Below are 55499 nucleotides of genomic sequence, written 5' to 3' on the forward strand. Positions count from 1 at the left end.
CCGGCAGGACAGAGGGGGGCGCGAAGGATCGCGGCTCCCTAAGTTGCCCTCACCCCGCCATGGCCAGCGGCACGGCGCTCTTGTTGGGGATCTGGATGTCGATTTCCAGCGTCGACATGGTCTCGCCGCGGTCCATCGAGACCTGCAGATAGTCCTGGTCGATCTGCACATGCTTGGCGATGACGGCCATGATCTCCTCGCGCAGGATGGAGACGAGGTCGGGCTGGCTGCGGTTGCGGCGCTCATAGGCGAGCAGCACTTGCAGCCGCTCGCGCGCCACCGGGGCGCTGGAGCGCCGCTTGAAGATGTCGAGCAGGTTCATGCCGCCCTCCTTCCCAAAAGACGATCGAGGAAGCCCTTGCGCTCGAAGGGCACGATGACGGGCAATTCCTCGCCCTCCAGCCGCCTGGCGGCGTCGATATAGGCCTTGGCAGCGGAATTGAGCGGCTCCGACAGCGTCACCGGCGAACCGAGGTTGGAGGCGCGCAGCACGTCCTGGCTTTCCGGAATGATGCCGAGCAGCGGCACCGACAGGATTTCCAGCACGTCGTCGATGGACAGCATCTCGCCGCGCGAGGCGCGCGCCGCATCGTAGCGCGTCACCAGCACATGCTTGGCGATCTGCTCGCCCTGCTCGGCCCGCAAGGTGCGGGCATCGAGCAGGCCGATGATGCGATCGGAATCGCGCACCGACGACACTTCCGGATTGGTGACGATGACCGCCTCGTCGGCAAAGCGCATGGCGAGCTGCGCGCCGCGCTCGATGCCGGCCGGGCTGTCGCAGAAGACGTAGTCGAACACCGAGCGCAGCTTGTCGATGACTTCGCCGACGCCTTCCTCGGTCAGCGCATCCTTGTCGCGCGTCTGCGAGGCCGGCAGCAGGAACAGCGTCTCGACCCGCTTGTCGCGGATCAGCGCCTGCGAGAGCTTCGCCTGGCCCTGGATGACGTTGACGAGGTCGAACACCACGCGCCGTTCGGCGCCCATGATCAGGTCGAGGTTGCGCAGGCCGACGTCGAAGTCGACGAGCGCCACCTTCTTGCCGGTCTTGGCCACGGCCGCCCCGAGGGCCGCCGTCGAGGTCGTCTTGCCGACGCCCCCCTTGCCCGAGGTGACCACCACTACCTTGCCCATTGAAAAGCCTCCGTTGTTGTTGTTCTTGGTCGGGCGGCCCTCGGCCGCCCCAATATCGAAACGAATGTCAGCTCAGCGTCGAAACCCGCAAGGCGTCGCCGTCGAGAAACGCCTGCACCGGCTTGCCGCGCGAAACGCCTTCCATCTCCTCGGCGGTGACGTACCAGCCGTCGACCGCCAGCAGCTCCGCCTCGTTCTTGCGGCAGAAGATGCGCGCGCCCCTGTTGCCCAGCGCACCCGCCGAAGCGCGCCCGCGCAGCGTGCCGTAGACATGGATCGAGCCCGCCGCGATGATCTCCGACCCGGAAGCGACAGAACCCAGCACGATGACATCGCCATGCGGATGCACGATCGCCTGGCCGGAGCGGATCGGCGCCTTGATCATCAGCGTGCCCGAAGCTTCAACCTGCGGCTCGCTATCGCCCGCCTTGCTTGCGCCAGCCTTGCCGTCGCCGGCCTTGGCCGCGCTGCCCGCATCCGCATGCTGTTCAGCCGCCCTGCCCTCGGCCTTGTCGAAACCCTCCGCCCGCGCCTCGCGGGGCAGCAACCCATCCGTCGTCGCCTCCTTGGCGCCGACCAGCACCGGCGGCAGGTTGGGCGCGAGTGCGGCGTGGCCGTCGAGCTCGATGGCGTAGACGCGGATGCCGCGATGGCCAAGCACGTCGACCAGCGATTCGATCGCGGCGACATCGGGCTTCAAGGTGTTGAGATCAAGCACCACCGGCCGCCCGGCAAAATAGCCAGGCGAATTGCCGATCCAGTGATCCAGCCCCTCCAGCCACACGTCCAAAGGCGCCTCCGGCGTCAGCGTGAAAGCGACGAAAGAGCGGGCACGAAAGCGAATGGATTTGGCCTCGAGGGGGGCGGCAAAGGTCACGGCTGGCGAATCCTTACTGAGAGGTAAACGCTAGCGAGGGAATGGTTAACGAATGGTTAATGCCAGGGGTGGGAAGGCGGTAGGACGACAATTCCTGTTCCCGGCGACCCTACCCGAAAGAGCACTCGGCTACGGTGATGTTTGCTTGCCCAGCACTAGGCCGCATCACGGTCCTGCGGTTTCATGCGTGCTGGCACGTTTGCTCTGCGAATAACGTCCGCGATATGGCTAGTTAGGCCAACTTCGCCCTGCAATTCCACACCATGGTGCGGCTCAAGGCTGTCAATGACGTCGCGTAACTTCTCAAGTCCTTGCGAGACGTCAAAGACTATCCAATGCTCTGCTTTTCCCGGGACAAGCACGCCAGCAGCACTCTTAGTTGCGCCATGATGCATCTGCACCACCCATGCCCGTTTGCCATCGTGAACCCACTCGAAACGCACCGGGCCCAATTCGGCCGCACCCGCATGCAGGCGTTCAACGTCCGCGATAATTGACGACGGAAGTATCTCTGCCTTGGCAGTGCCTAACATGAACCTGTCACCCACACCGCGTAGCCCCTCGGTGACGATCTCCCCGCTCTGGAGCACTATCGACGCACCGGAATAGAGCGGCTCAACACTTGCTTGTCCCAGAATCGAAGCGATTAACTTGTGGTCCGGATCTTCTTCCTGCATGATCCTAAAGGGGTCGCTCCAGCCGCGCGTTGTCGTGAATTTGCCCGGTGTCTGCTCGATTGGTGCAGTGCGACACCAGACCTCCGACGAACCCGTTGCTTGGCCGAACGTAAACGGTGCCACCCGCCGATTGACCACAGTAGTGCGCGGTACTGGCAGGCCAATGAGGTGTGCGACAAGAAGCCCGAAGACCTTATCGCCAAGCATATGACTAAATCTGTTGGGCCACTGCGCTACCGGAAACAAATCTAACCCTTTGTGTTCAGCAATCTCCCATCCCAACGTGTGCATGCGACGCCAGCCACGTGGCCGGGGATGCAGACTGAATTCCAGGCGCGTGTTTTCGGGAACTGCCAAATCCGGTTCGAAACCGTAAACCGTAGCGAGGAGTCGGAATCCCCAACCGAGAGGTAGAGAAGCTGTGCCTGCCTTCTCTACCGCGCGAGGCGTATCGTCGGGAGCAAACTCGATGATCTTCCCAAGCACCACCCCGGAAACGCCACCATCGTGGATATCGACCGTTTCATTTACGATGGTATGCAGACCTTCGCGCGTGAGGCGTGCGATCGCATCGACAATATCGTTAACTCGAGTCAGACCGTATATGAATTCGCGGCTAAGCGGGCTTTCAGGTGTAAAGCTTCTCACATTCACGGAGCCGTCAGCGCTTCGCGCAAGGAGTGTCTCGGCAACTTCGGTAACGTTGGAGAATATGCGGTTAGGGCTTTCCCCAAGGACGCGTGAATACGCCTGCTTTGGTTTCCCACGATGCGGTTCATAGCTGACGAATTGCGCTACGTTGATAAGTTCAGCGAGCCGATCGAGCGAAGCGTCTTTTCGCGGAATGCCACCACCCGGCACGTAGACTACAGTCGCCACTGTTGTTTCGAGTTGGCTATATGCAGCACGCAATGTGTTCTGGAGAGCGAGCGGCGGCACAGCCAGTGCATCAACGCGAGCGAGTGCGCGGCTGATTGCGGCGACACCATCTCGTGCGACGATGGGCGATCCGTCAACACGAGCGGTGGGGATGCCTTCGAGATGTGCACGGCAGAATTCAGAGGCACTACCCGCGCTGTATTCCCATCCGTCCATTAACAGGATGCGGCTCGCGTGAGCTGAGATGAACTGCTGCCACAACTCTAGATAATCTTCTTGGGTCCAACCGTTAATGAATAGGCTCGCTGGCTCAACCACCGGCTCCGAGCCCCTGGCGCGGAGCAGTTCGGCTGTCGCTTTGAGCTGGTTCTCGTTCGGAATAATCACCTGCTCGACAAGTTCGGCACGATAAGCGCTCGCATCGGCCTCAAGCTGATATCCGATCTTGCTCCACCAATCTATGAACCGCAGTCCCGACGTGATCGGGCCGCTGAGATAGACGACCTTTCGTGATCCGAAGGCAGAACGCCAAGCTTGACGGATGCCGCTTAGCGGCTGGGGGGATTGAGCTGTCATTTCCTAACGTATTCCGGACTGCGCCGCTTAACGAACCTTAAGGATTCTTCTCTGAGCTTAAGTTCACTAGCGAACGAAGCCAGCTTGCCATTCTTTTCATCAGCCTTAAATAAAGCCGCGCAATCGAGAGCCGGATTTTTCTTTTCCTTAAGGACTGCGCCCTCCCGCGCTGCCATCTCGATAAGGGGCAGGAACTCGCGTTCAATTGCCTCCCGATCGTCTATTTCGTCGAATGCGCCATTGTAGAGGCGAAGAGTCGTTGTGCGTCCCCATTCCAAGAACTCACTCTCAAGTTCCGTCACACTTTGACTGTTACCAACCTGGCGAACAACACGCGCCACTGCAGCCTCGATATCCTTATAGCCCAAGAAGAATGAAGCACTCCGCAGGATACTCCATTTACCGGATTTCTCGATATTGTCAGGATTCAGCGCATGGTCGGCCGGGAGATTTCCCTTTTCGATCGCATCTTTCAGAAAATTCTTTATCATCTTCTGCCTTGAAGTAGCATCCGGCGGAAGCAGTAGGTAATTCTCGTCGATACGCCCCGTTCTACGGATCGCCGGATCGATGCGATATGCGTAATTGGTAGCCATGATGAAGATACCGCGCTTCGCTCGGCGCAAGTTATTAAACTTGGTCAGCATGCCAGGCGTCATGAACTTGAATACGGTATCTTGCTGGCCATGCCGCTTCGAGCTTCGATCCAGCACGAGTTCGTCAATCTCGTCGAAGAGGACCACGACGTCCGCCTGCGCCTCAAGCACCTCAAAGATCATTTTAGCGCGCGCTTCCACCTCGCCCCCGCCACCTGCCAGAAAGTCGCTGACGGTAATCGTTACGAGCGGAAAGCCGAGCGCATCCGCTAAATTTTCAGCAACGCTGGTTTTGCCGGTGCCAGGCGGGCCATAAATTAACATAGAATAATTTCGGGGACTTCCGCCGAGCCAAGGCAAAAGGAACTCCTCTTCTACCTTACGATAGGTCTCGAAGTATGGCCCGAGTGAGGTTATCGGCTCAAAGCTCTCCCTCAGATCTGCTTTGTCATCCGGGGCCGCGGCCGTTGTCGTCTTTCGAGCTAGTTGCATCGCTTGGGTCGCAGGACTCCAAGACTGTTTGGCACGTTGAGGCTTTCGAACGTTGAAGCGAGACAGTCGCAGCGTGGTGCGAGCTATGTGGCCGTGGAGGCTACGCCGGTATCCCAGAAGAAAATCGACTACCTGCGCGGTATCCCAAAGTTGGATCGAGTCAGGATCCGCGACATGGTCCGAGTGCCAGCCTGAAACTCGGCGTGGCGTTCCTTCAACATCGATTGTGACGCGCCTCGCCGCAAGCCAACTCCAGAAGCGGCGAAACAGAGCTATGTATCGTTCCGAGCGCCCATGAAACCGCTCGTCCTTATCTAGTCTCTGGCAGCACCGCAGAAGTGAATTTGCGGCCTCCACACTTATTGGGAAAAGTACAAACCCCTTTACGGTGCGCAGGAAGGGCTTACTTGGGCGCCAGTGAGCACTAGTCTGCTGCGCTTGCTCGAGGACATCAAGAACACGGTCGAATAGACGCACATCTATTGTCTGCTCCGAGAGGAGCAGCACGCCCTCCAAAGAGAAGATCAACTCGGCAGGATCGAAGCGGCTGTCCGGGATATTTGAGTACGAAAGCTGATCGTGAAGTGTACTCTCAAAGTAGCGCAGATATGCAGCTCTGCCTTCTATCTCTTGCCCCAGCGTATGAGCTGCACGCACGACTAACAAAGGAACGAATGCGTTGGGTACGACTTTTGATTCCGTCAAGCCTCTGTTCTTAAAAATAAAAAAACTGACGAAGCTGTTCGTCGGATCAATCTTTACGAGTTTCTGAACGACGATCCTGGCATCGGCCATGAGATCATCGGTCCCACCAGGTGTCGCCGACAAAACCTCGGCAAGAAACGACATGGTTAGCGGGTCATTGGTCCCGTAGGTAGGAGAAATCGTTGTTATGGTTTGGGCTCTGGTCTCAGAACGGGCTTCTCTAAGCTCAGCGACCAACCTGTCAAATGCCTTCTTTCGCGCTTCATCCAGCTTTTTCGCGTATTGACCGCCAACCTCAAATGCATAGCCTGGACGAGATGTGCCAACTCGTTGCGACTCGCGAAGAAGATCGATTGCGCGGATCATCATTGTCATCGTGCTATGCGAAATCTTGTGCTTGTCATTTTCTTTTCGGCGATCGGGAATTTCATAGGGCCAGTTGGGTTTCTCCGAATTGAACGTTCCCGCAATCGTTTCTCCTGTTTCTAGAAGCACTCGATCGATGGCGGCAATGTCTTCCCGATCACGTTGGATTCCATCACTGAGATAGGATTCGAGAGTATGCAAAATGACCTCTGGAGTTCACTGTTCCTGTGCCGCAAGCGACCGATTCGGTATAAGGGCACTGTAGTGTTTAGGAAAGGGTGACCGCATCACTCAACCTGAGCCTAACGCATCCATACTAAGCGATACGCGCCCAGGGAGCTGTGATCCACCGCAACCCGCCCCTCAACTGAAAGCTTCCCTACCACCCATTCGCCACCATCAGCACGTTGCCCGTCTCCTGCTCCGCTGCTGGTGCAGCTATATTGCGCCGATGGCGGCAATTGCCAGTAGGAACATGCCCGCCGTGATCGCTGTCTTCTCGGAATGTTCTGCCGGGCGAAGTTTGGTGTGAAAGAGGACTCCCGCCGGGCCATGCCCAGGTATCCAGCCTGCAAGGAACGTCCCACTATCCCCTCAATGCCGCTTAAAATACTACACCTCGCGCTCATGCTTCTCCATCGCCTCACGCGTCTCGAACGTTCCCAGATTCCGCCTTTTCCCGGTCTTCTCATCCTCCTAGCGCGAATAAAGCCGGTATTTTCCGCATTTCATTTTCCGGATCATTTCGCTCTCCCTGGCTGATAGTTTCCCCTTGCCCTTGAGGTCCGCGCGGCTGCCCAGATTCCTCCTCGACCTCTCAAAACGGATGCACGACCCAACGACACAGGCTATATTGCCCCGTCTGGCCGAGGTCATCGAAGGGGAGGCATGACATGCAGGCAATGCCGATAGCGCATCAAGCCGCGCAACCCGTGCGCCCCATATCCTCCCTGGCCGGCTATCCGGCCGCCGTCCTGTGCTGGCTGCTTTCGGCCGGTGTCTACATCGCGGCCAAATGGGTGGCGCCTGAAATGCCGCCCTGGGGTCTCTGTTTCTGGCGGCTGACGCTTGCCTGCGCCATCCTGCTGCCGATCGTGCACCGTCATCACGAGGCGATGATCGGGCTTTTGCGAACGCGCGCCGTGGAGGTCGTCGCCGTGGGGGCGATCGGCCTGACGCTCTGCCAGGGTATGATCTACCATGGCCTCAACCACACCGACGCCACCACGGCCGGCATCATCATGGCGCTGTCGCCGGTCATGACGATGGTGCTTGCCCGTTTCGTGCTTGGCGAGCCGCTCGGCCTGTGGAAGTCGCTTGGCGCGCTGGTTGCGCTTGCCGGGATGATTTTCATCGTTGCCCACGGCAACCTGACGGCGCTGCTGCAGCTCAAGCTCAACGCCGGCGAGCTGTGGATCGTCGGCAGCGCGTTCTGCTGGGGCCTCTACACCGTGCTTTTGCGCCGTGCCAAATTCGGCATCGAACTCCTGCCGATGGTCGTGCTGCTGCTCGGCGCCGGTGCGCTGGTCGCCTTGCCTTTCCATGCGTGGGAATTGTTCAACGACGAACGCTCCGCCATGAACGTCCACAGCCTTCTCGCGCTCGCCTATCTGGCAGGTCCCGGCGGCGCCCTGATGTACTACCTCTACAACAAAAGCGTGCAAACGCTGGGTGCTAGCCGGGCAAGCATGCTGCTCTACCTGCAGACGGTGTTCGTGGCCGTGCTCGCCTATCTGCTGCTCGGCGAGGGCTTGCACGATTACGACCTGGTCGGTGCGGCCTTCATCGTCGCCGGCATCGTGCTCGCTACCGTAGTCAGGCCAGCTCAACCACGCGTGGCGTAGACATCTTGCGGGTGACGGCTGTATTCAGCGCCGGCCGCATTGGCGTTTGGTGAGTCACCATTGCGACAGCCAGAGGCCCCCTCTCAATGCCGCTTGAAATACTGCACCTCCTTCTCGTGCTTCTCCGCCGCCTCGCGCGTATCGAACGTTCCGAGGTTGCGCCGCTTGCCGGTCTTGTCGTCCTTCTTGCGCGAATACAGCCGGTATTTGCCGTCCTTGAGTTTTCGGATCATCTCGCTCTCCCTGGCTAGGATTGGCCCTGATCAAGGTTTCCGCTTACCGGGCGGCGGCCTGCCGACCAGCGCCTGCGTCTTGTCGCCATGCTCATTCCCCGGTTGTGTCAGGGATCAACGCCGTTCCAATCCAAATGATCCACCCGTTCGAAGGCAGCACTCTACGGCGCCCCCCCTCTGGCCTGCCGGCCATCTCCCCCACAAGTGGGGAGATTGGCAGCTTTGGCGTCGGCGCTTTCTGGCAACGTCGAAATTCGGCGAGCGCCGGCCAAAACGCAAAAACCCGCCTGGGCGGCGGGTCACTGGCGCAAATCAGCACCATAGGCAGAAATGTAGCATAGCTGCCCTCACCCCGTCAAGAAAAAATTCCTATCCCATCGACGCAAGCTGCCTGCCGGCGGCCACCAAGGCCAGCGGCGCAATTGCGGTGGCAGCCGACATTCCAACGCAGTAAATTCAGATCCAACTTGACGGAACATTAGCCAAAGCTAATTGTTAGTGGATGCGGCAGGTGGTGCCCTCCATCGCCTGCCGAAGATCGGCCCTCCGATCGGCCCGCGTCCTCCGCCAGAGGCGCGGGCTTTTCGTGCCGATCAGCCGTCGCAGCCTAGCCGGCATTTTTCGTCCTCCGACTATTTCGCCAGTCCCTCATCGGGGTTTCGCCGCCCTTTGGCCTTGAGGCTGCGCGCGGCTTGCTCGACCGCGGCGCGGTCGTTGCCCAGGCGGTCGAGCAGTTCCTGTGCCTCGTCGCCGGAGATGCCGGTGCGCACCGCCAGCGCCTCGACCTCCAGCACGTCGGAGCTGGCGATCTCGCCGGTTTCAGGCAGCGCATCGTCCGCCGTCAGCGGCAGGGCTCCCTCGCGGTCGATCTCGGCCTCGGCCTGGTGCCAGTGCCGTTCGGGGTCGCCCTGCATGCGGCCTTCCCGTTCCCAGATCTGGTAGGCGCGCTCACGAATTCTGTCGTCCCGGTCGTCGCTCATGGTCAGTCCTCCTTGGGGTCAGGGTTGAACGTCGCGCCAATGCGGACGCTCCGGAAAATCCGCGCGATCGGATCGCCATGCCGGCGGCGCGCGGGGGCTACTGGCATTGCCGTCTCGGGCCGCCGGAATAGGGCTGGTAGGAGTTGTCTTCCGGGCGGTAGGAGCGGTAACGGCTGAAGCAGGAATCGACATGGTCGGCCGAAAGCGCTTCGCCGTCATCGTCGGCAAGGTAGACGCCAAGGCCAGCGCCGTTTTCCCCGCCATCGGCGGCCGGCTGGCCGGCCTGACCGGCGGCTTCGAGATAGGGCGAGATGCAGGGGCGCAGCTGCCCGCTGTAGGAAAGATAACTGTTGTCGTCCGGGTGGTAGGAGCGATAGCGGCTGGCGCACCAGGCGAGATGCGGAGACGGCAATTCCGCCGCCTTGGGCGCGATGGCGCCGGTGACCGTCGGGTCGGGCGGTGTTTCCTGCGGTTTGGCGGGGACGTCGGGCGGCGCCGGCTGGGCGGCCGGCAGGCGTTCGAGGCCCTGCCCGGCTTTGTTCACCGGCCGCGCCTTCTTGGTCCACAGCTCCGCCACGCTGACGGTGGCCGTTGCCTGGCGCGGCGGCTTTGCGGCAAGCAGCCAGGCGGCGAAGCCCAGTCCGCTGCCGAAGACCGCAAGGGTCAGCACGAAGCCGCAGACCAGTCCCAAAACCGCTTTCACGACACGCTCCTTCAGTCCCTGCTCATAGAATGCGGGGCCTCAAGGCTGGTTCCAGAAAAACGCCGGCGCGCGCGCCGGCATTGCCGCCGGGCGCAGCCGCCAAGGGAGGCTCAGAAACCCCGCCCAGACACAGTTCAGAAACAATATTCAACAGTTCGGAAAAACTGCCGAAAAGATCGGATGGCATAAGCGTCCCACAACAACTGGAAAAATGGCCGTGCCGGGCAATGCCCGGCCTGGACGGGAAAGTATGGAAATGGATCACGGTGTCGATATCGCCGAACTGGACGCGGAACGATCGGGGCTGGAAAGCGGCCCGGCAGGTGTCGCTGCGCTGGTAAAAACGGCTCCCGCGACAGCCAGGCGCGGGCAAATCCTGACGGGCGCGGACTTTGCCCGCCATGGCCTGCCCGGCGAGCGGCTCGACACGGTCTTCGAACAGCTCGCCGAAATGTTCGCAGCGCTGCCGGCGGTGATCTCCGACGGGCGTGTCTGGACCTATCGGGAGCTGGACAGGCGGGCCAACCAGTTCGCCCGCCTGCTGGTCAAGCGCGGCGTGAAGCCGGGCGACCGCATCGGGCTCATCCTCGACCGCTCGGCGGAGACCTATGTCGCGCTGCTCGCCGTGATGAAGGCGGGCGCTGCCTTCGTGCCGCTGGCGACCGCCTTTCCCGAGGAGCGGATGGCGCTCATCATCGAAGACGCCGGCGTCAGCCTGATCGTCACCATCGCCGCCTATGCGTCGCGCGCCGGTCAACTGCCGGTCCCGCATCTGCTGATCGACAGCACTGCTGCCGAAATCTCCAGACAGCCCGACGCGCCGCTGCAGCCGCATGCGAAGGCCGCTTCAGCGGACGACACCTGCTACATCCTCTACACCTCGGGCACCACGGGCAAGCCCAAGGGCGTCGTCATCAAGCACCAGAGTTTCGTCAATTTCATCCGCGTCGCCGCTGCCTCCTACGGCTACCGGCCGGGCGACCGCGTCTACCAGGGCATGACCATCGCCTTCGACTTTTCCTCCGAAGAAATCTGGGTGCCGTTCGTCGCCGGCGCGACGGTGGTGCCCGCTCCTGGCCAGATGCCGCTGGTGGGCGAGGAACTCGCCGATTTCCTGCGGCTCCATGACATCACCTGCATCGCCTGCAGCCCGACGCTGCTGTCGTCGATGACATCGGATGTGCCCAGCCTGCGCACGCTGCTGGTGGGCGGCGAGGCCTGTCCGCACAATCTGGTGGTGCGCTGGTCGAAGCCGGGGCGGCAGATCCTGAACACCTATGGCCCGACCGAGGCGACCGTCACCGCCACCATGGGCGCGCTGACGCCGGACAGTCCCGTCACCATCGGCGCGCCGCTGCCGACCTACTCGATCGTCATCCTCGACGCTTCGCTGCCGCAGCTCGCCGAACCCGGCGAACTGGGCGAGATCGGCATTGCCGGCATCGGGCTCGCGGTCGGCTATCTCAACCGGCCCGACCTGACCGAACAGAAATTCATCGCCGATTTCGTCGGCCTGCCGAACAACCCGTCCAAGCGCATCTACCGCACCGGCGACCTTGGCCGCATCAACGACCAAAGCGAGATCGAGTATAACGGCCGCATCGACACCCAGGTGAAGATCCGCGGCTACCGCATCGAGCTCGGCGAGATCGAGGCGGTGCTGCTCGACCAGCCCGAGATCGCGCAAGCCGCCGTCACCACCTGGGAGATCGAGCCCGGCCGCGTCGAACTCGTCGCCTATTTCGCAGCCAAGGCCGGCCAGACGGCGATCTCGCGCGCGGACCTCGCCAGGACGATGAAGCGGCGGCTGCCGGACTACATGGTGCCCTCCTATCTCGAGGAGCTGCCGGCGATCCCGATGACGGTCTCCAACAAGGTGGATTTGCGCCAGCTGCCGAAGCCGACAAGCGTGCGGCTTTCGGGCGATCGCGCCATGGTCGCGCCCGCCAATGACGACGAGCGTTTCCTGGCCGACGCGCTGGCCGCGGTGCTGAAATTCGACGAAGTGTCCGTCGAGGACAATTTCTTCGACGATCTCGGCGCCAACTCGCTGCTGATGGCGCATTTCTGCGCCCGTGTGCGCACCAGGAAGGAATGGGCGACGGCGTCGATGCGCGACATCTACCTCCACCCGACCGTGGCGCGGCTGGCGCTGCATCTGGGCGTAGCGGACGAGATGACGACGGCCACCAACGAACCCGTCCTCACGCGGCGGGCCTCCAATCTTGCCTATTGGACCTGCGGCGCCGCACAGCTGATGTTCTACGGGCTCTACAGCTATGGCGCCCTGTGGGCGATCAATGGTGGTCTCAACTGGATGTACGACGCGCTCGACGATCCGCTGCAGCTCTACATCAGGTGCGTGGCGCTTTCGGCCGCCGTGTTCTTCGGCATGTCGGGCTTTGCCGTCCTCGCCAAATGGGTGCTGGTCGGCCGCTGGAAGGCGGAGGCGTTTCCCATCTGGGGCGTGCGTTACTTCCGCTTCTGGGTGGTCAAGACGTTGATCCGCACCGCGCCCGTCGTGCTGTTCCGCGGCAGCCCGCTCTACAGCATCTACCTGCAGCTTCTCGGCACCAGGCTCGGCAAAAACGCCGTCATCGAATCGAAATCCGTGCCCGTCTGCACGGATCTCATCTCGATCGGCGCCAACACCATCCTGCGCAAGGAATCGATGATCCTCGGTTTCCGGGCGCAGTCCGGCTATATCCACACCGGGCCGCTGACCATCGGCCGCGACGCCTTTGTCGGCGTCGGCTCGACGCTCGACATCGACACCAGGATCGGCGACGGCGCCCAGCTCGGCCATTCGTCCTCGCTGCACCGCGGCCAAAGCATCCCCGACGGCGAACGCTGGCATGGCTCGCCGGCCGTGCCGACCACGGCCGACTATTGCAAGGTGCGCAATGTCGATCCGTCCAACATCCGGCGCTTCCTGTTCGAAGCGGTTCAGCTGATCGGCCTGTTTGCCATCGTCACCCCCTTGCCGCTCCTGTTCCACAGCTATTGGGAAAATGTCGGCGACGACTACCAGGAAACCATCGGCGTCGTCGCGATCGGCACCACGGTGACGCTGTTCGGCTACATGGCCGCATCCTTCCTGGCGGCGACGCTGGTGCCGCGCCTGGTCAGCCTGCTGTTGAAGCCCGGCCGCACCTACACGCTGTACGGCTTCCGCTACTGGCTGCAGACCGTCGCTGAATTCTCCAGCAACTCGCGCGTGCTCGGCCTGCTGGCCGGCGACAGCTCGGCCATCGTGCACTACATGCGAGCGATCGGCTGGAACCTCAACAAGGTGGTGCAGACCGGCTCCAATTTCGGCTCCAACCAGCAGCACGAAAACCCGCTTCTGTGCGAGATCGGCACCGAGACCATGGTGTCGGACGGGCTGTTCATGATCAACATGCACAAATCCGCCGCCGCCTTCAGGCTCGAGCCGACGAGAATCGGCGAGCGCAACTATCTCGGCAACAACATCTACTATCCGCCGGACGGCCGCACCGGCGACAACGTCCTGCTCGGCACCAAGGTGATGATCCCCATCGACGGGCCGCTGCGCGAGAATGTCGGGCTCTTGGGTTCGCCTGCCTTTGAAATCCCGCGCATGGTGAACCGCGACAAGGAACTCATCGCCGGCATCGACGAGGACGACCGGCGCCGGCGCATCCCATTGAAGAACCGCCACAATCTGGTGACGATCCTGCTGTTCGTGGCGACGCAATGGATCATGCTGTTCGCCACGCTGGCGATCTGGGACCGGGCGCTGAACTACTATACCGAATGGGCTGAAGTCGCACTCTTCGTCGCCGTGCTCCTGACCTCGGCGATCACCATTCCCTTCTACATCTTCGTGGAACGGGCAAGTCTTGGTTTCGGCAGGCTGAAGCCGCAGATGACGACGATCTACGACGTCGCGTTCTGGCGCCATGAACGCCACTGGAAGCTGGCGGATTCGCCGATCGTGCGGCTGTTCGCCGGCACGCCGTTCCGGCCGATGATCCTGCGCATGCTGGGCGTCAGGATCGGCAGCCGTGTCTATGACGGCGGCAGCAATCTGACAGAACGCTCGCTGGTGGAGATCGGCGACGACGCCACCCTCAACGAGGGCTGCGTCATCCAGGCCCATTCGCTGGAGGAAGGCGCCTTCAAGTCCGACTTCATCCGCATCGGCAAGGGCTGCACGCTCGGACCCTCCGCCTTTGTCCACTACGGCGTCGTCATGGGCGAAGGCTCGGTGGTCGATGTCGACTCCTTCGTCATGAAGGGCGAAGAGCTGGAGCCCAACTCCATATGGCGCGGCAACCCGGCCAAGCTGCATCGCTTCGTCGAGCCGATCACCGAGTCCTCGGCCAAGGCATCGGCTTGAACACCGAGGACATCCGTCTCGTTGCCGTGACCAGGGCCAACCGCGCCCTGGTCGCGGCCCTGGAACTGGCTCCGGAGCAGAGGGATTTCGTCGCCGGCAATGCGGAGTCCCTCGAAGAAGCCGAAACCGACGAAGACGCGCGGCCGCGCGCCATCATGGCCGGGACCCGTGTCGTCGGTTTCCTGATGTACGATGCGTCGGACAACGAGGCGCTGGTCTACCGCTTCATGATCGACCGCGCCCACCAGGGCAAAGGCTATGGCAAGGCCGCATTGCGCGCCTTGCTCGACGAGATCGGCAATCTCGACCATATCAGGGAGGTTTCGATCTGCTACGAGCCCGAGAACGAGGCCGCACGCCACCTCTATCGCGCAGCCGGCTTCGTGGAACAAGGCATCGACGAGGACGGAGAAATGATCGCCGTCCTGCCGATGGTCGATCGTTGACGCCGCCCGCTGCGAATTCATCGGAGGAAACGACCCTGCTGGAGGCTATGGCCGCGATCGCGCCGAGCGGTGTCCGGATCGGATGCCGCCTGATCCGCGAAGGCGATGAAGCCCATCTGCTGCCTGGGGAAGCGCATTCCATCCCCGCGCGCCAGCCTGGCATGCGGCGCGCCAGCGGCGCGGCCCGGTGGATCGCGCACGGACTGCTGGCGGAGCTTGGCGTCGGCGACGCCGCCATCCTGCGCACGCCGTCCGGCGCGCCTGTCTGGCCCGAGGGAATAATGGGTTCGCTCGCGCACGACGACGACATGGCGGTAGCGGCGGTTGCACCGGTTGGCGATATCGCCTCGCTCGGCATCGACGTCGAGCCCGCGCAGCCTCTCCCGGATGACATTTTGGCGCTCGTGACAACACCCGCGGACCGCACCGACGCAGCCGACCGGCATCTTGCCGGCCGCATCCTCTTTGCCGCCAAGGAAGCCGTCTACAAGGCCGTCTATCCGCTCGATCGCGAGGTGCTGGGCTATGAGGACATCACCGTCGACCTGAACGCAGGCCGCGCGACGACGAAGACAGGCCGCAAGGCCAGGCTCGCCTACTGCGTTGTCCCGCGCGTGGTGGTGCTGGCGTTTATCGAGAAAGACAGGGGTTAGCGCGCAGTCCTATTCGCCAACGATCTCCGTATACGCCCTCACCTCGCCATCGAGCCCGCGCAGCCGCCAGTTCTCGCCGTCCCGTCCCTCGACATGGCAAGGTCCGATCGGCACCTTGCCGCCGCCTTCCGGCAGGTCGAGCACATAGACGGGGTTGCAGATGCCCGACAGTCGCGCGCGCAGCGCTTCGGTCAGCGCCTGCCCCTGCGCAATCGTCGTGCGCCGGTGCGCCATGCCGCGCGCGAGGTCGCCATGGTGCAGGTAATAGGGTTTGACGCCGAGGCGATACATCAGCTCGCGGCAGAGCTCCTCCAGCGCCTCGACGCTGTCGTTGACGCCTTTGAGCAGAACGCTCTGGTTGAGCAGCACGAAGCCGGCTTGCCGCAGCGTGCGGCAGGCGGTTTCCGTGGCCTGAGTGATTTCCCGCGCGTGGTTGAAATGGGTGACGATGGTGACCATCAGCCGGCCCTGCAGGGCCGCAACCAGCCCCGGCGTGATGCGCGACGGCAGCGCCACCGGAACGCGCGTGTGGATGCGCAGCAGCCGCACATGCGCGATCGCTTCGATGCGCGCGCGGATTTCGGCCAGCGCCTTGTCGGGCAGCGACAGCGGATCGCCGCCGGTCAGGATCACCTCGCGGATTTCGGGGTGATCCGCGATATAGGCCAGCGCCGGCTCCAGCGCCTCGCGCGTATAACCCCTGCCGATCGAGGTCAGAGATTCCTTGCGGAAGCAGAACCGGCAATAGACCGCGCATTGATAGGTCGGGAACAACAGCACCCGGTCGGCATGGCGATGCGTCAAGCGCGGCACCGGGCTGAAGTCATGGTCGGCGATCGGATCGTCGAGTTCGCCTTCCACCTCCTCCAGTTCTTGCGGAGAGGGGATGACCTGCGCCCGGATCGGATCGGCCGGGTCGTTCCAGTCGATCAGGTCGAGATAGGCTTTGGGCGCGCGCACCTTGTGGTTCGCCGCCGCGGCCTGGGCGGCTGCGCGCTCGGCTGACGACAGCGGGAGGCGGTCAAGGTCGCGGACGTGGCGCACCCCGGCGCGGACGTCCGCCTGCCAGGCGGTGTCAGGATCGGCGGAGCGTGCATCGTGGAGATTCGTGTCTGAAGTCATCAGGGTTCTCGGGGCAGTTTCTGGCGGAGCTATCGGCCGGATGGCCAGGCGGGTCAACCTTCTGGGGTGGTCGCCGCCATCAAATCCACCGCCTGCAAATCCGTAGGTATTTAGCCAAAATGGCACTATTCTGCGCAGTCTGGGCTTCAGGGAAAACGAATGGACTTCAGCACAGGCCATGGTTACCTGCTCATCGGCGGCCTCATCCTCGTCGGTGCTGGGCTGCTCATCCTGTCGCTGATCGTCAATCTGCGGGTCGCCCACAGTGTGCGCGACGACGTGCGTCATCGCGAAAAGCTGCTGGAATACTACCGTAACATCTTCTCGCAGTTGGGCGTGATCCTGATCGGCATCGGCGTGTCGCTGTTCATCTTCTTTTTCCAGCAGAATTACCAGGACCAGCGCAGACGCGAAACGGATCTCCAGCAGGTTCTGGCCAAGCTGGCGGCGCGCATCGCTCGCGGCGCTCCCCTCGTCGAGTCACTTGGCGAATTCGACGCGCTGCTGGATGACGGCGGGGCCTACGTTAGTCCCGAACTTGGTGGAACCAACGCCGCCATCGGCGCGCAGGGAGCGGAGCTTGGCAAGCAGATCCGCGAAATCCTGCTGGTTGAGCGCGACGTCGACATCCGGGACTTCGACATCCTCAACCTGTCGCGCGATTTCGAGTCGTCGTTCGTCGTCAACCAGCTCGATCCGACGCTATGGTTCGACATCGTGCGCGACGAGAGCGAGATCAAATATGCCATCACCCAACTCACCCTCGACTACAAGGACCTGCAGGATGCGATCGGCGGCGAGCCGATCGAGGTTGCGATCGCCAATCCTGAAACCGAGCGCAAGATCAAGCACGAGGTGCTCGACATCTTCTACGATGCCGACCTCTTGCGCCAGCGCAGCAGGCGATTTCTCGGCCGTGCGTGCTGGCTTCTCAGCCACGGACGCAGCTTTGTCAGTCTTGCACCGGTCGACGCGATCGAAGCCGACGCGAGGTCACATCAGGAATGGATCGACAGATCGAAGCCCTTGCTGGCACAGACGAAATCGGGCAACGGCGATTGCTTCAAACTGCTCCGATACGGCCCGGCATCCTGACTCCCGGCGGGACCGGTCGATTTGGAAGTCAGTCCCCCACACGTTGCAGCGTGCCGAGATGATTGTCGTCGAGAAAACCTACAGTCATGGCCGACGCCTTGCCGTCAGCGCCGACCACGAAACTTACACCCGAGGGGCTGTCCGGCGTCTCCGCGTCGGGGAAGGTCAGGAAAAGATCACCGTCGAAATGCCTCAATGAATAGGACCGGCCGGCGGCCGGGCCCACCTTGAGTACAAGGTCGTCTCCCGCTTTCGACACAATCGCGTCGCCGATGAAGTCGTTGGCGTACCGGCCAGCATAGACACTGCCCGGCCCGGCTCGCCGTGACGGAGACGGCGGCGCGGCGTAGGCGGCCTTGGCCGCCGCGACCACCGGACCGAACAGGCCCGCATAGATATCATTCCACGCCTTGACCCAGTCCTTCTCGACCTTACCGTCGAAGACGAGATCGGCGAAGCTGTCGGACAATCCCTCCGGCAGGCCAGTCGGAAAGGCGTTGGCGACGATGACTATGCCCAGCTTCTCCTTTGGGAAGACTGTCACCAGGGTACGCGCGCCGACGCTGAAAGCGCCGGCGTGGCCCCAGCTCAGGCCGTGTCGGCCGAATTCGACATTCCAGCCGAGGCCGTAGAACGATGCGCCGCCGGAGACGGGGTTGTTGCCGCGCGATATCAGCGGAACATGCGTCTGGCTTAGCGCATCGGCGGCAATCAGTGTCTTGCCGGCATAAACGCCGTTGTGGAGGATGAGGCGCACCCATTGCGAGAGGTCACGTGCCGTAGAGCTGACGCCGCCGGCGGGCGCCTGCGCATCCGGATCGCGCTCTATCCTCGCTGCCCAGGCGCCATCGACCTTGACGTGAAGCGCGGCGCGGTTGGTTCGCTTGACGAAGTCCGAATGGCGGGAACTCGTGGAGGCCATGCCCAGCGGACGGTAGAGCTTCTCCTCGGCGACCTGCTCCCAGGGCTTTCCCGTCGGTGTCGCGGCTGCCACGGCACCCTCTGTCAATCCGAAATTGCTGTAAGAATACCCGGCCCGAAAGCTCGACGATGGCGGCACGAACCGCAGGCGATGCAGGATCTCGACGCGGTCGTAGCCAATGTCCTCGAGGTCGTCTCCGGCGGTGCCTGGAAGCCCGCTGCGATGCGAAAACAGGTCACGGACGGTGAGCTGGCTTGCCGGATAAGGATCGGCCAACCTGAAGGCCGGATCGAGATCGGCGATCTTCGAATCCCAGGACACGATCCTGTCGCTAACCAACGCCGCTACGACGGTGGCGGAAATCGGCTTGGAAAGGGAGGCGATCTGGAACACCGTGTCGGCGTCGACGATCTCAGGCTTGCCGGCCTCGCGATGCCCAAAACCCTTGAGGAAGATCACCTCGTCATCGCGCACGACGCCGATGGCGAGCCCGGGCACGGCACCGTCCGCGACGGCGGCTTCGGCAAGCGCTTCGAGCTTCGACAGGGCAGCAGTGATGCGCTCGGGCGTGAGGCTATCGGCCGGCGCCGCGTGCGGCCAAAGCGCCATTGCGGCGATGAAGACCCAAACCCTCCACTGGCAGAGATTCCGATTCAGCCGCATGCACAAGCCTCCTCCCAGGAATTCACATGACCATGATACAGGCCCGCACGGGTGAGACCAGCCCTTCTCGGGCGGCTCACGCCGCGAGCCGGATTCATCGGCCGCGCCGACGACGTCAGCTTCAGCGCCGCGCTCCTGTTCCTACCGCCCAGCGGCGTCCGCCATCGCAACAAAGGCGCTCTCGATGGTCTCGAAAGCCAGCTCCGGATACAGCACTCCGGCTTCCGGCGTGGCCGTCTCGAGCGCGGTCTCGCCGCGTATCCAGAATGCCCGCAGCAGTCCGAGCCAGGGGGCTGACGCGATCATCGCCTCAAGCTCCGCCGCACTCTGAGGCACGATGCGCGGCGAGCGGCCGCTCACCCCGCGCCACAGATCGATCATTTCGTTCTGGGTGATCTTGTTTCGGGCGATGCGGATCTCGCTGCGGATGGCATTGGGGTCGTTCAGCGCGCGCAAGGTCACGGCGGCGATGTCCTTCTCGCTGACGAACGTCGCCGGCACATTGCCGTCGCCATAAAGTGTCACCTCTTCGGGCGGCAAGGGCGACGAGCCGAAGCGCATCAGATCGCCCAGCGTCGCCACCCATGTCGAAAAGAAGCCATTGGTGTAGATCACCGTATAGGGCAGATCGGCCTCCTTGATCGCGTCGAACACTGCTCGCTTGAGGTCGAGTGGCGGGATCGAGCCCGGTGCGGCGGCGGCGAAGTCGAGGCCGAAGCCGGCGGAAGGCACATAGCGGGAAACGCCGGCATCGCTCAGCGCCCGCACCAGCGTCATCTCGCTGGCCGAATGCACATGCACCGAGCTGATGACGCGGTCCACCGCACTGGCGGCGCGGACAAGGCTGTCATAGTCGTCGAGATCGCCGACGTGGATTTTGGCGCCGAGCTCCTTCAGCGAATGCAGCCGCTCTTCATCGCCGGCTGTTGCCGGACGAACCAGAACGTGCAGGCGATCGCCATTGCGGGCGCTGGCCTTCGCCATCTCGCTGCCCAGCAGCCCCGTCGCGCCGATGATCAGGGTGCTGGTCATATCGACCTCCCATTGCGCAGGATGGAGCCGTCCCAGTCGCGCTCGAATCCGATGTCGTGCAAGCGATGGTTCGAGAAGCGTGAAACTTGGCGCAGCATGCGGCGGCGCTCGACGACTGCAGAGGCTCTGAGTGCAAGACCGCTCGTCGCGGCGCTGATGGATTCGAGAATCGGTTTCATGGTTCGTCTCCTGTGGTTCAGTAGGCGCAAGCGTGCCGACGCCGTCCGCAAGGGGACAAGCATGACGATTGCTCACACTGTTTCTGGTCGTTCAGCGCAGCGGCGAGATGGGAAAGCCGATCAAGATCCGCTGCTACCCCTATAGATTGGACATTTTCGGGCTGGACGACAAACGACTCTTTGTGCATGATTTGTGAGCAACACTCACAGGTGGACCATGCCGCGCAGACTGCCGCCCCTCACTGCCTTGCCCGCCTTCGAGGCCGCCGCCAGGCATCTGAGTTTTTCCAAGGCGGCGGGTGAGCTCAACGTCACCCATGGCGCGGTCAGCCGCGCCATCCGCAACATCGAGGACAGACTGGGCATCCAACTTTTCGATCGGGGAACGAGGTCCGTGCGCCTGACGTCGGTCGGCGCGGCCTACGCATCGGAAGTCAGGACGGCGCTGGACCAGATCGCCGCCGCCACCATCGCCGCCACGCCCGACCGCACGGCAGGCATCCTGAATGTCAGCACATCGGACGGTTTTGCCGGCCGCTGGCTGGTGCCGAGGCTGCATCGCTTCCACCGCGCCAACGCCGACATCGACGTGCGGCTGTCGACCTCGGGCGTACTTTCCGATTTCGTCAGCGACGGCATCGATATCGCCATCCGCTACGGCAAGGGCGGCTATGCCGGCGTGACCGCGGAATTTCTCGCCGACGAAGAGGTCTTCCCGGTCTGCAGCCCGGAACTGCTGCAAGGCGAACATCCGCTGCGCCAGCCCGGGGATCTCCGGCATCACAAGCTGATCCACGACGCCTTTCGCATCGACTGGGCAACATGGCTGCAACAGGCCGGCGTGGACGGCATCGATCCCAAGCGCGGCGTGCGCTTCGATTCCGCCACCTTCGCCGTCGAAGCCGCGGTGCATGGCGAAGGCGTGTTGCTCGGCCGAAGCGCGCTGGTCTCGGCCGACCTCGCTGCGGGGCGGCTGGTTCGTCCCTTCGATCTCGCGCTGAAATCCGCCTCGCGCTACTACGTCGTCTACCGTGACGGCGCGCTGCGCCAGAAAAAGATCAAGGCGTTCCGCGACTGGCTGTTTGCCGAAGTGGCCGCCGACTGGGTCGGTGCGACGAAGGATGGCTGATGCGGCAAGGGTTCAATTTGTGAAAGGCACCTCTTCGAGGTCTAGCCCTGCACTACTCCTTCGCGCGAAAAACTTCCGGCACGACGAACACATCGTCGGCCCGGCCATAGCCTCCGTCGGCGACCTCCTCGACCAGCACCATCGTGTAGGGGCGCACGCCCTCACCGAAAAAGTCCACGAACATCGCGGTCGTTCGATGGATGAGGTCTTCCTTCTGCGCTTTGGAGAGGGCCGCTTGCGGTAGCTTGATGTTGGCGAATGGCATGATGTTTCCTTAGCTTTTCGAGTGTGGAAGTCAGGCAGTCAGGAGAGCCAAGCCGGCCTGGTTGCCGCCTCAGACCACGCCGCCATTGGCGCGGATGATTTGCCCGTTGACCCAGAAGCTGTCCGGACCGGCCAGGAACGAGACCAGCCCGGCAATGTCGTCGGGCTGGCCGAGCCGGCCGAGCGGGATCATCTTGCCGATGGCCTCGATCTGCGCCTCGCTCTTGCCGTCCGTGAACAGCGCGGTCTCGATCGGTCCGGGCGCCACCGCGTTGACGGTGACACGGCGCGCGCCAAGCTCCTTGGCCAGGATGTGGGTCATCGCCTCGACACCCGCCTTTGTGGCGGCGTAAACGCCGTAGCCCGACTGGTAGAGACCGACGACGCTGCTGGAAAAATTGACCATGCGGCCGCCGTCGCGAAGCCGGCGCGCACCTTCCCGCATGCCGCGAAACACGCCGCCGAGATTGATCGCGATCTGGGTGTCGAAGGAAGCATCGTCGGTCTGCGCGATCGGCGAAATCTTCATGATGCCGGCATTGTTGACGAGGATGTCGATGCCGCCGAACGCCTTCTCGCCGGCGTCGAACAGCACGGCGATGCCGTTCGGATTGGCGATATCGGCCTGCACGGCGATCGCCCTGCCGCCGCCGGTCTCGATCGCGCGGACCAGTTCTTCGGCCTCCGCGCGGCCCCGTGCATAGTTGACGACAACGGCGACGCCGTCACGGGCGAGCCGCTGTGCGATGGCGGCGCCGATGCCTTTGGAGGCGCCGGTCACGATCGCGGTTCTGGTTTGATTTGTCATCGAAGTCTCTCCGCGTTGTTGGTGACACGGATATAGGCCAAGCCGAATTCCGGATAATCATCCACCCATTGACATCACTATTCGGGAACTGCGAACAAAGAGCATGGATCGGCTGGACACGATGCGGCTCTTTGTTCGCGTTCTGGAGCGGCGCAGCTTCACCGCTGCCGCGGCCGATCTCGGCCTGCCGCGCTCAACCGCGACGGAAGCCATCCGGCGGCTGGAGGAGCATCTCGGCGCGCGGCTGCTGGAACGAACGACGCGGCAGGTGAACGCCACCCAGGATGGTGAAGCCTACTATCGGCGCTGCCTGTCGATCCTGGCCGAGATCGAGGATGCCGAGGCCGCCTTCCGCAACGCCGAGCCTTTCGGCCTGCTGCGCATCGACGCCAGCACGCTGCTCACCCGCACATTCCTGTTGCCGCGCCTGCCGGAGTTTCTCGACCGCTATCCCCGCATCGACCTGCAGATCGGCCAGAGCGACCGGCTGGTCGATCTCGTGCGTGAAGGCGTGGACTGCGTGATCCGCGTCGGCGAGCCGCCCGACAGCGGCATGATCATGCGGCGGCTCGCGATGATCCGCGAGATCACCTGCGCCAGCCCCGCCTATCTCGAGCGCCACGGCACGCCCGCCTCCCCCGATGCGCTCGACGGTCACCAGGCGGTGGGTTTTGTCTCGTCGCGCACCGGAGAGACCCTTCCGTTCGAATTCACTGTCGCCGGCAATATCCGGGAGGTGCGGCTGCCCGGCCGCGTCGCCGCCAACAATTCCGATACCGCCGCCGACCTGGCGCGGCTTGGCCTCGGCCTCATCCAGGCGCCGCGCTATCGCTTCGAGAAGGATCTTGCCGATGGGACGCTGGTCGAGGTGCTGGCCGACTACCCGCCATCGCCGACGCCGCTGTCGGCGCTCTACCCGCAGAACCGTCAGCTCTCGCCGCGCCTTCGCGTCTTCCTCGACTGGGCCTCGCGCATCTTCGCCGAGGCAAACCTGTAGGCTGCAAAACGCGCCACTCGCGATCAACTCGGTTTTGCAAACCCGGCCAGGGACGCATAGCCGCGTACCACGCTCTTGCGTTCTTCGCGCGAAGCGACGGCGTCGATGTCATCAAACCCATGCGGCGCCCGGGCCTCGACCATGTCTATGACCGCTTCCGGCCCGCCTTGCCGATTGGCCAGCACGATGGCCGATGTGGCCGGCCGCCGCTCCCCGTCATACCGTGTTAGCGCGGCTTCGACGGTCGGTCCTGCGGCCAGATGCATCGCAAGGCAACCAGCGTCGAGTATTGCCTGGCTGGCTCCGTTCGACCCCACCGGGTACATGGGATGCGCCGCATCGCCGAGCAGCGTCACCCGCCCGAACGACCATCGTGGCAGCGGGTCGCGGTCGCAGTTCGGATATTCGTAGAAGCCATCCGTTGCCTGGATGATCGAGGCGGGGTCGACAAAATCAAGCTGAAACCGGTCACGCACGAAGGGCAGCACATCGTCGATCACGCCCGGGCGGCTCCAGTCGCCGGGACGCAGCGGTGATGAGCCGCTATCGCCGGTATTGGCCATTACCGCCCAGTTCGTCAGCCTGGTCTCTTCGCGATCCGGCTCGATCGGATAATAGACGAACTTGGCGAAATTGCCGCCGGCAACCGCCATGGTGCGCCCGTCGCGCCAGACCGGCCACGGCGTGGCGCCGCGCCACAGCATCGTGCCGTTCCAGATCGGCGGCCCTTCTTCGGGATAGAGCACGGCCCTGACGGCGGAATGGATCCCGTCGGCGCCTATGAGCAGGTCGCCATGGGCCTCGCCACGCGAGCCGTCATGCCAGCGGAAATGCGCCACGACCTCGCCCTCGTTCTGCTCGAAGGCATCGACACGGCTTGCCGTGCTGATGACGTCGCCGCCAAGCCTGTTCACCACGGCCCGGTGAATCAGCCCCAGCAGCCTGCCGCGATGAATGCTGATTTGCGGAACCTCATAGCCGGCATCGATGCCCCGCAATTCCTGCCATACGATCTGGCCGAAGCGGTTGGTGTAGACAAGCTCGCGTGTCCTCACCCCCTCCGCGTCGAGCGCCGGCATCAGCCCAAGCCCGGCCAGCGCCTTGACAGCGTGAGGCAGCATGTTGATGCCGACGCCAAGTTCGCGGATGTCGTCGGCCCGCTCGAAAAGTTCGACCTCGATGCCTGCCTCATGCAGGAACAGAGCAGTGGTGAGGCCGCCGATACCGGCCCCGGCGATCAATGCTTTCATCAGTCACTCCCTTGCCGTGAAAAGTCCCCCCGAGACGGCCACATCTTCGCGTCGCCACGGCGATGCGCGTGGCCGGGGATATTCGAGTTGCATGGCGACGAAGTCTGCCGTGCGGGCACCATGGCGGGCAGCGATGGCACGCAGCGTTTCGTCCAGGACTTTTGCCGGTCTCCAGATGGCTTGACGACGAGGCTACCGGCGTTAGGTTTCGTCCGAAATGACATAAATCGGGCGAATACTGCCATGCGCAGGCACGTTGCCGTCGTCGTTCACCCCGGTTTCCAGCTTCTGGATGCGGCCGGGCCGACAACCGTCTTCGAGATTGCGGAGCGCTGCCGCCCGGACAGCTATGAGTTGGTTTTGCTGTCGCCCGGCGGCGGCGACGTTGAAAGCTCCTCTGGCCTGAAGCTTCTCACCAGACCTCTGCGCGACGGCCCTTTCGACACCGTCATCGTATCGGGCGGCGAAATCATCCGTTCCATCGAGGCGATGGACGAGATCGTCGCCTGGTTGAGGCGCGTGCCGGCGCGGCGCACCACCAGCGTCTGCACCGGCGCGTACCTGCTGGCACGGGCGGGATTGCTCGACGGCCGCCGCGCCACCACGCACTGGGCCAGCAGTCACGACTTCCACCGCCGCTACCCGAAGGTCAGGCTGGATGCCGAGCGTATTTTCATCAGGGATGGCGACATCTGGACGTCGGCCGGCATCTCGGCCGGAATAGACCTGGCGCTTGCCCTCGTCGAAGATGACCTTGGCGCTGAAGTGGCGCGCCGCACCGCACAGCAGATCGTCATGCACCAGCGCCGGCCGGGCGGCCAGTCGCAATTCTCGGCCTTCGTCGAACTGGGCGGGCGAACCGGCCGCTTCGCCGCGCTGAGCGAGTGGGTGCGGGCAAACCTGGCCGAACCGCTGACCGTCGAATGCCTGGCCGATCACGCGGCCATGAGCCCCCGCAACTTCGCCCGCGCTTTCACGTCCGAGACCGGCGTCACGCCGGCAAAGGCGGTAGAGCGCATGCGCCTCGAGACGGCCCGCACGGCGATCGAGACCAGCCATCTCCCGCTTGAGCGCATCGCCGAAGCCGCCGGTTTTGGCGATCCCGGACGCATGCGGCGCGCCTTCCTGCGTACCCTTGGCCAGCCGCCGCAGGCGTTTCGGGCGGCCGCCGAACACAGGGAGCTTCAGCCGGGGCGGCCAAGCAGCGGCTCTGCCGGCTTAAGGGCCGTTCCGGTCCAAAAGCGGACAAAACCGAATGAGCGCACTTGATCCAGACCGAAGTTTCACGAAATCATTCCAAAGCCGGTTGCTGCCATTCAGTGCGCCACTTTCGGCCTGGTGGACTGGATATTGCTGCGCCTGGCCCAATCGCCGCAGATGACGAACCGGATAGCCATTATGAGGAGACTGTTTATAACGGTCGCTGAAATCGCGATGACCAAGGGGAGACGATGCGCTACATACGTCCGCTTTCAATAGAAGATGCCGTTGGCCAGTTGGCCGGGTCGGCTGGTACGGCCGCCATCCTCGCCGGAGGCAGCGACCTCCTGGTCAGGATGAAGGGCGGCTTTGCCGAACCAGAGTTGATCGTCGACATCAAGGCGATCGATGGCTTGAGCGAGATCCGGGAGACGGCTGAAGGCTTCAGCATCGGCGCCGCGGTCCCTTGCGCCGTCCTGGGAGAGAACACCGCCCTCAAGAAGGCATGGCCTGGTGTCGTCGAGGCGGCCAAGCTGATCGGCTCCAAGCAGGTGCAGGGCCGCTGCACCATCGTGGGCAATCTCTGCAACGCCTCGCCGGCTGCCGACAGCGTGCCGGCGCTGGTTGCCGCCGGCGCCAAGGCAGTGGTCGTCGGGCCGGCGGGCCGGCGCACGATCCCCGTACAGAGCGTGCCGACCGCGCCGGGCAAGACGTCGCTGGCCAAAGGCGAGATCATCGAGGCGATCCTGCTCGACAAGCGCGAGCCGCGGTCTGGCGATGCCTATCTGCGTTTCATTCCACGCACCGAGATGGACATCGCGGTGGTCAGCGCCGGGGTGAACCTGACGCTCGACGAGCACGGTGTCGTCAAATCGGCCCGCGTGGCGCTGGGCGCCGTGGCGGCGACGGTGCTTCTGGTCGAAGAGGCGGCGGAGGTGCTCATCGGCTCCAGGCTGGACGAGGCGACGCTGGAGCGGCTCGCCAAGGTCTGCGCGGGCGCCTGCCGTCCCATCGACGACAAGCGCGGCACTATCGAATTCAGACGAAAAGTTGCGGGTGTGCTGGCCCAGCGGGCCGCCACATCAGCCTATGCACGTGCAGGAGGCAAATGATGGCTGGAATTGCAGTTTCAACGACAATCAACGGCGATGCTGTCGAGTATCTGTGCCAGCCCGACGAGACGCTGCTCGACGTCCTGCGCGATCGGCTGGGGCTGACGGGCGCCAAGGAAGGCTGCGGCACCGGCGACTGCGGCGCCTGCTCGATCATCCTCGACGACCGGTTGGTGTGCTCATGCCTGGTGCTCGGCGCCGAGGCTGAAGGCCGTCGCGTCGAGACCATCGAGGGCATGGCGCATGGCGATACGCTGCACCCGCTGCAGCAGAAATTCCTCGAGCACGCCGCATTGCAATGCGGCATCTGCACTCCGGGCTTCCTGATCGCGGCCAAGGACCTCCTGGCCAAGAACCCCGACCCGACCGAGGAGGAAATCCGCTTCGGCCTTGCCGGGAACCTCTGCCGCTGCACCGGTTACGACAAGATCGTGCGCGCCGTCCAGGATGCGGCCATCGTGATGAAGGGAGCCTGAGATGAATTTCGATCCACGTTTTTCCGGACGTAAATTCGCCTCCGTCGGCACGCGTCCGATCCGTCCCGACGGCATCGACAAGGTGACGGGCCGCGCGCGCTACGGCGCCGACTTCAACATGGCCGGCCAGCTGGTCGGGCGCGTTCTGAGAAGCCCGCACGCCCACGCCAGGATCGTCAAGATCGACATTTCGAAGGCGGAAAAGCTCGCCGGCGTCAAGGCGGTGATCACCGCGGCCGACCTGCCGGACCTCACGGATGGCGATGCCGCCATGTACGACGTCCTCGACAATTGCATGGCGCGCACGAAAGCGCTCTATGACGGCCACGCGGTGGCCGCGGTCGCCGCGATCGACGCCCGCACCGCCAGGCAGGCGCTGAAGCTCATCGAGATCGAGTACGAGCTTTTGCCGCACGTCACCGATGTCGACGAGGCGGCGAAGCACACGGCGCCCTTGATCAATGATGCCATCTTCACCGAAGGCCTTGAGGAAAAGCCGGTCAAACCCTCCAACGTCACCAAGCGCAGCCAGTTTGGCCATGGCGATGTCCATCAGGGTTTCGGGCACGCCGACTTCATCGTCGAGCGCTCCTTCAAGACCGAGCAGACGCACCAGGGCTATATCGAGCCGCATGCCTGCGTGGCGAATTTCAGCTCCGACGGCACCGCCGACCTCTGGGTGTGCACGCAGGGCCATTTCGTCTACCGCCAGCACTGCGCCCAGTTGCTTGGCATGGAAGCCTCGAAACTGCGCGTCACCTCCTCGGAGATCGGCGGCGGTTTTGGCGGCAAGACCCATGTCTGGGCCGAGCCGGTGGCGCTGGCGCTGTCGCGCAAGGCAGGACGGCCGGTGAAGCTGGTGATGACCCGCGACGAGGTGTTCCGCGCCTCGGGCCCGACCAGCGCCACCTCGATCGACGTCAAGATCGGCGCCCGCAAGGACGGCACGATCACCGCCGCCGAAGCGACGCTGCGCTACAGCTGCGGCCCGTATGCCGGCTCCTGGGCCGAGATCGGCGCCATGACCGCGTTCGCCTGCTACAAGCTCGATAACGTCAAGACGGTCGGCTACGAAGTGCTGGTCAACCGGCCGAAGACCGCGGCCTATCGCGCGCCCTCGGCGCCGATGGCGGCGTTCGCGGTGGAAAGCGCTGTCGACGAGCTGGCCAAGAAGATCGGCATGGATCCGGTCGACTTCCGGATCAGGAACGCCGCGCAGGAAGGCACACGGTCCTCCTACGGTCCGGTCTACGGCCCGATCGGCATCGGCCCGACGCTCGAGGCGGTGAAGAGCCATCCGCACATGAAGGCGCCGCTGGGCAAGAACCAGGGCCGCGGCATGGCTTGCGGCTTCTGGTTCAACTTCGGCGGCCAGACCTGCACCGACCTCAACATCGGCATGGACGGCTCGGTCTCGCTTGCCGTCGGCACAGTCGACGTCGGTGGTTCGCGCGCGTCGCTGTCGCTGGTGGCGGCGGAGGAACTGGGCATCGACTATTCTCAGGTCAAGGCGATCGTCGCCGACACGTCCAGCCTCGGCTACAACGACATGACGGACGGCAGCCGCGGCACCTTCTCCTCTTCCATGGCAACGATCTCGGCCGCTCGCAACGCGATCAAGATCCTGCGCGAGCGCGCCGCGCAGATGTGGGACATTGCCGTCGACGACGTGGTCTGGGAGAAGGGCCACGCGATCGCCAAGGGCGAGAAGCACGGCAATCTCGGCAAGCTGTCGCTGAAGGAGATCGCGGTCGAGTCGGGCAAGACCGGCGGGCCGATCGCCGGCCACAGCGAGCTCGTCGCCGATGGCGCCGGCGTCTCCTTCGCCACCCATATCTGCGATATCGAGGTCGATCCCGATACCGGGGCCGCCAGGGTCATCCGCTACACGGTCGTGCAGGATGCCGGCAAGGCGGTGCACCCGACCTATGTCGAGGGACAGTACCAGGGGGGCGCCGCGCAAGGCATCGGCTGGGCGCTCAACGAGGAGTATATCTACGGCAAGGACGGGCGGCTGCAGAACGCCGGCTTCCTCGATTACCGCATCCCGGTCTGCTCGGACCTGCCGATGATCGACACCCAGATCCTCGAGATCCCCAATCCCAACCACCCTTACGGGGTGCGCGGCGTCGGCGAGACGTCGATCGTGCCGCCGCTGGCGGCGATCGCCAATGCGGTGTCGAACGCCGCGGGCGTGCGCATGACGCACATCCCGATGTCGCCGCCGCGCATCCTTGCCGCGATCGAGGCGGAACGGGAATGGTCGAAGTAACGCTCTGGGGCTCGCTCGCCGCGACCGCCGGAGGCAACAGCAAGGTCGAGATCGAGGCCAAGGACATAAGGGAGCTGTTCAGGAAGCTGGCTGAACAGTATCCCGGCCTCGAGCCCTGGATCGACAAAGGCATCGCCGTCGCCATTGACGGGACGATCTATCGGGATACGTGGTCGAAGAAGCTGCCGGAGGGGGCGGAGATTTTTCTGCTGCCGCGATTGGCGGGGGGATAGGCGGACACATGGCAGGGTAAAAGGTGCACTGTCACCGTAATTCTAAAAAGTACTCTGTCACCGTAATTCTAAGAAGGCCAAAAGCCGCTGTTGGATTCGACCGGGAGGAGGGTCTGATTTGCGCCCCATGCCGGTCATCGCCACGGCTCATCGCCTCTTCTCACGAGCGGACATCTTCGCGACTAGGCTGAAGCTCGCTCGGCGCCGAGAACCCGCAGCGGAATGTCATGGACTCGATGGTCCGCCCTCTCTTTCCGTCCGCCCCCTCATATGCGCGACGTCGAAACTCCGGGAAGGATTGCATTGGAGCGGCGCTGATCAGACTGGTTGCGCCTCTTCAGTGTGGCGTGCGTTCCAATGGCGCAGCAGGACCGGGACCAAAAGCGCCACGCCGAGTAGCGAGGAATAGAGTTCGGGTGCCACCAGAAGCAGGGCGGCGAACACGAGCAGCACGTTTTCCCATGGGCGTGTGCGCACCAGAAGATAGCGCGATAGCGCGGCGCCCAGGCAGGTGATGCCCAGCACGCAGCCGAAAAAGGCGAGGAAGAAGTTCGGCCAGGTGAAATCCTTCGTCACCAGCAGCAGGGACGGTGAGAAGACGAACACGAAAGGAACCAGTGCCTTACCCATCCCCAGCCGGAAGGCGGTGTTGCCGGTCTTGAACGGGTCCGCCCCCGCCATGCCAGCGGCGGCGTACGCCGCCAGCGCCACCGGTGGCGTGATGTCCGCCAGCAGTCCGTAATAGAACACGAAGAAGTGAGCGACGATCGGCTCGGTGCCGAGCATGACAAGCGCCGGCGCCGCGATCGTCACCATAATGATGTAGTTCGCGGTCGTCGGGATGCCGCAGCCCATCAGGATGCAGACGACGCCAGTCATGATCAAGGTGAACAATAGGGTCAGGCCCTGGGCCGAGAAGATCGCCTCGGGGATGAAGGTGCCGAAGAGAAGGGAAAGGTGTCCAGCCGTCGATGTGACGATGTAGGACAGCTTGAAGCCCACTCCGGTCAGGGTGACGACGCCCACGACGATGCCGACGGTTGCGGCGGCGGCTCCGACTGCGAGCGCATATTTGGCGCCGTCGCGCAGGCACGTCACGATGTCGGCGACCGACATGCGCCGGCGCGGATTGAGCAGGCCGACGAGAATACACAAGGTGATGCCCCAGAAGGCGGCCATGTAGGGCGTGTAGCCCGAGAGCAGCACGCCGATGAGAACGACGAGCGGGATGATCGTCGGCCAGTCCCGCTTCAGCGCCTCGACGACATCGGGCATCTCGTCCGGCCTGAGCCCCCTGAGGCCGGTTCGCTTGGCCTCGAAATGCACCTGCATGAACACGCCAAAGAAGTGCATGAAGGCGGGCACGATGGCGGCAAGGATGATGGTCGTGTAGGGCAGTTCGAGAAATTCGATCATCAGGAAGGCCGCTGCGCCCATGATCGGCGGCGTCACCTGACCGCCGGTCGAGGACGCCGCTTCCACCGCTGCGGCGAAATGTTTCTTGTAGCCGAGCTTGATCATCGCCGGGATGGTCAGCGAGCCGACGGTAACGGTGTTGGCGACCGACGAGCCGGAAATCATGCCGAACAGCGCCGAGCCGAAGATCGACACCTTGGCGGGACCGCCGGCGTAGCGGCCGGCGACCCACGCCGCGCAGTCGAGGAAGAGCTGGCCGAGGCCAATGCGGGTGGCGAAGACGCCGAACAGCACGAAGTGGAAGACGTAGGTGGCGACGACGCCGAGCGCGATGCCGTAGATGCCCTGCGTCGTCAGATAAAGGTGATCGACAAGCTGGGAGACGGACGCGCCGGGGTGCACCAGAATGCTCGGCATGTACCGCCCCAACAGCGCGTAGGCCATGAAGACGACGGCGATGATGGGCAGCGGGATGCCGACGGAGCGGCGCGTCGCCTCCAGCAGAAGCAGGATGAGGATAAGGCCGAACACCACGTCGAGCGCCGTGGGATTGCCGACGCGGAAGGCAAGGTCGTCGAGCGGGATCATAGGCACGTGCATGACGACGACGACCGCAGCGATCGCCAGCAGCCAGTCGAAAAGGGGTATGCCGAGCGGCCGCAGGAGGCTGGACCGCGCGGGCTGGTCGTAGCTTTTCTTCACCAGCGGGAAGACGAGGAAGATCAGCGCCAGCACCATCGACAGGTGGATGCCCCGGTGCAGCATTTCCTGCAGCAGGCCGAAACCGGCGGTGTAGTAGTGAAACAGTGACAGCGCCACCAGGAGGAAGCCGACCAGCCAGCCCGCGACACGGGTCAGTGGCCGGAAGCGGATTTCGGAGTCGAATTTCTCCTCCAGTTCGCGAGCGCTCTCCTCATCGAACTCCATAGCGGAAAGCTTGATCTTGTCGTCATCGCTCATGGCCGGTTCCGTGTCCTGAATTTCCAGACAAAAGAGGCGGAAAGCATCCCTTCCGCCTCGTTGTTGTCAGCCGGTCCAAATGCCTCTTATTTCAGGGTGCCGACTTCCTTGTAGAATTTCTCTGCGCCGGGATGAAACGGAATGCCAGCGCTGGTAACCGCGTTCTGGAGCGTGATCAGCTTGCCCTTGGCGTGGCCTGCCTGCAGGGCCTTTTGGGTTTCGTCGCTGTAAAGCGACTTGACGATCTTGTAGACGAGGTCGTCGGTCTGCTTGGCGCTGGTCACCCATTGAGCGGCGACGGAAATGGTCTTGGTTTCGCCGACATTTTTGTAGGTGCCTTCCGGCACGGTATCGGTGGAGAAGAACTTCTGCTCGGACAGCAGCTTGTCGGCCTCGGGGCCGGTGATCGGCACCAGCGTGATGTTGTTGGTGGTGGCAAGCTCAACGATTGCGCCGGTCGGATAACCACCGACGAAGAAATAAGCGTCCATGGCGCCATCCTGCAGCCGCTCTCCGGCCGGGCCAGGCTTGAGATATTCGGGCTGCACGTCCTTTTCAGCCAGACCGTAAGCGCCAAGCACAAGTCGCGCATCGACGATGGTGCCGGAGCCCGGCTCGTCAAGAGAGACGCGTTTGCCCTTGAGATCCGCCACCGACTTAATGCCGGCGTCGGCACGCGCGACCAAATGGATCGTCTCGGGATAAAGCGTCGCGATGAGGCGCAGGTCGTCAACCTTGGGCTTGCCCTCATAGAGGCCGGTGCCCGAATGCGCCCAGTAGGCGACGTCGGATTGCGTGAAGCCCGATTCGGACGCGCCCGACTGGATGGCGCTGATGTTGGCCACCGAACCGTTGGAGGACGTGGCGGTGGCGACCAAGCCTTCGACGCCGGCCGCCCCGGTTGCCGAGATGGCGTTGGCGATCAGGCCGCCCACCGGATAGTAGGTGCCGGACGTTCCGCCCGTGCCGATGCGGAAAAACGCCTGCTGCGCGCGTGCCGGCGAAAATCCGGCCGCAGCCAAAGCCAGAGCGCCCGCGCCTATGGAAAAGGTGCGGCGGTTGATCGAAATCGTCATGCTACCTCCCAGTCTAAAAACCGGCAGGATGTTGCAGCGGCCAAGGTGTTGTCAACCTGTACACGCTTTTTGAGAGCGGATCGGTCCTCGCGGGCTGGCCGTGGCGCATCCTCAATAGGTGCAAATTTTGAAGAAGCACCAAAATTCGATCTGAGCCTTTATCATTGGTTGAACGGCAGTAGTTCGCATCCTTGCGCCAAAAAGCTGCCTGTCTGAATTCGGCCCAAATGCAGCCATTCACCTCAACCCGCCCCTATCTCTCCCTCCACAACCCTCAAATAAGCCGCCGCCTTGCCCCCTCCGGCATCTGCAGGATGGTCAAGGGCGTCGTCAGCACGGTCAGGATCAGGGCGCCGAGGATGGTGCCGGTGTAGACACCGCGGCCCCCGAAGATCGAGGTGCCGCCAATGACGGCGGCCACCCCGGCGCCTTCTGCCGGAAGGCGCGGCAGGCTATGGATACTTGGTCGGCGGTACGGCAGGGTTCAAATCGCCCTGCAGTTCCTTCGGCTGCGGCAGGCTTGAGCATTGCAGGTGCACTTCGCGGGCGAACAGCTTTCGTTGCTTCTGCTCATGCTCCTTGATGGCTGCGACGAGCCCCATCGAGTATGGACCAAGCAGGACGCCGAAACCCCATCCCGGATGCTCTTTCTCGCGAGCCTCGTAATCCGAAGCCGCCCTGCGGGCCTGCTGGCATGCCGGGGAGGCCCATTTCTGGTCCTGCTGCGAAAGCGACGCCTCATAGTCGACCGGGGAGGTCGCGCACCCAGCCACTGCCGCAGTCAATGCGAGGCAGATTGCGTTTCTCATCCGAAGCCTCTCCTAAGCCTTGTGAAGGGCCTGCATAGACCTGTTCATCCCACAAGGCGATAGCTGCGGTCAGGTGCCCTCCCCACCCTCCGCAACCCGCCGCCCTCTCCCCGGCCTTCCCGCAGCCGGATTCGAACGATGCCTGGAACCAAATCACGGGGCCTGGAACCAAACCACGGGCGAGACTGTTCAGTTGTAGCTTTGATCCCACGCTGACATCCCGGCCGGCAAAGCGGCGACATTGAGGAGTTCTCACCATGAAGATTTCATCCGGATTTCGTTCCATCGCGGTTGCCGCCATCGCCACCGCAAGCATCGGCTTTGCCAGCGCCGCGCATGCCGACAGCGGCACCATCCGCTTCGCCGTCTACAAGGCGGCCTTCTTCGTCGGTGGCTCCGGAGGCGAAGGAACGCTGACCTTCCATGGCCGCCGCTATCCCATCTCGGTCGGCGGCGTCTCGGGCGGTCTCGCCTTCGGCGTTTCCAAGACCTATTTCCGAGGTACCGTGCGCCACATCAAACGTGCGCGGGATGTGACCGGGGTCTACGGTGCGGCGGGCGGTGGCGGCGCGCTTGGCAAAGGGGCTCAGGTGATCGTCATGACCAATGACAAGGGCGCCCAGCTCGAATTGACGGGCAGGCAGGTCGGCCTGCAGGTCAACGCCGACCTCAGCGGCATGAGCATCTCGCTGAGGTAGCCGTTAGCTCCTCAGGCCCGGCGCTTCCTGCCCCGTCCGCTCGACATATTCCGTATAGCCGCCGCCATAGGTGTGGATGCCTTCGGGCGTCAGCTCCAGCACGCGGTTGGAGAGCGCCGCCAGAAAATGCCGGTCGTGCGAGACGAACAGCATGGTGCCCTCGTACTGCGAAAGTGCCGTGATCAGCATCTCCTTGGTGGCGATGTCGAGATGGTTGGTCGGCTCGTCCAGCACCAAAAGGTTGGGCGGGTCGAACAGCATCAGCGCCATCACCAGCCGCGCCTTCTCGCCGCCTGACAGCACACGGCATTTCTTCTCGATCTCGTCGCCGGAAAAGCCGAAGCAGCCTGCGAGTGCCCTGAGCGGCGCCTGGCCGGCCTGGGGGAACGCGTCTTCCAGTGTCTGGAACACAGTGCGCTCGCCTTCCAGCACCTCCATGGCGTGCTGGGCGAAATATCCCATCTTGACACTTGGGCCCCGCGCGACCGTGCCGGTATCGGGCTCGGAAGCGCCGGCGACCAGCTTCAGAAGCGTCGACTTGCCGGCGCCATTGACGCCCATGATGCACCAGCGCTCGCGGCGGCGGACCTGGAAGTCGAGCCCCTCATAGATGCTGCGGCTGCCATAGCCCTTGTGGACGTTCTTCAGCGTCACGACATCCTCGCCGCAGCGCGGCGCCGGCAGGAAATCGAAGGACACGGTCTGACGGCGCTTCGGCGGCTCGACGCGGTCGATCTTGTCCAGCTTCTTCACCCGGCTCTGCACCTGCGCGGCATGCGAGGCGCGCGCCTTGAAGCGCTCGATGAAGGCGATCTCCTTGGCCAGCATCGCCTGCTGGCGCTCGAACTGAGCCTGCTGCTGCCTGTCGGCGATCGCCCGCTGCTGCTGGTAGAATTCGTAGTTTCCGGAATAGGCGGTCAGCGAACCGGCGTCGATCTCGACCACCTTGTTGACGATGCGATTCATGAACTCGCGGTCGTGCGAGGTCATCAACAGCGCGCCATCATAGTTCTTCAGGAAGGATTCCAGCCAGATCAGGCTCTCCAGGTCGAGATGGTTCGACGGCTCGTCGAGCAGCATGGCGTCGGGCCGCATCAACAGGATGCGGGCCAGCGCCACGCGCATCTTCCAGCCGCCGGACAGCTTTCCGACATCGCCGTCCATCATCTCCTGCGAAAAGCCGAGACCGTCCAGCACTTCGCGGGCGCGGCCATCCAGCGCATAGCCGTCGAGTTCCTCGAAGCGGTGCTGCGCCTCGCCATATTTTTCGATGATCTCGTCCATCTGGTCGGCCTGCTCGGGATCGGCCATGGCCGCCTCGAGGGCCGCCATTTCGGCCGCGACTTCGCTGACCGGCCCGGCGCCGTTCATCACTTCGGCGACAGCGCTGTGGCCTTCCATGTCGCCGACATCCTGGCTGAAATAGCCGATGGTGACGCCGCGATCGACCTGCACCTGGCCTTCGTCTGGCTGCTCCTGGCCGGTGATCATGCGAAACAGCGTCGTCTTGCCGGCGCCGTTCGGCCCGACGAGGCCGACCTTCTCGCCCTTCTGCAGGGACGCCGACGCTTCGATGAAGACAAGCTGACGGCCGTTCTGCTTGCTGATGCTTTCAAGTCTGATCATGCGGTGTCCGGGGAATTTTGCTTGCGTGAAACGATTTGCCCGGCGCCTTACGCGAAGGATAGCCGCAAAGGAAGAGGCGCAAGCGCCGCACACCGCCGATCTCCCCCCTCGTGGGGGAGATTGGCAGCTTCACCGCCAGACACACTCCAGAAACAAGATTCAACATCCGGGAAAAACTCGCGAAAACATCGCCTGTCATAACCACCCTCGCGGCGGTCACGCGGCCTGCGGCACAACGCGAAGAAATGGTCCCGAAACATGCAACGACGTTCGACCGGATGGATGGGTGCCCTGACAGGCATTTCGCTCGCCGTGCTTGCGGTCGCACAGTCGGATGCGGCGGTCACCCGGAGCGAATATTGCAGCCGGCTCGGTCTTCAACTCGACGGAGCCATCCAGACCAAAGCCAAACCCGGTGCCAGTGCGAGCCAGATCGCCGAGGCAACGGCACTCCAGGACAAGGCGAACCGGTTCTGTGCCGAGCGCAAGCAGGCGCAAGGCATCCGGACCTATGCCAATGCCCTGAAACTTCTTGGCGTGACACCGGTCGACCTGGACCAGTGACAGCAACCATCCATCCCTGAAAGACAGGCCGCCACTCTCGGATAGCGACGGCGGTTCTTCCAGCGCATAGCACCGCTGAAATTGCTGCCGGCTACTTCTCGCCCAGATACTGGAAGACGGCCTGCTTCCACCAATCGCTTTCGATGGTCTGCAGGAGGGCGACATCGAGAGACTTGCGCAACGGGCTGCCGAGCGGCAGCGCAATGGCATATTGCTGCTGGTCGAAGGTCGCATCGAGAACCTGCAGGCTTGTCGCGTAATTCTGCCCGACCAGCCAGCCAAGCAGCGGCTTGTCGTGCACCAGCGCGTCGATCTTGCCGGCGCGAAGCGCGTTGAGGCCTTGCTGGATCGAGGCAAAGTCCTGATGACGGATCTGGGTCGAATCCAGATAGGACGCCGTCGACGAGCTCTGCACCGCGCCGACCCTGACCGCGGCGAGATCGCTTTCGCCCTGCACCATGCCTTCCATCTGCGTCACCGTCAGCACCGATGTGACACCCGCAGTGAACACCGCGATCGCAATGATCGATCCCATCATCCAGAGCGCGGCCAGCACGCGCCCCGGCACGGTTCGCGGGCCGAAATCACCGGTGCTGGCCTGCGTCGCGGCGATGGTCGACCACCACATGCTGGAAAACAGTCCCTTGGCGACGCCGCCGCCGAAATCGTCATTGTGCCGGCGTTCGAACATCCAGATGAGGACGCCGACCACCACCGATATGATGACCAGCGCCAGAACCGCCTGCAGGAAGCCGAACGACGTCAGGGCATGCAGCACCGGCCGCCATGACGGCTGGTTGTTGAGCGGCGTCGCGATGCCGAGCCCGGTCGTGAAGAAGGGCTGCGTGAAGTCGACGGCCTTTTCGCGGTCGGCCGTGACCGTGATCGCGGCCATCGCCGCATCGAATCTGCCGCTGACGACGCCATCGATCTGGTCCTGCACGGCAGGCACTTCGACATAGTGGAAGCGCAGGTTGAGCCGCCCGGCCATTTTCTGCCAGAGGTCGATGCTCAATCCCGACCAGCTGCCGTCCTGCAGCTTGAACGCAAAAGGCGGCGCCTGTTTTATCCCGACCGAGATCTCTTTTGCCGGCGAGGCCGAGGGGGAAGCCAGGTCGGGAGAAGTCTGATCGGGCGAAGTCTGGGCAAGCGTGACCCCGGCTCCCACACACGCGACGATGACAATGAGACCCAGCGCCATCGTCCACGAAGCAACTCTTCTCAACGGCAACGACTCCCAGCGACCGGTCCGCCGCTCGATCGTCGCGGCTTTCGAAGGGTAGCCGCCGTGCCCTCCTCCGTCCACCGGCGATGTCGTTGCTGAAGCGGCCGCGCCACGCCGACCCCGAATTGCGCGAAAACAAGCAGTTGGAACAATTTCGCGATTCAAATCCTGAAGCGCTTCGCGCAACGAGGGATCCCGTGAGGACAGGCTTGCGGCGCCGAAGACGAATTCGCGCCAAACCCTCACTTCCTGCCTTGCGGATGGATCGTCTCACCGCGCTTCAGCATTGCCACAAACGCTTCGATCTTCCTCTTGCGCCCGGCCTCGGTCTTCATGTTGTGAATGCGGAAGGCGAGCGCGAAGCGGTTTTGCGCGTTGAGTTTTTCAAACATCGCCTTCGCAGCGGGTTCGGCGTTTATGGCTGCTTGCAAATCATCGGGAATTTTCATCTCCTTGCCGCTGCCATAGGCGCGCGCCCAGCGCCCGTCGGCCTTGGCCGTCTCGACCTGTTTGAGCCCATGCTCGGTCATGCGGCCCTCCTCGACCAGCCGCGCCACATTGTCGATGTTGATCAGGCTCCAGATGCTCTTCCTGCCGCGCGGCGTGTAGCGCTGCAGGAAGCTCTTGTCGTCCAACCCTTTGCGCACCGCATCGATCCAGCCGAAGCACAGCACCACGTCGATGGCTTGCTTGGGGGTGATCGATTTCAATCCCGACCCCACCTTGTGCACCTTGATCCAGACTTCGGTTTCCGTGGCGTGGTGCTTGCTCAGCCAGGCGTAGAAGCCGGCAGGATCCGCAAATTCATGAACCTTGTCGGGATCGACCTTGATCGGCGCCATCAGTCGGCCTGTCCGTTCGATGCTGTTGCCGCTCGCGTCATCGCTCTCACTGTCGTCCTGCCTCCGGCATCATGCCCATCGTCATTGGCCAGCATCGTGGCATGAATTGCTGTCAGTTTCCGGCAGCAGACTTGGCAGGCGCGGACGGCGTTCCTTCGCGCCCCTCGGCCCGAACATTTTTCTTCCCGCCCCCTGTAGAAAGTCCCGGAATACCTGCCATGCTCGTGCTCGGGCACGCCGTCTCGCTCCCGGGGGAATACGCCATGAAATCTCTGTTGCTCGCCTTTGTGTTGTTTCTCCCCACGGCCACCCTCGCCGAGCCGATCGAAACCCGGAAGATCATCACGGCTGTGACTGGCGATTTCAATGGCGACGGCGCCGTCGATCTTGCCATGGTGGTGGAGACCGAACCCGGCCATCCGATGGACGTCCACTTCTTCCTCAGGGACAAGGAGCACAATTACCTCAAACCCGTCGAGATCGTGCACGAGCAGATCCAAGGGGAATGGAACGGCTACGAGCGGGCGGGCTACGAGAACTCCGACACCGAGCCGGAACTGACGATGCTGCCCAACGGCTCGATCAAATTCTACCTGCCAGCGATGGAGATCGGCAGCGAACGGACCGACATGACGCTGACCATCGCCTGGCGCAATGATGCCTTCATCGTCGCCGGCTTCGCCTATGACCACTATGACTATTTGAAGGAGAATGCCGAAAGCGCCTGCGAGTACAATGTGCTGACCGGCAAAGGCACCAGCAGCGAAAAGCAGCCGGACGGCAGCACCAAGCACAGGACCGTCTCGGTCGAAGGCCAGACCATCGCCTTCAAGGACTGGAACCCCGGCACCACCTTCAGCGCTTGCGGCGCGTGATCGACGCCTCTTCGACCGACTTCAGCTTGGCGGCGGCGCTGCCGGCGTCAGCCCGTGGCGGCGCATGATGTCCATCATCCCAGCCTTGTCCGGCGGACCGCCGGCGGCGGCGTGGAACATGGCGAATATCTCGCGGAAATAGTCCGGACCGATCGCCGCTGGTGTGACGACGCACAGCGCTTTCGCATCCGCGCTGCCATTGTTGTCGAAGCGATGGACCGCGCCACGCGGGATGCACAGCGCTTCTCCCGGTCCGACCTCGATCGGCTTGCCGTCGACGGTCCAGGTCAGCACCCCTTCAATGCCGTAGATCGTCTCTTCGTAGTGATCATGGCTGTGCGCCGGCGCCAGCAGGCGCAGTCCGCTGGCAACCCTCAACTCAAAGGCGGCGATGCTGCCGTTCGAACTGTCGCCCGTCACCAGGAAGCGAATCGACAGCCCCTTGTCGCCGATGGTCTCATTGGCTGGATTGACCTGAAGATTCATGACCGACATTGCGCAAACCCCTCCGGTAAATTACATTTACTCGCTATCAGTAAACTCAATTTACCGGATCGTCAATGCCCACCTCAACGGAAGTTCTACAGACCAAGACCGAGAACCTGCTGATCGGCGCCCTGCTGCGCGTGCCGGCACAAGCGATCCAGCGGCGGCTGATCAAGGAGCTCAACGCCGCCGGTTTCGACGAATTGCGCCTGCCGCACATGGCGGTGTTGCAGTTTCCCGGACCGGACGGCGCGCGGCCCGGCACCATCGCCGAGCGTGCCGGCATGAGCAAACAGGCCATCAACCAGCTGCTCAGCAGTCTCGAAGGGTACGGCTACCTCGTCCGCTCCGACATTCCCGGCGATGGCGGTGCGCGCGTCGTACGGTCCACGGAACGCGGTCATGCCGCGTTCTGGAAAATGGTCGATATCCTGCACGACATCGAGGAGGAATGGCGCACCGAACTTGGGCAGGAGCGCTTTGCCCAGCTGAAAGCTCTGCTGTTTGTCGTCTGGGAAAGTCCGCTGGTGCGCTGAGCCAGAGACGGCGCTCGTCCGCCCTGCTCCATCGGCCTTTCCGATGGCACTATCGGTTTCTTCCGTTTCCTTCTGTCGCGCCGAACTGCCAATTCCTGCCCTTGTCCATCCAAGCAAAGGCAGAGCGATATGAACATCTCGAACCAGAAAATCCTGATCGTCGGCGGCGGCTCCGGCATGGGCCTGGCGCTGGCCAGGCGCTGCATCGAGGCCGGAGCCAAGGTGATCATCGCCGGGCGCGGCCAAGACCGGCTGCGGCAGGCGCGCGAGGCGCTCGGCAATCCCGCCGGGCTGGAGACGGCCGTCGTCGACATCGCGCGCGAAGACCAGGTCTCGGCGCTGTTCGCAGCGATTGGCGGACTCGACCACATCGTCTGCACCGCAGCCGACATCGAAGGCGCCTACCGGCTGCTGCCGGAGCTTGACCTGATGGCGGCGCAAAAGGTGGTGGAGAGCAAGCTGTATGGCCCGCTGCTGCTCGCCAAGCACGGTGCGCCGCGGCTGGCAGCATCCGGCTCCATGACCTTCGTCTCCGGTATCGCCGCCTATCGCCCAGCCGCACGCGGCTCCGTCGTTGCTGCTGTCAACGCAGCGCTCGAAGGCCTCGTGCGGGCGCTGGCGGTCGAGTTGGCGCCGATCCGCGTCAATGCCGTGTCACCCGGCTGGGTCGACACCACGATCTGGGCGCAAGTGGCCGGCGACAGGAAGGACGAGACGTTGGCCGCGATGGCCAAGCGGCTGCCGGTCGGGCGGATTGGCCAACCCGATGATATCGCCGACGCCATCGCCTTCCTGATCGGCAATGGCTTTACCACGGGAACGACGCTGCATGTCGAGGGCGGCCACCGCCTGATCTGAACCGCCGCTGCTTCCGTCAGGGGTTGTTTGCAAACAAGGCCTTGGAGCGGTTCGACGATTCAAGTCCTGAACCAGCCTTGGCGGGCTGCAGGGCCGGCACCAGCGTGTCGCGCGCGGCAGTGAGCAATTGCTTAAGCGCCGGCAGCTGGACGCGCCGGCGGCGCCAGATCATCACCAGCGGCGCTGTCCGCATCTGGCCGGGCCATCGCATTTCGACGATGTCGCCGCGTGCGAGCGCATCCGTGACGGCCAGGCGTGGAACGAGGGCGAGCCCCGCGCCGGCCGCCACCAGCCGCGCAATGGCGCCGATGCTGCCGACCTCGTTGGCAAGTCTGGGTGCGGCAGCGCCCGCCTCGGCAAAGGCCGTGTCGAACATGTGTCGGTAGATACATCCGGGCTCCGTTGCCACGAACTGCAGTTCGCCAAGCGCGGCAAGGTCGCCTGGCACGCTGCCCTGCCCCGGAGCCGCGACCAGCACCAGCGGTTCGGCTGCTATCGTGCGCCTGGCGAAGTGTTTATCCGACGCGCCCTTCGCGAAATCACGGCGGTCGAAGCAGAACGCGACATCGATGTCGCCATCCTCCAATTGGCGCAGCAGCGCGCCGCTGCCCGCCACCTTCATCCGCACGGTGATGTCGGGATGGCCGGCCTGGAACCCGGGCAGCCAAGGCGCCAGCCTGGCCGACGCGATCGTCTCCAGCGCGCCGATGGTCAGGTGCCCGCTTGTCGAACCTACCGCTGCCTGCACGGCCGCGCGCGCCTCGCCGTCGAGCCGCAACAAATCCTCGGCGATGGGCTTCAGCGCTAGGCCTGCCGGCGTCAGCTCGAGACCGGACTTCGCGCGCGTGAACAGGGCAGCGCCAAGCTCGGCCTCGAGCGCCAGGATCTGGTCGCTGACGCTCGATTGCGCGAGGTTGACCACTTCTGCGGCGCGTGTGATGTTGCGGCTCCGCGCCACCGCAAGGAAGGTTTTGAGCAGTCTTGGATGCATCGCGTGGCTGACGCGCTATTGCAGCTGCGGCTTCTTCAGAAAACTGCCGCGGTCGGCGGACTTGATGCGCAGCCAGGTTTCGCGGCCGTCGCGCAGCACCCGCATCGGAATCTCGGCACCGGCCGAGCCGCTCTCCCACAGCTTGCGATAGAAATCGGCGAGTCCATCGACCGCGCCGTCGCGGATGTCCGAGATGATGTCGCCCTGGCGCAGGCCAGCCTTGGCCGCCGGACCGCCTTCGGTCACGCTCATCACCACCACTCTGCCATCGCTTTCGGCCGACAGCGCGCCGAGCCATGGCCGCGGCGGCTTGGCCACCTGGCCGCGCGTCAGGAGATCGTCGAGTATGGGCGGCAACAGATCGATCGGCACCACCATGTTGATGTCGGCGACCTCGCCATTGCGGCTCATCTGCAGGCGCAGCGAACCGATGCCGAGCAGCGAGCCATCGGCGCCGAACAGCCCGGCACCGCCCCAGGACGGGTGCGCCGGCGCAATGAAGATCGCCTCGTCGAGCAGATACTCCCAATAGCCGGCGAATTCCTGCTTGGTGACAATCCTGGCCTGCACCGACTGGCCGATGCCGTCGGCCAGCACCACGGCGTCGCCGATCCTGGCCTTGCCGGCATCGCCCAGCGCCACCGCCGGCAGGCCGAGCGGCGCCAGCGCCTGCACCAGGCCGAAGCCCGATTCCTGGTCATAGGCCAGCGCGTGCGCGGGGATGACGCGGCCGTCATGGCTGGTCAGCCAGACCTCTTCCGCTTCGGTGATGAGATAGCCGATGGTCAGCACCAGCCCGTCATTGCGAATGACGACGCCGCTGCCTTCCCTGAGCGTGCCGAGCGCCCCGGCCGTAAAGGCATCTTCGGGAACAGTGGCCCGCACGGCAACGACCGAGCGCGGATTGGGATTGATGGTCATGCTTTTGTCCTGGGTGGGCTTTGGCGACATCTTCTATAGGTATGCCACGCAGGAGAAGGCGCAAGGGTAAGGAAGAACCCAATTGCCGATGTTGGCACTGCGGGCAGCGATAATAGTTCAACGCAAGTTGAACTTACACATCCGCAGCCCTAGTTAATGGCGACCTGCCATCCTTCCCCGACACGAGGCCACGAAATGACCGACTACACACCGCCGAAAGTATGGACCTGGAACAAGCCGAGCGGCGGAGCCTTTGCCAGCATCAACCGGCCGATCGCCGGGCCGACGCATGACAAGGAACTGCCTGTCGGCAAGCATCCGTTGCAGCTCTATTCGCTGGCGACGCCGAACGGCGTCAAGGTCACCGTCATGCTGGAAGAGCTTCTGGCGCGCGGCCACAAGGGTGCCGAATACGATGCCTGGCTGATCCGGATCAACGATGGCGACCAGTTCGGCAGCGGCTTCGTCGAGGTCAATCCAAACTCCAAGATTCCGGCCCTGATGGACCACAGTGGCACCACACCGGTGCGCATCTTCGAATCCGGCTCGATCCTGGTCTATCTCGCCGAAAAGTTCGGCGAATTCCTTCCGACCGAACAGCCGGCCCGCGCCGAGGTGCTGTCCTGGCTGTTCTGGCAGATGGGCTCGGCGCCGTATCTGGGCGGCGGCTTCGGCCACTTCTACGCCTATGCGCCGGAAAAGTTCGAATATGCCATCGATCGCTTCTCGATGGAGGTGAAGCGTCAGATGGACGTGCTCGACCGCCGGTTGGCCGAGACTGAATATCTCGGCGGCAAGGACTATTCCATCGCCGACATGGCGGTGTGGCCCTGGTATGGCGGGCTGGCACTCGGCCGCATGTACAATGATTCCGGCGAGTTCCTGTCGGTGCACGAGTACAAGCATGTGCAGCGTTGGGCGAAGGCCATCGACGCCCGCCCGGCAGTCAAGCGCGGCCGCATGGTCAACCGCGCCTTCGGTGAGCCTGCCATGCAACTGCATGAACGCCACGACGCCAGCGATTTCGAGACCAAGACGCAGGATAGACTGGCCGCCGAATAGGCCATCGCGGATCGCGGCAAAGGAAACCCGCCCCGACGCGATGTTCGGGGCGGGTTTTTCCCAAGGTCCAGTACTGCGGGATCCCTAGTGCAGCACTTCAACAATCTGGCGGGTCTCCGGATCGACGAGGACCGTCTGGTCGTTGATCACCGCGACGCGGTATTTGACGTCGGGCACCTCACGCAGTTCGACCGTATCCGGCACCGACGAGCCGAGCTTGAGCTCGACGCCCAGAAGGTTCACCGAGGCAAGCGGTTCTCTCTTGATGTATTCGCGAACGACTGTCTCCTGCTCCGGCTGGACGACGACGACGTTTTCCGCCAGCGCCGCACCAATCCCGCCCATCAGGACGACGGCGGTCGCCGCGCTCGTAAGATAAAGTCTCATGGCCATCTCCTAGTGATAACTGAATTCCGCCCTCCATAAAAACTCCACCGCTGCCAAGCGGTTCCATCGTAACTTCAGAATTGGAGATATTACGATTGCAGACTGGATATTGATTGGTTGCTGATCAAACGTTCGGCAGACAGCGTTCAAGAGTTTGAAAACTTGCACAGATATGTACGGATATTTAGAGGGAAAAAATTCAATCTGAGCACCAGTGCGCCAAATCGGCCGCGCATCCGCCTCTTCATCTGGACGATTTGAAAGGCTCCGGCACGAAAAGGGCTCGCCCCGCCGGGAGCAGAGCGAGCCATAACGGCACCGATGGAGGCGGCAACCTCATCGACACTGCCAGAGAACGCGAAGCATCAGCACTTGTTCCCAACCTGTCGGCCTGAGCACAATGCGGAGCGGTCGCGCATGCGTCCTGTTCCCATGATAACGCTGGGCCGAAATCTCCAGCAGGGATATGCTCAGAAGGCGCCGTCTCAGCGACCAAACACCTTGCCGTCGGTCGTGATCGCGCTGGTGGCGACGTTCCCCGAGTTTGCCCGGTCGCACGCGCTCGAGTGGACGGCCTGGTATGGAAACGCCATTCCTGATCGGTCCTGGTCACCCGGTCTCAAAGCTGGACACCGTCGCGATGCAATGGCGGAAAGGCGTCTACCGGATCCTGGCTCGGCACGATGTCATGTGCGCGCCTGAAGATCAGCCTCACGACGAGCACGAAGTAGCCGACCTGCAGGACAAGCAGCGTCGCTATCGTCCAGGCAAATGCCTCCCAGAAGGAGCCGGTGGTCATATAGGTCCAGACCGCGACGATGGCGGCCGTGGCTGACATTCCTACGAGAAACTGTCCAAAATACATGGTTTCCAAAACCGTCGAAACCGCGCCGGTTCCAACCAGTCCCTGCCTCATTTCATTTCCCGCGGACAACATTTCATTATTTTAGCAACTTCGCAAGTAAGGGGTCAGTCGCCGCAATGCGTTCTCCATTTGCGAGGCAACTTGGCAACCGTGCGGGCCGCGGCCGCGGTGCTGGCGGGGCTGGGCTGACACGCCAGCCGTCGACAATCCAGCAACACGCCCGGTCTTTGCACTTCGGGTCCGGAACAAACGCCGGCACGCCGAGTTTCGCCTCCAGTTCTTCAACGATTGGAGGCCAGCATGGCACCTCGCAACAAACCAGGCGCCGACATCGAAGATGACGCACCGCGGGCCGATGGGCCGACCATCGAGCAGCAGGATTGGGATGCAATCAAGGGCGGCGAGATCCTGCCAGAGTCCGCGCCGGAAAACGGCGACATGCGTTACGGCGTCGAAAAAGACGGCGATCTGCCGGACGAGGACGACGATAACGCGTACCAGGACAGCGACGACGCCCTCCCCGATGATGAGGAAGAAGCCGCAATCACGCACGATCAGACCCGAGAGGGCGGATTTGACGAGACGTAAGCTATTCGTCGCCCGAGACATGACTGCCTGTTGTTGAACTTGCCAAAGCCACATTTTCCATGCCCGGTTCGCGGGCGATTTTGCTTGGCCAGCTAAGTTTTCCGCCCAGGCAATATATCAGGTTTACCTAAAGTAACGGAACATCCAAGGGACATTATCGGAACTGAACAAGGCCCCTTGGACCTTTGCGCTTGGCAGATAAGACCTTGGTCCTACAGGAAAAAGCAAAAGCCCAAAGTGACCGATTGAGGCTTCCAACGAGGGAACATCGGGCCTCGCTTGTCGTTTGTCGCAGAACTCGGCACCGCCGGGTGTCTGGAGAACGCCGCGATGGCCCACCGATCCACCATCATCAAGACAGGCTATGGCCCAGGAACGGCGATTGCCGTGCTCATGGTTGGATTGACGGCGGTGGGCATCGTGTTCCTCATTCTCGGCAGTTAGCTTTACTTCAGCGAGCAGCCTACGGATCAACGTGTCTTGTCTTCGCCGCCGGCTCGATCGATACACACGGCCCGATAACCGAGCGGCAAACTGGATGAGCAACTGCTGGACGATAGCGACGAGCAGGCCGGCGTATGGTGAAGATAGAGGGTTCGCCAGGCGCCGAAGCGGCTTGCGAACCCTCTCAGCGCAGGAAGGGACGTTGCTGCGCCGATCGACGACATGTCAGCCAAGGACTATTCCCATCACCAGAAAGGTAACGGCTGTCGCGAAAATCGGTGCGAGCAACCAGCGCGCTTGGCCAACACTTTTGTCCATCTGTTTCTCCGAATTCCGGGAGACAAACAGCCGTGAACAGAGAGCCGTTCCCGTCGGTAAGACCAATGCGCTCTCGGGCCAGACTTAAGTCGCAGACAGCATCCGACCGAAGCCCAGTCTGAGGAACATTTTCAGTTGGCTCAAGTTCAGTTGCCGTCAGCGTTGGACGATCTTGTCATGCTGACTCGCAAGGAGAAACAGTATGAAAATGCACCTAACGGGCGCCGCAGCGGCGCTGTTGCTGTTGGCCGGAGTGGGCGCCGTTGCCGCTCAGGACGTTGTCATCCAGCCTGAACAGGACACGGTCATCCGCGAGTATGTGAAGAAGCAGCCCCTCGCTTCGGTCAAGATTCCCGGCGTGGAACTGAATGTTGGTAGCGCGTTGCCGGACACGGTCGAGCTTCATGAGATCCCCGACGTCAAATACCGCTACGTGGTGGTCGACAACCGCACCGTCCTGGTGGATCCGGGCACCCGCAAGATCGTCAAGGTCTACGACTGAACTTGGAATTGTCCCAAACCCGCCGCCAGCCATGGCGGCGGGTTGCCCATGTCAGTTTCCAATCAGGACGAGTGAAGATGATAAGCAAAGCTGTGACATCCCCTGCTTTGGGCGTTCGCCTGGCCGATCTCCAGGCCCGGATGCGCGATGCAGGGTGACGGATGCCGAAATGAAAACCTTTCAAAAGGTCGCAGCCATCATGGAAGATCGTCACGGCCGGATCGATGGCGACGACCTGATTGCGGTGTCGTTCCTCGCCGATCCGGTGCAGCACCGGCAAACGCCTTGAACGACATTCCCAGTAACCAGCAGACTTTTTGACTCCCGGACCGGGAAAGCGCGCCGAAAGTCTCAGCCGAATCCGCCCTTTTGCTCCGGCCTATTCCGCTTTCGCGGAAGTTTCGAGCGGCACGCAATGTGCAATGTTGCTAATGCGGCGGTACGAGCCGCCCTGGTTGACGCGGGCGCCCGAGCCATCCCAACAATGCGCCCCCCCGTCCGCGTCGACCACGGCAGGCGCCCGGCGCTGTCTTCCCTCGCGAAGTCCTCAAGCCGGCCTGCCTGATAATGCGGCCTGCGGCGACGTTCGGGCTTCAGCCGCCGACAAGCGCCTTTGTGGTCACCAGATTGACGCCGGCCTCGGCGAATTCGCCATTGTGCCTGATGATGACCTGCTCGGCACTCTCGCTGGCATTGTCCAGCGTGCTGTGCGCATCGGACACCACGGTCACGCCGAGCCCTCTGGCGATCGCGCCCTTGATCGTCGCGGCCACGCAAAAATCGGTCTGCGCGCCCAGGAGCACGACAGCACCCGCACCCTGCCCGGCAACCCAGTCGCCGAAAGCGGGATTGCTGAAAGCATCGCGCACGGATTTGGCAAAGGTCGGCTCGTCCGCAGCTTGGCCAAGTGCGGGCCAAACCGGCCAGCCCGGCTGATCCGGTGCCAACGGATCGCCTTCGGGTCCATCATGCCTGACAAATGCGACCTTGCGCCCGCTGCGCCGCGCCCAGTCGATCACCGCTTTGGTGCGCTCGACTATGCCTGGCGCATCATGGATCGGCGGTTCGTGCACGCCGTCGAACATACCGGTCTGGAGATCGATGACGATGAGCGGCGCGTTGTCTGGGAGGCTGGATGCTGGCATGGGCTTTACATAGCACGGCGGACAAGGTGATCAAGATTTGCCCATTCCGACGCGCCGGCAAACAGCACGACGCCGTCACCGCCGTTGGGCGGCCAGTCGCGGGTGGTGCGATCATTGCCGCCAGTCAGCACCGCGGCGGACGCCCGCATAGATCGGGCCGGTCTTGCTGTCGAACAGCGCGATCTGGTGGCCGGTGTCCATGCCCCATAGCCGGGCCGTGCCGTCGAGCGAGCCGGAGGCCAGGCGCTGGCCGCCAGCCGATAGCGCCAGGAGGGCCGCCGTCGGCGCCCGGCTTGGTTGACACATATCGCGCATCTGCCATGCTCGCCGAGGATTCAGGAGAGATCACGATGAAGAAGACTTACGCGAAGCCGACTTTCGTCAAGAAGGGCAAGCTTTCCGCCGTCACGGCAAACGCCCCGAGCAGCGTCACGCTTTAATCCGGCGCATCTCTGGTGGATCGCGCCGGCGCTGGAGAGCAAACTCCAGGTGCAATGGGTTTTGGGATGGCCCGAAACAAAGAATAGGGACCCTGGCCCCTTGTCGCGCATTGTTGGGTTTATTGTTTGTTGCTTTCAGCTCGCATGGTTGACAGATGGCCGCAGTATGGCATCATCAGGCTGGGATTTTAGGAGAGTCTGAAAATGAAGAAAACCTATGCAAAGCCGACATTTTTGAAAAAAGGCCGTCTTTCAGCGATCACGGCGTTAAACGGCGCCTCCAATCCGACGCCACAATAATTCCAGCACCGCCTGAGCCTGACGCTTCCAAATCTCAACGCGTCAGGACCAAGTCGTCCACGACCATTTGCCAATAGTGCTTCGTCGACAGGCGAACACGCGTTACAGCTTTGAGCATCGGGGCATAGTGCAACGGCGTCAGCGCCGACAGCGTGATCTGATCGCTTGCAATCAGCTGCTCGCCAAGCCAGCTTTCGATCAGCGCCACCTCCCCTTCCGACGCCAGCCAGGCGGCGCTCAGCATGACCGAGTGAAAGCCGAACGGCCGTTCGCAGCTGAATTCGGCAGGCAGCCCGCTGCTGGTGTAGAGCACATGGTCACCGGAGACGTTGCCATTGACATAGCCCTGGCTGTCCTTGGTGTAGTCGCGCGCCATCGCATTCAGGTTGCGCCACGCCAATCCGGCATGACCGGCCGGAATTTTCCTGAAGGTGCGCGACGTCACATCGTCGAAACCGATCGTTTCGAGAGCGGCATCAGTGGCAATGCCGGCGCGTTGCGCGGACAGCAGGCCGAGATCCGTCGAGTAGGGCGACAGCGTCAGCCGCCGCTCCAAGCCTTCGCCACTGATGCTGACCGTGTCGGCTTCTTCAGCCATGTCGAAGCTGAAGACGGCACCCGGCGCCAGTGTCCGCGTCTCCAGGACGTGCCCGTCCCCCGACACGGAGACGGTCGCAGGTCCATCGCCGGCAACGCGCCCGCTGACGCGGCGCGGCGGCGCCAGACCGACCGGCAGCAGCATCTCCTGTGATACCATCCCGGCCGGCGAACCCGGCAGCGGCAGGAAGTGTCGGGACTGAATGTCGTTTTCGCTTTTCGCCTGCCAGCCGGGCGGCACCGAAACCACAAAGCGCCAGTTGCCCGGCTTGCGGATCACGGCCTTTCTGCTTTTCACCGACATGGGGAAATTGGCAAAGCCGGCATTGTTGGTGCGCGCGGACGCGGCGAGCTTGCCGGCTTCGTCATACAGCCGCACCATGATCCCGGCCATCGGCCGGTCTCCGGCGCCGTATTTGCCGTCGCGATCGACATCGAAATAGACGAAGGACGAGTAATTGAGCATGCCCCCGCGGCCGCTCCAGTCGGTGCGGGCGGCATAGTCGGCAGCCGGATTGGTCAGCCGCCGTCCCTTGCGGCGGCTGCGCTTCCGCCACAGCCGCCAGGACACGACAGCTGCCGCAAGCACCACAATGGCGGCGAACAGTATCTCGACAGCGCCCAAGTCAGGCATGGAGCCTCGTTTCACAGATCTCGTGGAGGATTGCGTTCATGGGCGATCCGGCTGCGTTGGAATACTTTGCCGACAGGTTATTGCATGTCGGCCAAAAGCGAACCCGGGTTTGGGACAGCGACATGCATCAAGACAAAAGACTTAAAGCGCGTTGCATGGATCCGTTCAAGCGCGACGCATGAAAGCAGTCGCCTTACTTCAATTCCACCCACACCGGCGCATGGTCGCTGGCACCGTCCTCGCCGCGCACGTCGCGGTCGATGCCGGCGGCGGTCAGGCGGCGTGCCAGTTTCTTCGACAGCAGGATGTGATCGAGCCGGAGGCCCGCATCGCGCGGCCAGCGGTTGCGGCGATAGTCCCAGAATGTGTAAAGCGTTTCCTTCGGATGCTTCTTGCGCAGGGCATCAAGCCAACCCTGGTCGAGCAGGCGCCGGAACGACGCCCGGCTTTCCGGCTGCACCAGCGCGTTGTCGTCATAGGAGCGGGTGGCGTAGATATCGCGCGGCTCGGGCACGATGTTGTAGTCGCCGGCCAGCACCACCGGCAGGCCGGTGTCGAGCAACTGTTCGGCATGCGCCTCCAGCCGCGCGTGCCAGGCGAGCTTGTAGGCGAATTTCGGGCCGGGCTGGGGATTGCCGTTCGGCGCATAGAGGCAAGCGACGACAATGCCATTCACCGCCGCCTCGATGTAGCGGCTCTGCCTGTCGGCTTCGTCGCCGGGCAAGGCATCGCGGGTCAACACGGGCTCGGCACTCCGCGCCAGGATGGCAACGCCGTTCCAGGTCGGCTCGCCCTTCCACACCGCGCCATAGCCGGCCGCCGCCAATGCCGAGCGCGGAAACTGCATGTCGCGTGCCTTCAACTCCTGCAGGCACACGACATCGGGCTTTGCCACAGCCAGCCATGCCAGCAGGTTTTCAAGCCGGCTGTTGATGTTGTTGATGTTGAAGGAGGCGATCTTCATCGCTTCAGGAAGCGACCCGACCCGACCACGCCTTGACCGTCCCGGCCAGCGTCTTCAGATGATCGGCGGTCGAAAACCCCGAAACACTCTTGCGAGGCTTGAGATCGTGGTCACCGTCCTCCAGCCAGATCACTTCGATGCGATCGGAAAGGTCATAAGTCGCAACCTCGTCCCTGGTGCCGAACTCGTCGCGGGTGCCCTGGAAGATCAGCGTCGGCGTCTTCAGATCGGCGAGGTGTTTGGTCCGCAATTGCTCGGGCTTGGCCGGCGGATGGAAGGGATAGCCGAGGCAGACCAGCCCTGAAATCTCGCCCTTGGCAAACATCTCGTCGGCGACCATCGAGGCGACGCGCCCGCCCATCGACTTGCCGCCGATGACGAGCGCGCCGGTCACGCCCTTCGCCCTGAGGTCGGCTATCGCCTTGATATATTCCGGGTTGACCGTCTCGGCCCGCGGCGGCGGCTTGCGGTGGCCATAGCGGCGGGCAGCCATATAGTGGAACTCGAAGCGGGCGACCTGGAAGCCGGCTTCGGCCAGCGCCTTGGCGGTGGCGGTCATCGAGGGAGAATCCATCGCCGCGCCCGCGCCATGGGCGAGCAGGATGGTGACCGGGGCACTGTCGGGACCGTCGAAGAGAAAGGTGGTCATGGTCTGATGTCCTGCGCGACGGCGACGCTGCCACTCTTCCCCCTCGTGAGGGAGATGCCCGGCAGAGCAGAGGGGGCGTGAAGAAATGCCAGCCTTCGGTCAAGCTTGCGTGCGGGAAAACGCTCCGAAATTGGCCGATCTGTTGGCGGGACAGCGCCCCCCTCTGCCCTGCCGGGCATCTCCCCCACAAGGGGGGAGATCGGCTGTCATCGCTAATCATCCCTCACCCCGCCGTACGCGCCAACTGCAGATCCACGAACTGCACGCCCTTGGCCGCCATCCGCGACCACTCGGACTCCGCATCGAGTTCGAGATAGCGCACCCACAGCCGCCGCGCCTCCGGCAGATCGCCGGCGTCGAATTCGAGCCGGGCGAGGTTGAACACCGGATCGGCATAGTTTTTGTCGAGCGCGATCGCTTTCTGCAGGTGCCTTCGCGCCGAGGCCTCGCGGCCCTGCTCGCTCATCAGCCCAGCGAGGTTGAACCAGGCCTCGACGAAGGTCGGATCGAGTTTTATCGCATTGATATAGGCATGCGCGGCGTCCGCCGCGTGGCCGCCCGCGCGCAGGCAGTTGGCGCGGTTGAAGGCGGCGATCGCATCACTCGGATCGATGGCGAGACAGCGCTGGTAGAGTGCGGCTGCCCCATCATGGTCGCCACCCTCCTCCGCCGCTTCGGCCTCGGCAAACAACTCTTCCAGTGTGTCGTCGCCTGCCGAACCGGCGCTGCCCAAATCGAACAGAAGCTGTCCGTCGAGTTCGCTCTGGCCGCCTTCGAGATAGATCGCATCGGCGCGCCCATGCTGCGAGCCGACATTGAGCGACTTGGCGGTCAGCGACGCCACCGGGCCGGAGCGGTGGACGGAGCGCGCGATCGCCCCCCATGTCGCGCCGCCGGCGACGAGCCCTGCATATTTGCGCGCCAGGATCAGGTCGCGGAAGGAATAGGGTTCTGCGTCATGCTCGAACGCATCGAACAGTGACAACAAATCGAGCTCGGCGCCGGATAGCCGCGATTGCTCGATCAGCGATTGCCGCGACAGCGAAGACGCCTCCGGTGCCTTCATCAGCCCAAGCAGGCGCAGGAATCCGTTCTCGCTGAGGAGCTTGTGCCCGGCCCCGCGCTCGGCGGCGACACGGCGCTCGATCTCGGCATCGCCGTTCCTGGAGAGCCCGGCCTTAGCGAGCAGCGTGCGGCCGCACACGACATGCGTGGTGCGCCTGGTGACGCCGCGCCGCAGCTGGCCGTGCTGGCGTTCGACTTCACGCGCGGCCAGTCTGAGCGGAAACGCCGCCAGCGCGCCGATGGTGCCGAAAACAGCGCCGGCCGGTGCCGTCATTTCTTGCTCTTGCCGACCGCCTTCAGCAGATTGGCCTTCAGCGGATTTTCAGCAGCACCACCCGCTGCCGCTTTCTTTGCAGCTGGCTTGGCAACCTCGTCGGCCTTGCTCTTCGACTTGGCCGGCGGCTTCGATTGCGACAGGCTCGCCTTCAGCGCATCCATCAGGTTGATGACATTGCCGCGCTCCGGTGCCGCCGCAATGATCGGCTTGTGGCCTTTCAGCTTCTCGCGGATCATCATCATGAGTGCCGCCTCGTAGCGGTCCTCATAATTCTTCGGATCGAAGGTGGTTTCCTTCTGCTTGATCAGCGCTTCGGCGAGCTGCAGCATTTCGGGGTCGGGCTTGCCAGCTGGAATATTGCCAAAATATTCAGCCGTCCCGCGCACTTCGTTCGGGTTCCTCAAGGTGCACACGAACATGCCGTTCTCGCGCGCGCCGATCGTCACCACGCGCTCGCGGCTCGACAGCACAAGGCGGGCGATGGCGAGCTTGCCGGATTTGCGCATCGCTTCGCGCAGCACGGCGAAGGTCTCTTCCGCCATCGCGCCGTCGGGCGCCATGTAGTAGGGCGCGTCCTGGTAGATGACGTCGACCTCGTCCTCGTCGACGAAGGCCTCGATGTTCATCGTGTGATTGGATTCGATGCGCACCGCGTCGAGGTCTGCATCATCGATGATGATGTACTGCTTGTCCTCGTATTCGTAACCCTTGACCAGATCAGCACGCTCGACGAGCCCTAGTTCGGGGTCGACCGGCTTCATGTTGATGCGGTTATGGGTCTTCTTGTGCAACTGGTTGAACGAGATGCGCTCGCTGGCGCTGGTGGCGGGATACAACCGCACCGGACAGCTCACGAGGCTGAGTTTGAGGTAACCTTTCCAACTTGCCCTGGGCGCCATGAAACACTCCTACGCGGTCATGCACTGACAAAGACCTGCAGCGCTTTCGTCCGAGGACGATTGAGGCTGAGCAAATCCTACACCGACCGCACACAATACCGGCAAATCCCTGACGAAATCTTCCGCCATGCATTTGAGGTCGTGGACAGAGAATAATTCAAATTGTTGGAAGCGTCGATGGACTGGAATTTGAAACGCTGGC

Annotated in this window: 57 protein-coding genes; 22 read left to right on the top strand and 35 right to left on the bottom strand. The window is 63.1% G+C overall.

The annotated features are described in order from the left end of the window. Positions 1-49 precede the first annotated feature (49 nt). From minE to LB519_RS29670, 5 genes are all read right to left on the bottom strand, one after another. A complete protein-coding gene (gene minE / locus LB519_RS29650; protein WP_024501686.1) occupies positions 50-322 on the bottom strand; it encodes a cell division topological specificity factor MinE in 273 nt (90 codons plus the stop codon). Next, positions 319-1134, bottom strand: coding sequence for a septum site-determining protein MinD (gene minD, locus LB519_RS29655; RefSeq protein WP_013530671.1), 816 nt, complete (start codon positions 1132-1134; stop codon positions 319-321). Before minD ends, minE begins: the two co-directional genes overlap by 4 nt. Before the next feature lie 67 nt (positions 1135-1201). Beyond that, complete coding sequence (gene minC, locus LB519_RS29660; protein WP_063168608.1) at positions 1202-2011, bottom strand: septum site-determining protein MinC; 810 nt, start codon at positions 2009-2011, stop codon at positions 1202-1204. 155 nt (positions 2012-2166) lie between these two features. Next, positions 2167-4143 (bottom strand): DUF4406 domain-containing protein, encoded by a 1977-nt coding sequence (locus tag LB519_RS29665; protein WP_082826503.1) that lies wholly within the window; start codon positions 4141-4143, stop codon positions 2167-2169. Next, the gene (locus LB519_RS29670) at positions 4140-6503 is read right to left on the bottom strand and encodes an ATP-binding protein (protein ID WP_063168609.1); all 2364 of its coding nucleotides are present in this window, start codon (positions 6501-6503) and stop codon (positions 4140-4142) included. The genes LB519_RS29665 and LB519_RS29670 overlap by 4 nt, the downstream gene beginning before the upstream one ends. 692 nt (positions 6504-7195) lie before the next feature. Between LB519_RS29670 and LB519_RS29675 the strand changes: the two genes are divergently transcribed. Continuing rightward, complete coding sequence (locus LB519_RS29675) at positions 7196-8146, top strand: DMT family transporter (RefSeq protein WP_063168610.1); 951 nt, start codon at positions 7196-7198, stop codon at positions 8144-8146. An 83-nt stretch (positions 8147-8229) separates the two neighbouring features. Here LB519_RS29675 and LB519_RS29680 read toward each other — a convergent pair whose 3' ends face one another. From LB519_RS29680 to LB519_RS29690, 3 genes are all read right to left on the bottom strand, one after another. Further along, positions 8230-8379 (bottom strand): hypothetical protein, encoded by a 150-nt coding sequence (locus tag LB519_RS29680; protein ID WP_086081318.1) that lies wholly within the window; start codon positions 8377-8379, stop codon positions 8230-8232. 632 nt (positions 8380-9011) lie between these two features. Next, entirely contained in the window at positions 9012-9359 is a 348-nt protein-coding gene (locus tag LB519_RS29685) for a DUF2934 domain-containing protein (protein WP_224621821.1), read from the bottom strand. Positions 9360-9456: 97 nt separating this feature from the next. Next, positions 9457-10062 (bottom strand): BA14K family protein, encoded by a 606-nt coding sequence (locus LB519_RS29690; RefSeq protein ID WP_224621822.1) that lies wholly within the window; start codon positions 10060-10062, stop codon positions 9457-9459. Between the two features lie 250 nt (positions 10063-10312). On the opposite strand from LB519_RS29690, the gene LB519_RS29695 reads away from it, so the two are divergent. Genes LB519_RS29695 through LB519_RS29705 form a run of 3 tightly spaced genes read left to right on the top strand, consistent with a single transcriptional unit; the run spans position 10313 to position 15524 of the window. Further along, the gene (locus LB519_RS29695; RefSeq protein WP_224621823.1) at positions 10313-14425 is read left to right on the top strand and encodes a Pls/PosA family non-ribosomal peptide synthetase; all 4113 of its coding nucleotides are present in this window, start codon (positions 10313-10315) and stop codon (positions 14423-14425) included. Beyond that, a complete protein-coding gene (locus LB519_RS29700) occupies positions 14422-14871 on the top strand; it encodes a GNAT family N-acetyltransferase (protein WP_224621824.1) in 450 nt (149 codons plus the stop codon). The genes LB519_RS29695 and LB519_RS29700 overlap by 4 nt, the downstream gene beginning before the upstream one ends. A 47-nt stretch (positions 14872-14918) precedes the next feature. Further along, the gene (locus LB519_RS29705; RefSeq protein ID WP_224621825.1) at positions 14919-15524 is read left to right on the top strand and encodes a 4'-phosphopantetheinyl transferase; all 606 of its coding nucleotides are present in this window, start codon (positions 14919-14921) and stop codon (positions 15522-15524) included. A gap of 9 nt (positions 15525-15533) precedes the next feature. Here the strand turns inward: LB519_RS29705 and LB519_RS29710 are convergent, their stop codons facing one another. Next, the gene (locus LB519_RS29710) at positions 15534-16646 is read right to left on the bottom strand and encodes a KamA family radical SAM protein (RefSeq protein WP_224621826.1); all 1113 of its coding nucleotides are present in this window, start codon (positions 16644-16646) and stop codon (positions 15534-15536) included. 159 nt (positions 16647-16805) lie between these two features. Between LB519_RS29710 and LB519_RS29715 the strand changes: the two genes are divergently transcribed. After that, complete coding sequence (locus LB519_RS29715) at positions 16806-17741, top strand: hypothetical protein (protein ID WP_224621827.1); 936 nt, start codon at positions 16806-16808, stop codon at positions 17739-17741. Positions 17742-17769: 28 nt separating this feature from the next. On the opposite strand, the gene LB519_RS29720 is transcribed toward LB519_RS29715, so the two are convergent. The 3 genes from LB519_RS29720 to LB519_RS29730 form a co-directional block, all read right to left on the bottom strand. Further along, positions 17770-19326, bottom strand: a complete 1557-nt coding sequence (locus LB519_RS29720) for a serine hydrolase (protein WP_224621828.1) — start codon at positions 19324-19326, stop codon at positions 17770-17772. Between the two features lie 141 nt (positions 19327-19467). Next, positions 19468-20358 (bottom strand): NmrA family NAD(P)-binding protein, encoded by an 891-nt coding sequence (locus LB519_RS29725; protein WP_063172627.1) that lies wholly within the window; start codon positions 20356-20358, stop codon positions 19468-19470. Further along, positions 20355-20537 (bottom strand): DUF1127 domain-containing protein, encoded by a 183-nt coding sequence (locus LB519_RS29730; RefSeq protein ID WP_013530655.1) that lies wholly within the window; start codon positions 20535-20537, stop codon positions 20355-20357. Before LB519_RS29730 ends, LB519_RS29725 begins: the two co-directional genes overlap by 4 nt. A gap of 217 nt (positions 20538-20754) precedes the next feature. Here LB519_RS29730 and LB519_RS29735 point away from each other — a divergent pair, with 217 nt between their 5' ends. Continuing rightward, positions 20755-21666 carry a transcriptional regulator GcvA gene (locus LB519_RS29735; protein ID WP_127385278.1) on the top strand — a complete coding sequence of 304 codons (912 nt, stop codon included), beginning with the start codon at positions 20755-20757 and terminating at the stop codon, positions 21664-21666. A gap of 52 nt (positions 21667-21718) precedes the next feature. Here the strand turns inward: LB519_RS29735 and LB519_RS29740 are convergent, their stop codons facing one another. Together LB519_RS29740 and LB519_RS29745 are read right to left on the bottom strand one after the other, a co-directional pair. Next, positions 21719-21931 (bottom strand): tautomerase family protein, encoded by a 213-nt coding sequence (locus LB519_RS29740; RefSeq protein ID WP_224621829.1) that lies wholly within the window; start codon positions 21929-21931, stop codon positions 21719-21721. 69 nt (positions 21932-22000) lie between these two features. Beyond that, complete coding sequence (locus tag LB519_RS29745) at positions 22001-22738, bottom strand: SDR family oxidoreductase (protein WP_013530652.1); 738 nt, start codon at positions 22736-22738, stop codon at positions 22001-22003. A gap of 103 nt (positions 22739-22841) precedes the next feature. Between LB519_RS29745 and LB519_RS29750 the strand changes: the two genes are divergently transcribed. After that, the gene (locus LB519_RS29750) at positions 22842-23735 is read left to right on the top strand and encodes a LysR family transcriptional regulator (RefSeq protein WP_224621830.1); all 894 of its coding nucleotides are present in this window, start codon (positions 22842-22844) and stop codon (positions 23733-23735) included. Positions 23736-23758: 23 nt separating this feature from the next. On the opposite strand, the gene LB519_RS29755 is transcribed toward LB519_RS29750, so the two are convergent. Next, positions 23759-24985, bottom strand: coding sequence for a flavin-dependent oxidoreductase (locus tag LB519_RS29755; RefSeq protein WP_224621831.1), 1227 nt, complete (start codon positions 24983-24985; stop codon positions 23759-23761). Positions 24986-25228: 243 nt separating this feature from the next. Here LB519_RS29755 and LB519_RS29760 point away from each other — a divergent pair, with 243 nt between their 5' ends. The 5 genes from LB519_RS29760 (at position 25229) to LB519_RS29780 (ending at position 30278) form a co-directional block, all read left to right on the top strand. Continuing rightward, a complete protein-coding gene (locus LB519_RS29760; RefSeq protein WP_224621832.1) occupies positions 25229-26254 on the top strand; it encodes a GlxA family transcriptional regulator in 1026 nt (341 codons plus the stop codon). Positions 26255-26436: 182 nt separating this feature from the next. Continuing rightward, positions 26437-27297 carry an FAD binding domain-containing protein gene (locus LB519_RS29765; protein ID WP_127398132.1) on the top strand — a complete coding sequence of 287 codons (861 nt, stop codon included), beginning with the start codon at positions 26437-26439 and terminating at the stop codon, positions 27295-27297. Next, positions 27297-27773 carry a (2Fe-2S)-binding protein gene (locus tag LB519_RS29770; protein ID WP_013530647.1) on the top strand — a complete coding sequence of 159 codons (477 nt, stop codon included), beginning with the start codon at positions 27297-27299 and terminating at the stop codon, positions 27771-27773. Before LB519_RS29765 ends, LB519_RS29770 begins: the two co-directional genes overlap by 1 nt. Before the next feature lies 1 nt (position 27774). Beyond that, positions 27775-30045, top strand: a complete 2271-nt coding sequence (locus tag LB519_RS29775; RefSeq protein ID WP_224621833.1) for a xanthine dehydrogenase family protein molybdopterin-binding subunit — start codon at positions 27775-27777, stop codon at positions 30043-30045. Next, entirely contained in the window at positions 30033-30278 is a 246-nt protein-coding gene (locus tag LB519_RS29780; RefSeq protein ID WP_027035223.1) for a MoaD/ThiS family protein, read from the top strand. Before LB519_RS29775 ends, LB519_RS29780 begins: the two co-directional genes overlap by 13 nt. A 318-nt stretch (positions 30279-30596) precedes the next feature. On the opposite strand, the gene LB519_RS29785 is transcribed toward LB519_RS29780, so the two are convergent. From LB519_RS29785 to LB519_RS29800, 4 genes are all read right to left on the bottom strand, one after another. Beyond that, positions 30597-32654, bottom strand: coding sequence for a TRAP transporter permease (locus tag LB519_RS29785; RefSeq protein ID WP_024501712.1), 2058 nt, complete (start codon positions 32652-32654; stop codon positions 30597-30599). A gap of 86 nt (positions 32655-32740) precedes the next feature. Beyond that, positions 32741-33730 (bottom strand): TAXI family TRAP transporter solute-binding subunit, encoded by a 990-nt coding sequence (locus tag LB519_RS29790; RefSeq protein WP_024501713.1) that lies wholly within the window; start codon positions 33728-33730, stop codon positions 32741-32743. A gap of 274 nt (positions 33731-34004) precedes the next feature. Next, positions 34005-34151: a hypothetical protein gene (locus LB519_RS29795; protein WP_263485032.1), complete on the bottom strand. Its 147-nt coding sequence runs from the start codon at positions 34149-34151 to the stop codon at positions 34005-34007. A 31-nt stretch (positions 34152-34182) separates the two neighbouring features. Next, the gene (locus tag LB519_RS29800; protein WP_224621834.1) at positions 34183-34539 is read right to left on the bottom strand and encodes a hypothetical protein; all 357 of its coding nucleotides are present in this window, start codon (positions 34537-34539) and stop codon (positions 34183-34185) included. A 257-nt stretch (positions 34540-34796) separates the two neighbouring features. Between LB519_RS29800 and LB519_RS29805 the strand changes: the two genes are divergently transcribed. After that, on the top strand, positions 34797-35237 hold the full coding sequence (locus LB519_RS29805) for a hypothetical protein (RefSeq protein WP_024501715.1): 441 nt from the start codon (positions 34797-34799) through the stop codon (positions 35235-35237). A 3-nt stretch (positions 35238-35240) separates the two neighbouring features. On the opposite strand, the gene LB519_RS29810 is transcribed toward LB519_RS29805, so the two are convergent. Then, complete coding sequence (locus LB519_RS29810; protein ID WP_027160816.1) at positions 35241-36863, bottom strand: ABC-F family ATP-binding cassette domain-containing protein; 1623 nt, start codon at positions 36861-36863, stop codon at positions 35241-35243. A 282-nt stretch (positions 36864-37145) separates the two neighbouring features. On the opposite strand from LB519_RS29810, the gene LB519_RS29815 reads away from it, so the two are divergent. Next, positions 37146-37427 carry a hypothetical protein gene (locus LB519_RS29815; protein ID WP_013530639.1) on the top strand — a complete coding sequence of 94 codons (282 nt, stop codon included), beginning with the start codon at positions 37146-37148 and terminating at the stop codon, positions 37425-37427. Between the two features lie 91 nt (positions 37428-37518). Here the strand turns inward: LB519_RS29815 and LB519_RS29820 are convergent, their stop codons facing one another. Beyond that, the gene (locus LB519_RS29820; RefSeq protein ID WP_224621835.1) at positions 37519-38652 is read right to left on the bottom strand and encodes a transporter substrate-binding domain-containing protein; all 1134 of its coding nucleotides are present in this window, start codon (positions 38650-38652) and stop codon (positions 37519-37521) included. Between the two features lie 242 nt (positions 38653-38894). Further along, complete coding sequence (locus LB519_RS29825) at positions 38895-39494, bottom strand: YdeI/OmpD-associated family protein (RefSeq protein ID WP_224621836.1); 600 nt, start codon at positions 39492-39494, stop codon at positions 38895-38897. Between the two features lie 263 nt (positions 39495-39757). On the opposite strand from LB519_RS29825, the gene LB519_RS29830 reads away from it, so the two are divergent. Next, positions 39758-40369 carry a hypothetical protein gene (locus LB519_RS29830; RefSeq protein ID WP_024501719.1) on the top strand — a complete coding sequence of 204 codons (612 nt, stop codon included), beginning with the start codon at positions 39758-39760 and terminating at the stop codon, positions 40367-40369. 21 nt (positions 40370-40390) lie between these two features. On the opposite strand, the gene LB519_RS29835 is transcribed toward LB519_RS29830, so the two are convergent. Then, positions 40391-40864 (bottom strand): cupin domain-containing protein, encoded by a 474-nt coding sequence (locus tag LB519_RS29835; RefSeq protein WP_027160820.1) that lies wholly within the window; start codon positions 40862-40864, stop codon positions 40391-40393. A 65-nt stretch (positions 40865-40929) separates the two neighbouring features. On the opposite strand from LB519_RS29835, the gene LB519_RS29840 reads away from it, so the two are divergent. Together LB519_RS29840 and LB519_RS29845 are read left to right on the top strand one after the other, a co-directional pair. Then, positions 40930-41391: a MarR family winged helix-turn-helix transcriptional regulator gene (locus LB519_RS29840; protein WP_063172635.1), complete on the top strand. Its 462-nt coding sequence runs from the start codon at positions 40930-40932 to the stop codon at positions 41389-41391. 129 nt (positions 41392-41520) lie between these two features. Further along, on the top strand, positions 41521-42249 hold the full coding sequence (locus LB519_RS29845) for an SDR family oxidoreductase (RefSeq protein WP_224621837.1): 729 nt from the start codon (positions 41521-41523) through the stop codon (positions 42247-42249). 16 nt (positions 42250-42265) lie between these two features. On the opposite strand, the gene LB519_RS29850 is transcribed toward LB519_RS29845, so the two are convergent. Then, a complete protein-coding gene (locus LB519_RS29850; protein WP_224621838.1) occupies positions 42266-43240 on the bottom strand; it encodes a LysR family transcriptional regulator in 975 nt (324 codons plus the stop codon). Between the two features lie 15 nt (positions 43241-43255). Next, positions 43256-44161 carry a S1C family serine protease gene (locus tag LB519_RS29855; protein WP_224621839.1) on the bottom strand — a complete coding sequence of 302 codons (906 nt, stop codon included), beginning with the start codon at positions 44159-44161 and terminating at the stop codon, positions 43256-43258. A gap of 195 nt (positions 44162-44356) precedes the next feature. Here LB519_RS29855 and yghU point away from each other — a divergent pair, with 195 nt between their 5' ends. Continuing rightward, a complete protein-coding gene (gene yghU / locus LB519_RS29860) occupies positions 44357-45223 on the top strand; it encodes a glutathione-dependent disulfide-bond oxidoreductase (RefSeq protein WP_013530630.1) in 867 nt (288 codons plus the stop codon). A gap of 84 nt (positions 45224-45307) precedes the next feature. Here yghU and LB519_RS29865 read toward each other — a convergent pair whose 3' ends face one another. Then, positions 45308-45610: a DUF1236 domain-containing protein gene (locus tag LB519_RS29865; RefSeq protein ID WP_013530629.1), complete on the bottom strand. Its 303-nt coding sequence runs from the start codon at positions 45608-45610 to the stop codon at positions 45308-45310. A gap of 619 nt (positions 45611-46229) precedes the next feature. Next, the gene (locus tag LB519_RS29870) at positions 46230-46448 is read right to left on the bottom strand and encodes an exopolysaccharide production repressor protein (RefSeq protein WP_318011978.1); all 219 of its coding nucleotides are present in this window, start codon (positions 46446-46448) and stop codon (positions 46230-46232) included. 327 nt (positions 46449-46775) lie between these two features. On the opposite strand from LB519_RS29870, the gene LB519_RS29875 reads away from it, so the two are divergent. Both LB519_RS29875 and LB519_RS29880 read left to right on the top strand, forming a co-directional pair. Continuing rightward, the gene (locus tag LB519_RS29875) at positions 46776-47063 is read left to right on the top strand and encodes a hypothetical protein (RefSeq protein WP_024501725.1); all 288 of its coding nucleotides are present in this window, start codon (positions 46776-46778) and stop codon (positions 47061-47063) included. A 964-nt stretch (positions 47064-48027) separates the two neighbouring features. After that, the gene (locus tag LB519_RS29880) at positions 48028-48327 is read left to right on the top strand and encodes a DUF1236 domain-containing protein (protein WP_013530625.1); all 300 of its coding nucleotides are present in this window, start codon (positions 48028-48030) and stop codon (positions 48325-48327) included. Between the two features lie 593 nt (positions 48328-48920). Here LB519_RS29880 and LB519_RS29890 read toward each other — a convergent pair. Both LB519_RS29890 and LB519_RS29895 read right to left on the bottom strand, forming a co-directional pair. After that, on the bottom strand, positions 48921-49472 hold the full coding sequence (locus LB519_RS29890) for an isochorismatase family protein (RefSeq protein WP_024501726.1): 552 nt from the start codon (positions 49470-49472) through the stop codon (positions 48921-48923). A 111-nt stretch (positions 49473-49583) separates the two neighbouring features. Then, positions 49584-49787, bottom strand: coding sequence for a hypothetical protein (locus tag LB519_RS29895; RefSeq protein ID WP_024501727.1), 204 nt, complete (start codon positions 49785-49787; stop codon positions 49584-49586). 35 nt (positions 49788-49822) lie between these two features. On the opposite strand from LB519_RS29895, the gene LB519_RS29900 reads away from it, so the two are divergent. Both LB519_RS29900 and LB519_RS29905 read left to right on the top strand, forming a co-directional pair. Further along, positions 49823-49912, top strand: a complete 90-nt coding sequence (locus LB519_RS29900) for a hypothetical protein (protein ID WP_081714185.1) — start codon at positions 49823-49825, stop codon at positions 49910-49912. Between the two features lie 204 nt (positions 49913-50116). Then, positions 50117-50212: a putative RiPP precursor gene (locus tag LB519_RS29905; RefSeq protein WP_127255804.1), complete on the top strand. Its 96-nt coding sequence runs from the start codon at positions 50117-50119 to the stop codon at positions 50210-50212. Positions 50213-50246: 34 nt separating this feature from the next. Here the strand turns inward: LB519_RS29905 and LB519_RS29910 are convergent, their stop codons facing one another. The 6 genes from LB519_RS29910 to LB519_RS29935 all read right to left on the bottom strand — a co-directional run. Then, positions 50247-51443: a hypothetical protein gene (locus LB519_RS29910; RefSeq protein ID WP_224621840.1), complete on the bottom strand. Its 1197-nt coding sequence runs from the start codon at positions 51441-51443 to the stop codon at positions 50247-50249. A gap of 193 nt (positions 51444-51636) precedes the next feature. Then, a complete protein-coding gene (locus tag LB519_RS29915) occupies positions 51637-52407 on the bottom strand; it encodes an exodeoxyribonuclease III (protein WP_127365689.1) in 771 nt (256 codons plus the stop codon). Between the two features lie 4 nt (positions 52408-52411). After that, entirely contained in the window at positions 52412-53056 is a 645-nt protein-coding gene (locus LB519_RS29920) for an alpha/beta family hydrolase (RefSeq protein WP_224621841.1), read from the bottom strand. 223 nt (positions 53057-53279) lie between these two features. Then, positions 53280-54395, bottom strand: a complete 1116-nt coding sequence (locus tag LB519_RS29925) for a tetratricopeptide repeat protein (protein WP_224621842.1) — start codon at positions 54393-54395, stop codon at positions 53280-53282. Next, positions 54392-55297: a Ku protein gene (locus LB519_RS29930; protein WP_013530615.1), complete on the bottom strand. Its 906-nt coding sequence runs from the start codon at positions 55295-55297 to the stop codon at positions 54392-54394. The genes LB519_RS29925 and LB519_RS29930 overlap by 4 nt, the downstream gene beginning before the upstream one ends. A 9-nt stretch (positions 55298-55306) precedes the next feature. Continuing rightward, positions 55307-55499: hypothetical protein (locus LB519_RS29935; protein WP_224621843.1), on the bottom strand; the 193-nt coding region annotated here is incomplete at its 5' end.

It is taken from the genome of Mesorhizobium sp. AD1-1, assembly GCF_020164655.1.
Classification (GTDB): Bacteria; Pseudomonadota; Alphaproteobacteria; order Rhizobiales; family Rhizobiaceae; genus Mesorhizobium; species Mesorhizobium ciceri.

Excerpts from the sequence above, each read along its gene's own strand:
- minE (WP_024501686.1), bottom strand. The coding sequence starts at position 322 with ATGAACCTGCTCGACATCTTCAAGCGGCGCTCCAGCGCCCCGGTGGCG.
- minD (WP_013530671.1), bottom strand. The coding sequence starts at position 1,134 with ATGGGCAAGGTAGTGGTGGTCACCTCGGGCAAGGGGGGCGTCGGCAAG.
- LB519_RS29665 (WP_082826503.1), bottom strand. The coding sequence starts at position 4,143 with ATGACAGCTCAATCCCCCCAGCCGCTAAGCGGCATCCGTCAAGCTTGG.
- LB519_RS29675 (WP_063168610.1), top strand. The coding sequence starts at position 7,196 with ATGCAGGCAATGCCGATAGCGCATCAAGCCGCGCAACCCGTGCGCCCC.
- LB519_RS29680 (WP_086081318.1), bottom strand. The coding sequence starts at position 8,379 with ATGATCCGAAAACTCAAGGACGGCAAATACCGGCTGTATTCGCGCAAG.
- LB519_RS29685 (WP_224621821.1), bottom strand. The coding sequence starts at position 9,359 with ATGAGCGACGACCGGGACGACAGAATTCGTGAGCGCGCCTACCAGATC.
- LB519_RS29695 (WP_224621823.1), top strand. The coding sequence starts at position 10,313 with ATGGAAATGGATCACGGTGTCGATATCGCCGAACTGGACGCGGAACGA.
- LB519_RS29705 (WP_224621825.1), top strand. The coding sequence starts at position 14,919 with ATGGCCGCGATCGCGCCGAGCGGTGTCCGGATCGGATGCCGCCTGATC.
- LB519_RS29710 (WP_224621826.1), bottom strand. The coding sequence starts at position 16,646 with ATGACTTCAGACACGAATCTCCACGATGCACGCTCCGCCGATCCTGAC.
- LB519_RS29715 (WP_224621827.1), top strand. The coding sequence starts at position 16,806 with ATGGACTTCAGCACAGGCCATGGTTACCTGCTCATCGGCGGCCTCATC.
- LB519_RS29720 (WP_224621828.1), bottom strand. The coding sequence starts at position 19,326 with ATGCGGCTGAATCGGAATCTCTGCCAGTGGAGGGTTTGGGTCTTCATC.
- LB519_RS29725 (WP_063172627.1), bottom strand. The coding sequence starts at position 20,358 with ATGACCAGCACCCTGATCATCGGCGCGACGGGGCTGCTGGGCAGCGAG.
- LB519_RS29730 (WP_013530655.1), bottom strand. The coding sequence starts at position 20,537 with ATGAAACCGATTCTCGAATCCATCAGCGCCGCGACGAGCGGTCTTGCA.
- LB519_RS29735 (WP_127385278.1), top strand. The coding sequence starts at position 20,755 with ATGCCGCGCAGACTGCCGCCCCTCACTGCCTTGCCCGCCTTCGAGGCC.
- LB519_RS29740 (WP_224621829.1), bottom strand. The coding sequence starts at position 21,931 with ATGCCATTCGCCAACATCAAGCTACCGCAAGCGGCCCTCTCCAAAGCG.
- LB519_RS29745 (WP_013530652.1), bottom strand. The coding sequence starts at position 22,738 with ATGACAAATCAAACCAGAACCGCGATCGTGACCGGCGCCTCCAAAGGC.
- LB519_RS29750 (WP_224621830.1), top strand. The coding sequence starts at position 22,842 with ATGGATCGGCTGGACACGATGCGGCTCTTTGTTCGCGTTCTGGAGCGG.
- LB519_RS29755 (WP_224621831.1), bottom strand. The coding sequence starts at position 24,985 with ATGAAAGCATTGATCGCCGGGGCCGGTATCGGCGGCCTCACCACTGCT.
- LB519_RS29760 (WP_224621832.1), top strand. The coding sequence starts at position 25,229 with ATGCGCAGGCACGTTGCCGTCGTCGTTCACCCCGGTTTCCAGCTTCTG.
- LB519_RS29765 (WP_127398132.1), top strand. The coding sequence starts at position 26,437 with ATGCGCTACATACGTCCGCTTTCAATAGAAGATGCCGTTGGCCAGTTG.
- LB519_RS29770 (WP_013530647.1), top strand. The coding sequence starts at position 27,297 with ATGGCTGGAATTGCAGTTTCAACGACAATCAACGGCGATGCTGTCGAG.
- LB519_RS29775 (WP_224621833.1), top strand. The coding sequence starts at position 27,775 with ATGAATTTCGATCCACGTTTTTCCGGACGTAAATTCGCCTCCGTCGGC.
- LB519_RS29780 (WP_027035223.1), top strand. The coding sequence starts at position 30,033 with ATGGTCGAAGTAACGCTCTGGGGCTCGCTCGCCGCGACCGCCGGAGGC.
- LB519_RS29785 (WP_024501712.1), bottom strand. The coding sequence starts at position 32,654 with ATGAGCGATGACGACAAGATCAAGCTTTCCGCTATGGAGTTCGATGAG.
- LB519_RS29790 (WP_024501713.1), bottom strand. The coding sequence starts at position 33,730 with ATGACGATTTCGATCAACCGCCGCACCTTTTCCATAGGCGCGGGCGCT.
- LB519_RS29800 (WP_224621834.1), bottom strand. The coding sequence starts at position 34,539 with ATGAGAAACGCAATCTGCCTCGCATTGACTGCGGCAGTGGCTGGGTGC.
- LB519_RS29805 (WP_024501715.1), top strand. The coding sequence starts at position 34,797 with ATGAAGATTTCATCCGGATTTCGTTCCATCGCGGTTGCCGCCATCGCC.
- LB519_RS29810 (WP_027160816.1), bottom strand. The coding sequence starts at position 36,863 with ATGATCAGACTTGAAAGCATCAGCAAGCAGAACGGCCGTCAGCTTGTC.
- LB519_RS29815 (WP_013530639.1), top strand. The coding sequence starts at position 37,146 with ATGGGTGCCCTGACAGGCATTTCGCTCGCCGTGCTTGCGGTCGCACAG.
- LB519_RS29825 (WP_224621836.1), bottom strand. The coding sequence starts at position 39,494 with ATGGCGCCGATCAAGGTCGATCCCGACAAGGTTCATGAATTTGCGGAT.
- LB519_RS29830 (WP_024501719.1), top strand. The coding sequence starts at position 39,758 with ATGAAATCTCTGTTGCTCGCCTTTGTGTTGTTTCTCCCCACGGCCACC.
- LB519_RS29835 (WP_027160820.1), bottom strand. The coding sequence starts at position 40,864 with ATGTCGGTCATGAATCTTCAGGTCAATCCAGCCAATGAGACCATCGGC.
- LB519_RS29840 (WP_063172635.1), top strand. The coding sequence starts at position 40,930 with ATGCCCACCTCAACGGAAGTTCTACAGACCAAGACCGAGAACCTGCTG.
- LB519_RS29845 (WP_224621837.1), top strand. The coding sequence starts at position 41,521 with ATGAACATCTCGAACCAGAAAATCCTGATCGTCGGCGGCGGCTCCGGC.
- LB519_RS29850 (WP_224621838.1), bottom strand. The coding sequence starts at position 43,240 with ATGCATCCAAGACTGCTCAAAACCTTCCTTGCGGTGGCGCGGAGCCGC.
- LB519_RS29855 (WP_224621839.1), bottom strand. The coding sequence starts at position 44,161 with ATGACCATCAATCCCAATCCGCGCTCGGTCGTTGCCGTGCGGGCCACT.
- yghU (WP_013530630.1), top strand. The coding sequence starts at position 44,357 with ATGACCGACTACACACCGCCGAAAGTATGGACCTGGAACAAGCCGAGC.
- LB519_RS29865 (WP_013530629.1), bottom strand. The coding sequence starts at position 45,610 with ATGAGACTTTATCTTACGAGCGCGGCGACCGCCGTCGTCCTGATGGGC.
- LB519_RS29870 (WP_318011978.1), bottom strand. The coding sequence starts at position 46,448 with ATGTCAGCCACGGCCGCCATCGTCGCGGTCTGGACCTATATGACCACC.
- LB519_RS29875 (WP_024501725.1), top strand. The coding sequence starts at position 46,776 with ATGGCACCTCGCAACAAACCAGGCGCCGACATCGAAGATGACGCACCG.
- LB519_RS29880 (WP_013530625.1), top strand. The coding sequence starts at position 48,028 with ATGAAAATGCACCTAACGGGCGCCGCAGCGGCGCTGTTGCTGTTGGCC.
- LB519_RS29890 (WP_024501726.1), bottom strand. The coding sequence starts at position 49,472 with ATGCCAGCATCCAGCCTCCCAGACAACGCGCCGCTCATCGTCATCGAT.
- LB519_RS29895 (WP_024501727.1), bottom strand. The coding sequence starts at position 49,787 with ATGCGCGATATGTGTCAACCAAGCCGGGCGCCGACGGCGGCCCTCCTG.
- LB519_RS29900 (WP_081714185.1), top strand. The coding sequence starts at position 49,823 with ATGAAGAAGACTTACGCGAAGCCGACTTTCGTCAAGAAGGGCAAGCTT.
- LB519_RS29905 (WP_127255804.1), top strand. The coding sequence starts at position 50,117 with ATGAAGAAAACCTATGCAAAGCCGACATTTTTGAAAAAAGGCCGTCTT.
- LB519_RS29910 (WP_224621840.1), bottom strand. The coding sequence starts at position 51,443 with ATGCCTGACTTGGGCGCTGTCGAGATACTGTTCGCCGCCATTGTGGTG.
- LB519_RS29915 (WP_127365689.1), bottom strand. The coding sequence starts at position 52,407 with ATGAAGATCGCCTCCTTCAACATCAACAACATCAACAGCCGGCTTGAA.
- LB519_RS29920 (WP_224621841.1), bottom strand. The coding sequence starts at position 53,056 with ATGACCACCTTTCTCTTCGACGGTCCCGACAGTGCCCCGGTCACCATC.
- LB519_RS29925 (WP_224621842.1), bottom strand. The coding sequence starts at position 54,395 with ATGACGGCACCGGCCGGCGCTGTTTTCGGCACCATCGGCGCGCTGGCG.
- LB519_RS29930 (WP_013530615.1), bottom strand. The coding sequence starts at position 55,297 with ATGGCGCCCAGGGCAAGTTGGAAAGGTTACCTCAAACTCAGCCTCGTG.